Annotated in this window: 48 protein-coding genes (1 of these 48 running past the window's edge); 22 read left to right on the top strand and 26 right to left on the bottom strand. The window is 61.5% G+C overall.

All coding sequences use genetic code 11. The features are described 5' to 3' along the window. Positions 1-161: 161 nt before the first annotated feature. The 7 genes from PspCFBP13509_RS23345 to minC form a co-directional block, all read right to left on the bottom strand. Entirely contained in the window at positions 162-2327 is a 2166-nt protein-coding gene (locus PspCFBP13509_RS23345; RefSeq protein ID WP_137212761.1) for a mechanosensitive ion channel family protein, read from the bottom strand. A 52-nt stretch (positions 2328-2379) separates the two neighbouring features. After that, positions 2380-2556 (bottom strand): hypothetical protein, encoded by a 177-nt coding sequence (locus PspCFBP13509_RS31445; RefSeq protein ID WP_016970148.1) that lies wholly within the window; start codon positions 2554-2556, stop codon positions 2380-2382. 158 nt (positions 2557-2714) lie between these two features. Continuing rightward, positions 2715-4004 carry a M18 family aminopeptidase gene (locus tag PspCFBP13509_RS23340; protein WP_027603907.1) on the bottom strand — a complete coding sequence of 430 codons (1290 nt, stop codon included), beginning with the start codon at positions 4002-4004 and terminating at the stop codon, positions 2715-2717. 116 nt (positions 4005-4120) lie between these two features. Further along, positions 4121-4756: an RluA family pseudouridine synthase gene (locus PspCFBP13509_RS23335; protein WP_027603908.1), complete on the bottom strand. Its 636-nt coding sequence runs from the start codon at positions 4754-4756 to the stop codon at positions 4121-4123. Positions 4757-4852: 96 nt separating this feature from the next. Further along, positions 4853-5107, bottom strand: a complete 255-nt coding sequence (gene minE, locus PspCFBP13509_RS23330; protein ID WP_003175252.1) for a cell division topological specificity factor MinE — start codon at positions 5105-5107, stop codon at positions 4853-4855. A gap of 3 nt (positions 5108-5110) precedes the next feature. Further along, positions 5111-5923, bottom strand: coding sequence for a septum site-determining protein MinD (gene minD / locus PspCFBP13509_RS23325; RefSeq protein WP_065927233.1), 813 nt, complete (start codon positions 5921-5923; stop codon positions 5111-5113). Positions 5924-6123: 200 nt separating this feature from the next. Continuing rightward, positions 6124-6861, bottom strand: coding sequence for a septum site-determining protein MinC (gene minC, locus PspCFBP13509_RS23320; RefSeq protein ID WP_027603909.1), 738 nt, complete (start codon positions 6859-6861; stop codon positions 6124-6126). Positions 6862-6980: 119 nt separating this feature from the next. Between minC and PspCFBP13509_RS23315 the strand changes: the two genes are divergently transcribed. Beyond that, entirely contained in the window at positions 6981-7916 is a 936-nt protein-coding gene (locus PspCFBP13509_RS23315; protein ID WP_065927234.1) for a lipid A biosynthesis lauroyl acyltransferase, read from the top strand. Positions 7917-7947: 31 nt separating this feature from the next. Then, positions 7948-9090 (top strand): patatin-like phospholipase family protein, encoded by a 1143-nt coding sequence (locus PspCFBP13509_RS23310; RefSeq protein WP_065927235.1) that lies wholly within the window; start codon positions 7948-7950, stop codon positions 9088-9090. 109 nt (positions 9091-9199) lie between these two features. Here the strand turns inward: PspCFBP13509_RS23310 and PspCFBP13509_RS23300 are convergent, their stop codons facing one another. The 7 genes from PspCFBP13509_RS23300 to puuE form a co-directional block, all read right to left on the bottom strand. Next, positions 9200-9985, bottom strand: coding sequence for an outer membrane protein OmpK (locus tag PspCFBP13509_RS23300; RefSeq protein WP_065927236.1), 786 nt, complete (start codon positions 9983-9985; stop codon positions 9200-9202). A 230-nt stretch (positions 9986-10215) separates the two neighbouring features. Beyond that, on the bottom strand, positions 10216-11565 hold the full coding sequence (locus PspCFBP13509_RS23295; RefSeq protein WP_065927237.1) for a nucleobase:cation symporter-2 family protein: 1350 nt from the start codon (positions 11563-11565) through the stop codon (positions 10216-10218). Between the two features lie 115 nt (positions 11566-11680). Beyond that, positions 11681-12970 (bottom strand): urate hydroxylase PuuD, encoded by a 1290-nt coding sequence (locus PspCFBP13509_RS23290; RefSeq protein WP_137212759.1) that lies wholly within the window; start codon positions 12968-12970, stop codon positions 11681-11683. Positions 12971-13021: 51 nt separating this feature from the next. After that, the gene (locus tag PspCFBP13509_RS23285; RefSeq protein WP_027603915.1) at positions 13022-13525 is read right to left on the bottom strand and encodes an ureidoglycolate lyase; all 504 of its coding nucleotides are present in this window, start codon (positions 13523-13525) and stop codon (positions 13022-13024) included. 152 nt (positions 13526-13677) lie between these two features. Continuing rightward, positions 13678-14673, bottom strand: a complete 996-nt coding sequence (gene alc, locus PspCFBP13509_RS23280) for an allantoicase (protein ID WP_065948614.1) — start codon at positions 14671-14673, stop codon at positions 13678-13680. Between the two features lie 41 nt (positions 14674-14714). Beyond that, on the bottom strand, positions 14715-15230 hold the full coding sequence (uraD, locus tag PspCFBP13509_RS23275) for a 2-oxo-4-hydroxy-4-carboxy-5-ureidoimidazoline decarboxylase (protein ID WP_137212758.1): 516 nt from the start codon (positions 15228-15230) through the stop codon (positions 14715-14717). Further along, complete coding sequence (gene puuE, locus PspCFBP13509_RS23270; protein ID WP_137212757.1) at positions 15227-16153, bottom strand: allantoinase PuuE; 927 nt, start codon at positions 16151-16153, stop codon at positions 15227-15229. The genes uraD and puuE overlap by 4 nt, the downstream gene beginning before the upstream one ends. Before the next feature lie 379 nt (positions 16154-16532). Between puuE and uraH the strand changes: the two genes are divergently transcribed. Continuing rightward, complete coding sequence (gene uraH, locus PspCFBP13509_RS23260; protein WP_065927242.1) at positions 16533-16886, top strand: hydroxyisourate hydrolase; 354 nt, start codon at positions 16533-16535, stop codon at positions 16884-16886. Positions 16887-17041: 155 nt separating this feature from the next. Then, positions 17042-22111 (top strand): dermonecrotic toxin domain-containing protein, encoded by a 5070-nt coding sequence (locus PspCFBP13509_RS23255; RefSeq protein WP_137212756.1) that lies wholly within the window; start codon positions 17042-17044, stop codon positions 22109-22111. A gap of 31 nt (positions 22112-22142) precedes the next feature. Here PspCFBP13509_RS23255 and PspCFBP13509_RS23250 read toward each other — a convergent pair whose 3' ends face one another. The 3 genes from PspCFBP13509_RS23250 to PspCFBP13509_RS23240 all read right to left on the bottom strand — a co-directional run bounded on the left by PspCFBP13509_RS23250 (position 22143) and on the right by PspCFBP13509_RS23240 (position 24756). After that, complete coding sequence (locus tag PspCFBP13509_RS23250) at positions 22143-22769, bottom strand: LysE family translocator (RefSeq protein ID WP_065926605.1); 627 nt, start codon at positions 22767-22769, stop codon at positions 22143-22145. A gap of 14 nt (positions 22770-22783) precedes the next feature. Continuing rightward, entirely contained in the window at positions 22784-24130 is a 1347-nt protein-coding gene (locus tag PspCFBP13509_RS23245) for an NCS2 family permease (RefSeq protein WP_065926606.1), read from the bottom strand. A gap of 191 nt (positions 24131-24321) precedes the next feature. Then, positions 24322-24756, bottom strand: a complete 435-nt coding sequence (locus PspCFBP13509_RS23240) for a MarR family winged helix-turn-helix transcriptional regulator (RefSeq protein ID WP_065926607.1) — start codon at positions 24754-24756, stop codon at positions 24322-24324. 81 nt (positions 24757-24837) lie between these two features. On the opposite strand from PspCFBP13509_RS23240, the gene PspCFBP13509_RS23235 reads away from it, so the two are divergent. Together PspCFBP13509_RS23235 and PspCFBP13509_RS23230 are read left to right on the top strand one after the other, a co-directional pair. Next, positions 24838-26004, top strand: coding sequence for an aminotransferase-like domain-containing protein (locus PspCFBP13509_RS23235; RefSeq protein ID WP_065926608.1), 1167 nt, complete (start codon positions 24838-24840; stop codon positions 26002-26004). Between the two features lie 10 nt (positions 26005-26014). Then, on the top strand, positions 26015-26617 hold the full coding sequence (locus tag PspCFBP13509_RS23230; protein ID WP_065926609.1) for a glutathione S-transferase family protein: 603 nt from the start codon (positions 26015-26017) through the stop codon (positions 26615-26617). A 60-nt stretch (positions 26618-26677) separates the two neighbouring features. Here the strand turns inward: PspCFBP13509_RS23230 and PspCFBP13509_RS23225 are convergent, their stop codons facing one another. Continuing rightward, a complete protein-coding gene (locus tag PspCFBP13509_RS23225; RefSeq protein WP_065926610.1) occupies positions 26678-27574 on the bottom strand; it encodes a LysR family transcriptional regulator in 897 nt (298 codons plus the stop codon). A 130-nt stretch (positions 27575-27704) separates the two neighbouring features. Between PspCFBP13509_RS23225 and PspCFBP13509_RS23220 the strand changes: the two genes are divergently transcribed. The 3 genes from PspCFBP13509_RS23220 to PspCFBP13509_RS23210 are packed head-to-tail and all read left to right on the top strand — an operon-like array spanning position 27705 to position 30647. Next, positions 27705-28997: a CitMHS family transporter gene (locus tag PspCFBP13509_RS23220; protein WP_065926611.1), complete on the top strand. Its 1293-nt coding sequence runs from the start codon at positions 27705-27707 to the stop codon at positions 28995-28997. Between the two features lies 1 nt (position 28998). Next, positions 28999-30324 carry an acyclic terpene utilization AtuA family protein gene (locus tag PspCFBP13509_RS23215; protein WP_065948607.1) on the top strand — a complete coding sequence of 442 codons (1326 nt, stop codon included), beginning with the start codon at positions 28999-29001 and terminating at the stop codon, positions 30322-30324. Next, positions 30321-30647, top strand: a complete 327-nt coding sequence (locus PspCFBP13509_RS23210; protein ID WP_065926613.1) for an AtuA-related protein — start codon at positions 30321-30323, stop codon at positions 30645-30647. Before PspCFBP13509_RS23215 ends, PspCFBP13509_RS23210 begins: the two co-directional genes overlap by 4 nt. Positions 30648-30694: 47 nt before the next feature. Here the strand turns inward: PspCFBP13509_RS23210 and PspCFBP13509_RS23205 are convergent, their stop codons facing one another. After that, a complete protein-coding gene (locus PspCFBP13509_RS23205) occupies positions 30695-31066 on the bottom strand; it encodes a glutathione S-transferase N-terminal domain-containing protein (protein WP_065926614.1) in 372 nt (123 codons plus the stop codon). A 101-nt stretch (positions 31067-31167) separates the two neighbouring features. Further along, the gene (gene folE, locus PspCFBP13509_RS23200; protein WP_019826593.1) at positions 31168-31713 is read right to left on the bottom strand and encodes a GTP cyclohydrolase I FolE; all 546 of its coding nucleotides are present in this window, start codon (positions 31711-31713) and stop codon (positions 31168-31170) included. Between the two features lie 176 nt (positions 31714-31889). Here folE and PspCFBP13509_RS31825 point away from each other — a divergent pair, with 176 nt between their 5' ends. The 3 genes from PspCFBP13509_RS31825 (at position 31890) to PspCFBP13509_RS23190 (ending at position 32698) form a co-directional block, all read left to right on the top strand. Then, positions 31890-32180 carry a zeta toxin family protein gene (locus PspCFBP13509_RS31825; RefSeq protein WP_242001095.1) on the top strand — a complete coding sequence of 97 codons (291 nt, stop codon included), beginning with the start codon at positions 31890-31892 and terminating at the stop codon, positions 32178-32180. Further along, complete coding sequence (locus PspCFBP13509_RS31820) at positions 32099-32353, top strand: zeta toxin family protein (protein ID WP_242001094.1); 255 nt, start codon at positions 32099-32101, stop codon at positions 32351-32353. The genes PspCFBP13509_RS31825 and PspCFBP13509_RS31820 overlap by 82 nt, the downstream gene beginning before the upstream one ends. A gap of 156 nt (positions 32354-32509) precedes the next feature. Beyond that, positions 32510-32698, top strand: a complete 189-nt coding sequence (locus tag PspCFBP13509_RS23190; protein WP_137212755.1) for a hypothetical protein — start codon at positions 32510-32512, stop codon at positions 32696-32698. A gap of 52 nt (positions 32699-32750) precedes the next feature. Here PspCFBP13509_RS23190 and PspCFBP13509_RS23185 read toward each other — a convergent pair whose 3' ends face one another. From PspCFBP13509_RS23185 to PspCFBP13509_RS23175, 3 genes are all read right to left on the bottom strand, one after another. After that, positions 32751-33308 (bottom strand): Smr/MutS family protein, encoded by a 558-nt coding sequence (locus PspCFBP13509_RS23185; RefSeq protein ID WP_016976371.1) that lies wholly within the window; start codon positions 33306-33308, stop codon positions 32751-32753. A gap of 75 nt (positions 33309-33383) precedes the next feature. Next, positions 33384-33704 (bottom strand): hypothetical protein, encoded by a 321-nt coding sequence (locus PspCFBP13509_RS23180; protein ID WP_027603931.1) that lies wholly within the window; start codon positions 33702-33704, stop codon positions 33384-33386. Positions 33705-33845: 141 nt separating this feature from the next. Continuing rightward, positions 33846-34436 (bottom strand): cysteine hydrolase family protein, encoded by a 591-nt coding sequence (locus PspCFBP13509_RS23175; protein ID WP_065926616.1) that lies wholly within the window; start codon positions 34434-34436, stop codon positions 33846-33848. 240 nt (positions 34437-34676) lie between these two features. On the opposite strand from PspCFBP13509_RS23175, the gene prmB reads away from it, so the two are divergent. Then, positions 34677-35585 carry a 50S ribosomal protein L3 N(5)-glutamine methyltransferase gene (prmB, locus tag PspCFBP13509_RS23170; RefSeq protein WP_065926617.1) on the top strand — a complete coding sequence of 303 codons (909 nt, stop codon included), beginning with the start codon at positions 34677-34679 and terminating at the stop codon, positions 35583-35585. 234 nt (positions 35586-35819) lie between these two features. Here prmB and PspCFBP13509_RS23165 read toward each other — a convergent pair whose 3' ends face one another. Continuing rightward, a complete protein-coding gene (locus PspCFBP13509_RS23165; protein WP_027603934.1) occupies positions 35820-36629 on the bottom strand; it encodes a hypothetical protein in 810 nt (269 codons plus the stop codon). A 99-nt stretch (positions 36630-36728) separates the two neighbouring features. Beyond that, complete coding sequence (locus tag PspCFBP13509_RS23160; RefSeq protein WP_065948606.1) at positions 36729-37691, bottom strand: alpha/beta hydrolase; 963 nt, start codon at positions 37689-37691, stop codon at positions 36729-36731. 143 nt (positions 37692-37834) lie between these two features. Here PspCFBP13509_RS23160 and aroC point away from each other — a divergent pair, with 143 nt between their 5' ends. The 4 genes from aroC (at position 37835) to PspCFBP13509_RS23140 (ending at position 41103) form a co-directional block, all read left to right on the top strand. Next, positions 37835-38926 carry a chorismate synthase gene (gene aroC / locus PspCFBP13509_RS23155; protein WP_027603936.1) on the top strand — a complete coding sequence of 364 codons (1092 nt, stop codon included), beginning with the start codon at positions 37835-37837 and terminating at the stop codon, positions 38924-38926. A 10-nt stretch (positions 38927-38936) separates the two neighbouring features. After that, the gene (locus PspCFBP13509_RS23150; protein WP_074847386.1) at positions 38937-40097 is read left to right on the top strand and encodes an MFS transporter; all 1161 of its coding nucleotides are present in this window, start codon (positions 38937-38939) and stop codon (positions 40095-40097) included. After that, complete coding sequence (locus PspCFBP13509_RS23145; protein WP_065926620.1) at positions 40094-40624, top strand: 1,2-dihydroxy-3-keto-5-methylthiopentene dioxygenase; 531 nt, start codon at positions 40094-40096, stop codon at positions 40622-40624. Before PspCFBP13509_RS23150 ends, PspCFBP13509_RS23145 begins: the two co-directional genes overlap by 4 nt. A 209-nt stretch (positions 40625-40833) precedes the next feature. Continuing rightward, the gene (locus tag PspCFBP13509_RS23140) at positions 40834-41103 is read left to right on the top strand and encodes a response regulator transcription factor (RefSeq protein WP_065926621.1); all 270 of its coding nucleotides are present in this window, start codon (positions 40834-40836) and stop codon (positions 41101-41103) included. 62 nt (positions 41104-41165) lie between these two features. Here the strand turns inward: PspCFBP13509_RS23140 and PspCFBP13509_RS23135 are convergent, their stop codons facing one another. Next, positions 41166-41444 (bottom strand): DUF3509 domain-containing protein, encoded by a 279-nt coding sequence (locus tag PspCFBP13509_RS23135; protein ID WP_027603943.1) that lies wholly within the window; start codon positions 41442-41444, stop codon positions 41166-41168. A gap of 396 nt (positions 41445-41840) precedes the next feature. Between PspCFBP13509_RS23135 and PspCFBP13509_RS23130 the strand changes: the two genes are divergently transcribed. From PspCFBP13509_RS23130 to PspCFBP13509_RS23110, 5 genes are all read left to right on the top strand, one after another. Further along, a complete protein-coding gene (locus tag PspCFBP13509_RS23130) occupies positions 41841-43667 on the top strand; it encodes a long-chain-acyl-CoA synthetase (RefSeq protein WP_137212754.1) in 1827 nt (608 codons plus the stop codon). 96 nt (positions 43668-43763) lie between these two features. Then, a complete protein-coding gene (locus PspCFBP13509_RS23125; RefSeq protein ID WP_027603945.1) occupies positions 43764-44279 on the top strand; it encodes an ankyrin repeat domain-containing protein in 516 nt (171 codons plus the stop codon). A gap of 41 nt (positions 44280-44320) precedes the next feature. Continuing rightward, positions 44321-44851, top strand: a complete 531-nt coding sequence (locus tag PspCFBP13509_RS23120) for a hypothetical protein (protein ID WP_137212753.1) — start codon at positions 44321-44323, stop codon at positions 44849-44851. A 67-nt stretch (positions 44852-44918) separates the two neighbouring features. Next, positions 44919-45110 (top strand): PLDc N-terminal domain-containing protein, encoded by a 192-nt coding sequence (locus PspCFBP13509_RS23115; RefSeq protein ID WP_003172956.1) that lies wholly within the window; start codon positions 44919-44921, stop codon positions 45108-45110. A gap of 347 nt (positions 45111-45457) precedes the next feature. Next, positions 45458-45921, top strand: partial view of an LTA synthase family protein gene (locus tag PspCFBP13509_RS23110; RefSeq protein ID WP_065926624.1) — the 5' portion only. The gene runs 1624 nt beyond the window's last position; 464 of the gene's 2088 nt are visible here — the first part of the coding sequence; its start codon is at positions 45458-45460; its stop codon lies beyond the right edge, outside the window.

Here is a 45921-nt window from a genome sequence, read left to right as displayed (position 1 = left end):
CCAAAACCAGCCGCTGAGTTATGTCTGATACACCGAGTGCTTCTTGAGTGGGGCTGCTTCGCAGCCCAGCGCGGGGCAAGCCCGCTCACCACAATAAGCTCACCACAAACCACAATAAGCTCACCACAAACCACAATAAGCTCATCACATTCGCCATGACCTTACGCGTTCTTGTCCTTCTCCAACCCCCCCGCAGCCCCCGTCACCACCTGCACACTCAAGCGCGGCGTGGCCAGGTCCAGACCGGCGTCATCCAGATGCCGCTTCAGTGACAGGTTGAACGCCCGCGACACTTCCCACTGCTTGATCGGCGCCGTCTTGAACCGCGCGCGCAGGATCGCACTGCCCGACTCGAAGCTTTCCACCCCCTGGATCTCCAGCGGCGACCAGATATTGCGGCGTTGCAGCGGATCGTTACGCATTTTCTGGCCGACATCGCGCATCAGCTTGATCGCATCGTCGATTTCCATGTTGTAGGGGATCGCCACCCGGAAGATCGCGTAGCCGAACTCCCGCGAGTAGTTCTTGATGCTCTTGATCTCGCTGAACGGGATGGTGTGCACGATGCCGTCAATGTCGCGCAGGCGTACGGTACGGATGGTCAGACCTTCGACGGTGCCGAGGTGGCCGCCGACGTCCACGTAGTCATCGATGGCCAGGGAGTCTTCGATGATGATGAACAGGCCGGTGATCAAGTCGGCCACCAGTGACTGCGCACCAAAACCGATGGCCAGGCCGATCACACCGGCACCGGCCAGCAGCGGCGTGACGTTCATGCCCATGTTCGCCAGGGCGACGATGGCGGCGATGATAAAGATGGTCACGAACAGCACGTTGCGGATCAACGGCATCATGGTCTGCGCGCGGGCATTGGCCAGGCCTTTGCGCGAGCGGGTGAGGGCGTGATGGATGGCGGTGTCGCTGAGGATCCAGATCAACCAGGCAAATAGCAGCGTGCCGCCCAGGCCGAACAGCTTGACGCTGATTTCATGGCCGTCGCCTTCGGTAAAGCGGATCAGCGACAGGCCCCACACCCGCAGCCCCAGTTCGATAAACACCAGCCACACCACCAGGTGGGCGAGGGTGTAGACGAAGCTTTTCAGGCGTTCGGAGTACAGCGCATGGCGCTTGTGCCCACGCTGCGGCTTGAGCGCATGGCGCCGCACCAGGCCGTTGATCACCATGCACAACACCAGCAACACCGTGCACAACAGCGACTGGCGCAGGGCGGTGCTGGTGTCGCCGGCGGAGACGAACGTGGCGAACAGCGAGATGCCCACCAACAGCAAGGCGGGGATGTACCAGAAGGTGCCGATGATCTCGATGGTGTCGCTGAGGGCCCGGCGGGTCAGGCGGCGCGACAGGGGCTGGTTGCGGATCAGGTGGGCGATCGGCCGCCGGAAACGCAGGATGAACACGCCGGTGGACAGCGCGGCCATCGCATTGGCGACCGTGGCCGCCGTGTGGGCCAGGTGTTGGCCGAGCGCAGCCACCAGCCGCGGGTCGCTCAAGGCTTCACCAAAGGCGGCAAAGCTGCCGATCCACCACAACGGGCGGAACGCCTGGTGGCGCAGGATATACAGCGCGCGGTGGCGGTGCGGGCCGTCGAGCAGGGAGAAGGCAATCACACAGATCGCCGAGAAACAGGTACCGACCACCAGCGCATAAGCCAGCACCATTGCCAGGGATTTGCCCAGGGACGAGGGCAGGGCGTAGCTCAGGTACACGGTGATCACCAGTGCGATCAGCCAGGGCCCCAATTTGCGCAGGGCGAAGCGCAGCATGTCCCAGGTACGCGGGTGTTGCGGCAACTCCTCGGGCAGGCCGAAGCGCTCGCGTACCCGGTGGCTCAGCCAGATCAACGCGGCTGCCAGCAGGCTCCATACCGCGAGAATCACTGCAAAGCCGAAAATGATCGGCAGCCATTCGCTGGCCGGCAGCATCAGTGCGCTGAGTTCGTCCTTGGCCAGGTCGATTTCATTCGACCAGCGCCCCAGCGGGCTGTCGGCGCCGGAGAACTGCTGCTCCAGGCCCGACAGCGTACTGCCGATCAGCCCGAGCACGCCTTGCTCGGCGGCGGGCTGGGCCTTCTGGGTAGCGGCGCGCAGCTTCTTCAAGTCGCTCAGCAACTGGGTGCGTTGCTGGTCGTTTTCCAGGGTCTTGATCACCTCGTCCAACGACTGCCCCAACGGCACGTCGGCCTGGGGTTGGGTCTTGGTGGTGCCGAGCAGCCCGGGCAGGCCCACCGCTTGGGCAGACGAGAGCGGCAGCAGCGTGAGCAGGGCGATCAGGAAACAGCAGGGCAGCGCAAACAGACGGGAAAGCACGAGGCGGTCAACCTTGGAAACGACGGGTTGAGCGAGTGTACGAGTGCAAGCGTCATTCGGCCAGTTTGGCGAGGATCTTGTACACAACGGTGCCCAGGATCAGCAGCATGCCGACCCACATGCCGAATACGCCGAGGGGCTTGTCGCGGAAGTTGAAGCCAACGGCGAGCATGATCATGCCGATCAGGATAGGGATAAGCATGGCGTGGAAAGAGGACATGGAGATCATGGGGCGACGGCCTTGTCGGAGTGGGAATACTGACAAGTCTAGGTCGGATTGCAGGAAATGCAGGTGATGCAGATCAGGTGGACGTAAACCAAATGTGGGGGGCAAGTGCGAATCGTCGCACCGCCCCTCCCACATGTTGACGACATCCAGTCCTGGTCTTAGGGCAGGTCGTGGCTGGCGTAGAACGCGCCCAACACCTTCACCAGATGCGCCAGGTCATGGCTGCCGCACAGTTCACGAATGGAGTGCATGGCAAACGTCGGCAAACCGATATCCACCGTACGCACACCCAGGTGGCTGGCGGTGATCGGGCCGATGGTCGAGCCGCAGCCCATGTCGCTGCGCACCACAAAGCTCTGCACCGGCACTTCCTGGGCCATGCACAGGTGACGGAAGAACCCGGCGGTTTCGCTGTTGGTGGCGTAGCGCTGGTTGCTGTTGACCTTGATCACCGGGCCGGCATTGAGCTTGGGGCCGTGGTTGGCGTCGTGCTTGTCGGCGTAGTTCGGGTGTACGCCGTGGGCATTGTCGGCCGACACCAGCAGGGATTTCTGAATGGTGCGTACGAATTCATCACCTTCAGGCAACAGGCGACGCAGGGTCTGTTCCAGCATCGGGCCGTCGGCACCGCAGGCCGAGCAGGAACCGACTTCCTCGTGGTCGTTGCACACCAGCACGCAGGTTTCGTCGCTCTCGCTGGTGAGCAAGGCTTGCAGGCCGGCGTAGCACGACAGCAGGTTGTCGAGGCGCGCGCCGGCGATGAAGTCGCCATTGAGGCCGATGACGGCGGCGCTCTGGGTGTCATAGAAGCTCAACTCGTAGTCGAGCACCACATCGGCGTTCAGCCCATGCTCCCGTGCCAACTGCTCGGTGAGCACGGCACGGAAGTCCACGCGTTCATCACCGGCAAATTGCGCGAGGATCGGCGGCAATTCGGTCTGGGCATTGATCGCCCAGCCCTGGTTGGCTTCACGGTTCAGGTGAATGGCCAGGTTGGGGATGATGGCGATGGGCAGCTTAAAGTCGATCAGCTGGCTTTCGACCTTGCCGTCACGGCGGAAGGTGACGCGGCCGGCCAGGGACAGGTCGCGGTCGAACCACGGCGCCAGCAGCGCGCCGCCGTAGACTTCCACGCCGAGTTGCCAGAAGCCCTGGCGTTGCAGCTCAGGCTGGGGCTTGACCCGCAGGCACGGGCTGTCGGTATGGGCGCCGACCAGGCGAATCCCGCCTTGCAACGGCGAATGGCGGCCGAGCTTGAAGGCGATGATCGAGGAATCGTTGCGGGTCACGTAGTAGCGACCGTTGGCTTCGGTGGCCCAGGTCTCGCGCTCGTCGAGGCGCTGGAAACCGGCCGCTTCCAGGCGCTGGGCCAGGGCGGCGGTGGCATGAAAAGGAGTAGGGGAGGCCTTGAGGAAGTCGATCAGGCCTTGATTCAACGCTTCGCGCATAAATAGCTCCAGACAGCAATGCGCGGAGTTTACCGTTCGAGGGCGAGAAGTGCACAGAACAAATGTGGGAGGGGGCAAGTCGCACCGCCCGTCCCACATGTACTGTATTTACAGCTTTAGAAGGGAGCCGGGCACTCAAAGCGCAAGCGCTCGCCGCTTTGCGGGTGAGTGAAGCTCAGCATGCTTGCATGCAGGCACAGGCGCGGCCACGCAGCCAGGGCCTGTTCATGGGCATACAGACCGTCACCGAGCAACGGATGCCCGATGGACAGCATATGCACGCGCAACTGGTGCGACCTTCCGGTAATCGGCGTCAGCTCGACGCGGCACCAGTCGCCACACCGTTCCAGCACTTTCCAGAAGGTCAGCGCGTGCTTGCCGAACTCGTGGTCCACCACATGGCGGGGTTTGGTCGGCGGGTCATAGCGCAAGGGCAGGTCGATGCTGCCGCTGTCCAGTTCCGGCTGGCCCCAGGCCAAAGCGGTGTAGGCCTTTTCGGTTTCGCGGTCGTGAAACTGGCGGGACAGTTCGCGATGGGTATCGGCGTCCCGGGCCAGCAGGATGATCCCCGAGGTTTCCCAGTCCAGGCGATGGACGATGCGGGCTTCGGGGTAGCCGTTTTCCTGCAGGCGGGTGATCAGGCAGTCCTTGTTGTCATCGGCGCGGCCAGGCACCGAGAGCAACAGGGTCGGCTTGTTCACCACCAGGACAGCGTCGTCCTGATGCAGGATATGAATAGTGGACAGCGGCATTAAACAGCCTCGTAACAAACGCCAACGGCGGCTCGACCACCCGGTTCCCGCAAAGGGATCAAGGTGACCGAGCCGCCGTGGCGGCCGCCTGTTCGATCAACGATCAGGCAGGGTGATATTGAGTTCCAGAATCGAGCAGCTGCCGTCATTTTCCAGGGCGACATGCACGTCATCGTTGCCGATATTGACGTACTTGCGGATCACCTCCACCAGTTCCTTCTGCAAGGCCGGCAGGTAATCCGGGGTACTGCGTTGGCCGCGTTCGTGCGCCACGATGATCTGTAGACGCTCTTTCGCGACCGACGCGGTGCTTGGCTTTTTGTTGGCGCGAAAGAAGTCGAGAAATTTCATTGTTTAGTTGCCTCCAAAGATACGCTCGAAGAATCCCTTCTTCTTAACATCGAGGAAGCGATGTTCCACGGTCTTGCCCAGCAAGCGATCAACCGCATCGCTGTACGCCTGGCCGGCGTCGCTCTGGTCGTCGAGAATCACCGGGACGCCCTGGTTGGACGCCTTCAGCACGGCCTGGGATTCCGGGATCACGCCCAGCAGGGTCACGGCCAGGATGTCCTTGACGTCTTCAACACCGAGCATTTCGCCGTTACTGACGCGCTCAGGGTTGTAGCGGGTGAGCAGCAGGTGTTCCTTGATCGGGTCCTGGCCTTCCTCGGCGCGCTTGGACTTGCTGGCCAACAGGCCCAGCATGCGGTCCGAGTCACGTACCGAAGACACTTCCGGGTTGGTCACCACGATGGCTTCATCGGCGAAGTACATCGCCAGGTGAGCACCGGTTTCGATACCGGCCGGGGAATCGCATACCACGAATTCGAAGGTTTCCTTCAGCTCGGCGAGAACCTTGCCTACGCCTTCCTTGGTCAGCGCATCTTTGTCGCGGGTCTGGCTGGCGGCCAGTACGTACAGGTTCTCAAGGCGCTTGTCCTTGATCAGGGCCTGTTGCAGGTTGGCTTCACCGTTGACCACGTTGACGAAGTCGTACACCACGCGGCGTTCGCAGCCCATGATCAGGTCGAGGTTACGCAAACCGACGTCGAAGTCGACGATGACTGTCTTGTGGCCGCGCAGAGCGAGGCCGGTACCGATAGCGGCGCTGGTGGTGGTCTTACCCACACCACCCTTGCCGGATGTAACCACGAGAATCTTGGCCAAGGTGTTTCACCCCTAAGGAAAAAGGACTTTTCAGCCCCTGAAAAACATCTCTTGGAACTCGCCGCAGGCGGACAGCCTTTGTAGGAAAAAGACGGGTTTTCGCAGGAAAAACGCCAACCTTCAAATGTTCCTACGCAAGTAATGCCAATTTCGCTGTGCTATCAGAGTCTAGAGATGCTTGGAAAATGCGGCAGTATCCGTTAAAGACGGATGATGTTCAACACATCGCCCGACAGGCTGACCTGCACCGCGGCTCCCCACAGTGGATCGCGGCGCAAATCTTCCGAAACCTTGTACTGGCCCGCGATGGACACCAGCTCAGCGGTCAATTGCTGGCAAAAAATGCGCGCCTTGGTATCCCCCTTGATGCCGGCGAGGGCACGTCCGCGCATCGGGCCGTATACATGGATATTGCCATCGGCGAGAAGTTCCGCGCCGGGACTGACCGAAGAGATCACCACCAGGTCGCCGCCCTGGGCGTAAATCTGCTGTCCGCCGCGTACGGGCGTGGTGATTATCTTTGTAGGCTTGATCGTCGGTTCCGCTGGTTTTTCCGGTTTTTTCTGCACTTCGCCGACCAAAGGTTCCAGTGGACGCTCACGCGCGCCGGAGGGTGGCAGTACTGGCAGTTCAATGGCGATGGCTGCGGCAATGTCTTCGATGCGGCTGGCACGAATCGCCAGGGTTCGCAGGCCATGGGAGCGGCACACGCGCATCAGGCCGGGCAGGTCGATGCTGCCCTGGCCGGCCGGCAGTTTGTCCAGGGCCAGTACCAGCGGGGCGTTGTTGAAGAAGTTCGGCGCCAGGGCAACCTTGGCGGCGAGCTGGCGGTCCAGGGCGTCGAGGTCGTTGCGGGCCAGTTCCAGCACGGTGATGGCGAGCATGCTGCCTTTCAGCTGGAACACGGGATCTTGGTCTAGCGGTTCGGTTTGGCTCATGGTCGGCAAAAAGCGGCTTGTCACGAAAAGTGTCGAGACTTATAACGAGAACACTCACTGGCCGCAAGCCGAGTCGAACCGTTGTAGAATGCGCGGCCCTGTCTTTCCCGGAATCTGTAATGGATCGCCCGCGTTTTCGAGCTGTATTTTTTCACCCGCGCTTTTGGCTGTTATGGCTGGGACTCGGCCTGCTCTGGCTGGTGACCCAACTGCCGTACCGTGCGCTGCTGACCATTGGTCGCCTGCTGGGTGCAGGCATGTACCGTGTGGCCGGCGAACGTCGCCGCATCGCCGCACGCAACCTGGAACTGTGCTTCCCGGAAAAAACCGCCGCAGAGCGCAAGAAGCTGCTCAAGGAAAACTTTGCCTCCACCGGCATTGCCTTCTTTGAAATGGCCATGAGCTGGTGGTGGTCGCGCCAGCGCCTGGCGCGCCTGGCCCATGTCGAAGGCCTGGAACACCTCAAGCAGGCCCAACTGGATGGCAAGGGCGTGATCCTCATGGCCCTGCACTTCACCACCCTGGAAATCGGTGCGGCCCTGCTGGGGCAGAAGCACACCATCGACGGCATGTACCGCGAGCACGGCAACCCGCTGTTCGACTATATCCAGCGCCGTGGCCGCGAGCGGCATAACCTCGACTCCCTGGCGGTCGAGCGCGAAGACGTGCGCGGCATGCTCAAGCTGCTGCGTGCCGGTCGCGCCATCTGGTATGCACCGGACCAGGACTACGGCGCCAAGCAAAGTCTCTTCGTGCCGCTGTTCGGCATCCAGGCCGCCACCGTGCCTGCCACCAGCAAGTTCGCCAAGCTGGGCAAGGCGCTGGTGGTGCCGTTCACCCAGGAGCGCCTGGCGGATGGCAGCGGTTACCGCCTGGTCATCCACCCGCCGTTGACCGACTTCCCCGGCGAAAGCGATGAAGTCGACTGCCTGCGCATCAACCAGTGGGTCGAAGCCTCGGTGCGTGAATGTCCCGAGCAATACCTGTGGACCCATCGCCGCTTCAAGAGCCGGCCACCGGGCGAACCCAAGCTGTACGAAAAACGTCGTCGCTAAGACCGACTTTCCCCCCACGTGGAGTGATGCAATGCGCGCAGCTGAACCGGTTACAGGCTTGATTCTTTCCGGCGGCGGGGCACGAGCGGCGTATCAGGTGGGGGTATTGGCGGCGATTGCCGAGCTGTTGCCGCCGGGGGCGCCCAATCCGTTTCCGGTGATCGTCGGCACGTCGGCCGGTGCGATCAATGCGGTGAGCCTGGCCAGCGGTGCGATGGACTTCACGGCGGCCATCCAGCGCCTGACCGCGTTCTGGCAGGGGTTTCGCAGCCACCTGGTATTGCGCAGCGATTGGCCGGGGGTGGTGCGCCAGGCGAGTCGCTTCTTTACCCACAGCTTGCTGGGCCTGGGCCGGCAGTTACCGGTGGCGCTGCTCAACAGCTCGCCGCTGCGGGACTTGTTGCAGGACAAACTGCATTTGGCAGGTATCGACGAGGCCATCCGCCAACAGCACCTGCATGCGGTCGCCGTCACGGCCTTCGGCTATGAATCCGGGCAGGCGGTGACCTTCTATCAGGGCGGCGGCACCATCGACGCCTGGTTGCGCCATCGGCGTATCGGTGTGCCGACGCAACTCACGGTTGAACACCTGCTGGCCAGTTCGGCGATCCCCTTGCTGTTTGCCCCGGTGAAGCTCGACCAGGAATACTTCGGCGACGGCGCGGTGCGCCAGTCGGCGCCCATCAGCCCGGCGCTGCACCTGGGGGCGACCCGGGTGCTGGTGGTGGGTGTCAGCGGTAACCCGCGGGGCAATGAACCGATGGCGCAACGCACCTATACCGGCCAGGAGCCGACGTTGGCCCAGATCGGCGGGCATATGCTCAACAGCACGTTCATCGACAGCCTGGAAAGCGATATCGAACTGCTGGAGCGTCTGAACCAGTTCAGCCATCACCAGCCAGCCGACAGTGCGGCCCGTGGCCTGGCGCCGGTGGAAGTACTGGTGATTGCGCCAAGCCAGCCGATCGACGAAATCGCCGCAAGGCATCGGCAGGAATTGCCGGCGGCATTGCGTCTGTTCCTGCGTGGGCCGGGGGCGACCAAGACGAGCGGGGCAGGGGTGCTGAGTTACTTGCTGTTCGAGGCGGGGTATTGCAGCGAGTTGATTGAGTTGGGCAGGAAGGATGCGCTGGCCAAGCGTGAAGAGATCATGCGGTTCCTGGGCTTGGCATGAACCCTTGTAGGAGCGAGCTTGCTCGCGAAGAACCCATAGGCACCGCTTTTGTTCTGAATAAACGCGGTGATCTCTGGTTTTTCGCGAGCAAGCTCGCTCCTACAGGGGGTCAGAAGTGGTACTTGACCAGGAAGCTCGCCGTGTCCTGGGTCGTCTTGAACGCGCCGGAATCCTCGATCCCGTACTTGTTCTTCCAGTAGTCGTATTCAAAGCCCACGTACAACTGCTTGTCGCCCCAATGCAGTGCCTTGCCCAAGTCGTATTTGACCTGCGGGTTGAAGTGCAGGTTGGCGTGGTAAGTGCCACGGGCGTTCTTGTCGTTGTCCACCACCCAATCCATAAAGCCGTCGATCAGGATGTCGGAGTTGCCCACCGGCAGGGTGTACGACCATACCGGGGTGATCTGCCATACACCGTCGCCTGGGCGATTGCCTTCGGTCTGGCGCTGGTAGAAGTTCAGCTGGAAGTAGTCGAAGCCCGGGATGTTCAGGTCGAAGCCAGGGCCGAGCAGGTACGACTCGTTGTCGCCTTCGCCGAACTCATACGTGAAGGCCAGCAACACATCCTTGATCGGGCCGAAGGACAGGTCCTGGTCGAAAATCTTACCGAACGACAGTCGCGGGCTGATCTCACCGTAGTACGTGCTTGGGCCGACGTTGCCGTCTTCCTTGCCGTTGTAAAAGATGCGGTCGACGAAGACGAAGTTGTCGCCGTACTTCCAGGCATCGGCATGTTCGAACGTGACGGTTTGCTGGATCTGTGGGTTGACGGTAAAGCTCTTGCCCCACAGATACGTCAGGCTGTTGTTCTGCCACTGCAACAAGTCACCGGCCACGGCCTGGCCGCCGGCCAGCAGGGATCCCGCCAGCATCAGGCCTTTGAACAGAGGTTTCATTCGGTTGCTCCCGAGTTAAAGTTTTATGGTTTTTCTTCTACACAAGCGCTCTGGTGCGGCGCCTTTGGTGGTTACAAAAGTGGTCTGAATGGTCAGCTTTATTGCTACAGCAAGACCCGCGCCAAGGCGGCAAACAACCGTCGATTCAAGCGGGCGCGGAGAATACTGGCTCCCACGTCAGGGCTCAAGTGCGCCGTTACAGCGCGCACAGGGCGACAATGGGGCATGTGTCAGGTGTGGGCGGGGTCGACTACGGGGCGTTCGGCCCCGCCGAGAATGTTGAACAGGATATTCAGCGACAGTGCGCTGAGGGTCGCCATGGCGATGCCGCTGTGGGTGATCGGGCTCATCCACACGGGCAACTGTGCGAAGAACTCCGGGCGCACCACGGGGATCAGGCCCATGCCGATGCTCACCGCCACCAGCAACTGGTTGCGACGGTCGGCGATATCGGCCTCCTGGAGGATCTTGATGCCGGTGGCCGCCACCATGCCGAACATGGCGATCGCCGCCCCGCCGAGCACCGCCGGGGGAATCGACGCCACCAGGTACGCGGCCTTGGGCAACAGGCTGAGCACAATCAGGAAGGCACCGGCCATCATTGTCACCGAACGGCAACGCACGCCGGTCATCTGCACCAGGCCGATGTTCTGCGCGAAGGAGGAGTGGGTGAAGGTGTTGAAGAAACCGGCGAAGAACGACGCACCGGCATCACACAGCAAGCCACGGCGCAGCATTTTCGGCGTGACGTCCTGGCCGGTGATCTTGCCCAGCGCCAGGAACATTCCGGTGGATTCGACAAAGATGATCACCACCACCAGGCACATCGACAGGATCGGCGCCAGCTCGAACCTGGGCATGCCGAAGTGCAGCGGCGTCACCACTTGCACCCACGGCGCCCGGGCCAGGCCGCTGAGGTCGACCATGCCGATGGCCCCGCACAAGGCGTAACCCAGGCCCATGCCGATCAGCACCGAGATATTCACCCAGAAGCCGCGCATGAAACGGTTGATCAGCAGGATGGTGGTCAGTACCAGGGCGGCAATTGCCAGGTAAATCGGTGAGCCGAAGGTGGCGGCTGCGCTGCCGCCGCCGGCCCAGTTCACGGCCACGGGGAATAGCGACAGGCCGATGGCGGTGATCACGGTGCCGGTCACCAGCGGCGGAAAAAAGCGCACGATCCTGGACATGAACGGTGCGATCAGCATGCCGAAGAACCCGGCGGCGATGGTGGCGCCGAAGATTCCCTGCAGGCCGATACCGGGCATGCCGGCCATGGCGACCATGCTGCCGACAGCGGCGAAACTGGCGCCCATCATCACCGGCATACGGATGCCCACCGGGCCGATGCCGAATGACTGCACCAGGGTGGCGATGCCGGCTACCAGCAGGTCGGCGTTGATCAGAAAGGCGATTTCTTCACGGCTCAGGCCGGCGGCCTGGCCAATGATCAGGGGGACGGCGACGGCGCCGCCGTACATCAGCAAGACGTGTTGCAGGCCTACCAGAATCAGTTGCAAGAGGGGCAGCCGCACCATGGCGGGCGCGGCAGGAATCTGCGGTTCGACTAACTCGGTCATGCAACACCTCGGATCTTTTTTATTTTTGTGTTGTGTGGAACGCAATCTTCAAAACACTGCAGGTCCAAATGTGGGAGGGGGCAAGCCCCTCCCACATTGGAACTATGTGAATCTGTTAGTGGGTACGCGCCCCCTGATTGATCCATGTGCCAATCAAATCCCGCTCCTGCTGGGTCATCTGGGTGATGTTGCCCAACGGCATGATCTGGCTCGCCACCGCCTGCGCCTGGATGCGCGCCGCCTGTTGCTGGATCTGCGCCGGGGTATCGAACATCACCCCGGCCGGTGCGGTGCTGAACAGCGGGCTGGTGGGTTTGGCCGAATGGCACACGGCGCAACGCTCCTGTATCACCCCGTGGACCTTGTCGAAATCAACCGTCGCCTGGGCAGGCGCAGGTGCAGCCGCGGGTTCGGTCGCCGCAGGCGCGGCGGGTTTCACGCCACCCCCCAATGCGGTTTCCGGCAACGGTTGGTACTCGATGGCCGCAGGTGCCTTGGCAATCGGTTCGGCCGGCTTGGGCCCGGTCACATACGCCAGGCAAATCATCGCCAGTGCGCCCACCGGCAAGGTCCACGCATACTTCTGGCTGTTATGCCGAGTGTTGAAGTAGTGCCGTACCAACACCGCCGCCACCGCGATCCCGGCCAGGATCAGCCAGTTGTATTGGCTGCCGTAGGTGCTCGGGAAGTGGTTGCTGATCATGATGAACAGCACGGGCAGGGTGAAGTAGTTGTTGTGCCGTGAGCGCAGCAGACCCTTGGCCGGCAGGGCCGGATCGGGCGTGCGGTGCTCGGCGATCGCCGCCACCAGCGCGCGCTGCGCCGGCATGATGATGCGGAACACGTTACCGACCATGATGGTGCCGATCACCGCGCCCACGTGCAGATACGCACCCCGGCCGCTGAACACTTTGCTGAAGCCGTACGCGGCGGCAATCAACAGCACGAACAGGATCACGCCGAGCAGGGCAGGGCGTTTGCCCAGGGCCGAGTCGCAGAGGAAGGAGTAGATGAACCAGCCGGCGAACAGTGAGCCGATGCCCAGCAAGACGCCTTCGCTGCCACTGAGGCTGCTGCCGGGGGCGAGCAGGTACAGCGTCGGGTTGAGGTAGAACACCACGCACAGCAGCGCGACGCCCGACATCCAGGTGAAATAGGCTTCCCATTTGAACCAGTGCAGGTTGTCCGGCATGGTCGGCGGGGCCAGTTTGTATTTTTCCAGGTGGTAGATACCGCCACCGTGGATCGCCCACAAGTCACCGGACAGGCCGTCCTTGGGGTTGACGCGGTTGAGGTTGTTTTCCAGCCAGACGAAGTAGAACGAAGCGCCGATCCAGGCGACGCCAGTGATCATATGAACCCAGCGCACGCTGAGGTTCAGCCATTCCAACAGATGTGCTTCCACAGTCTTTACCTCTCGCCTGTCACCCTTGTTGTCGGGTGATCCGGCCTTCTCTTATTGGTGGGGGGCGAGGATCAACCGCTCATCCTCTTTGAAAAAATGCTCATCGCAGTTATTGCCTGTGCCACTGCGATCAACCACCAGGAAGTCATCCCGCTTTTCGATCGTCAGCACCGGGTGGTGCCAGACGCCGCGATGGTAATTGATGCCCTGCCTGCCGTTGGTGACGAAGGCGCGGACCAAGCCTGATACAGGTGCATCGCCAAGTGGCGCGACCACGATCAGAAAGGGGTTGCCGAGCAGCGGAATGAAGGCCTGGCTGCCCAGCGGGTGTCTCTCCAGCATGCACACGGTCAGCGGCATATCCAGCGCGTCGGCGCGGAAGATGCTGATGATCGCGTTGTCTTCAGGCTGTGCGGTTTCTACCGTTGCCAGCTTGTGAAAGCGCATGGTCGACCCGTTGTTGATCATGAAGTGATCGCTGCCGTCGGTTTCGATAACGTCTCCGAAAGGGGCGAAGGCTTCTTTGGTCAGGGGTTCGATCATCAGTGTGCGCATGGCTGTCTTCTTTTCCGAATGCTGTGTTGTTTGATCTGCTTGTTTTTGTAGTGAGCGGGCTTGCCCCGCGCTGGGCTGCGTAGCCGCCCCAAAAGACAGGGCCGCTTCGCGCCCCAGCGCGGGGCAAGCCCGCTCACCACAGGGTTCACCGCTTACTTGGCTACTTTGCCCAAAACCCGCAGGCGGCTCACACCGCCATCCGGGAACACGTTCAGGCGGATGTGGGTGATCGGGCCCAGTGCCTTGATCTGCTCGGCGAAGGTGTGTTCGGCGTGCATTTCCAGTTTCTGCGCCGGCAGCAGCTCGCGCCAGAACAGCGACTGGGTTTCGATCTGGCTGTCGGTGCCGCCCTTCACGAAGGCGCCCTGGATCGAGCAGGTGTCCGGGTAGTTGCCCTTGAAGTGCAGGGTGTCGACGATGATTTTCTCGATTTCGCCGGGGTGGCCCAGGGCGACGATCACCCAGTCATTGCCTGGCGTGCGACGGCGGGCGGTTTCCCAGCCATCGCCCATGTTGACGCCACGGCCTGGGTTGAGGATGTTGCTCATGCGCCCGAAGTGTTCATCGGAACACGCCAGTGCGCGACCGCCGTTCAAGGCTGCGGCGAGGTCGATCTGTTCGTTGTCGCCCACTGCCGACCAGTCGCGGAACGGCACGCCGTACACACGCAGACGGGCCACGCCGCCATCCGGGTAGATGTTGAAACGCAGGTGGCTGAACGCCTGGTCGTTGCTGATCTCGTGGTAGTGGTGGCTGTTGCCTTGCAACTCGACGGCCGACAGGACTTCTACCCACTGGGTGTTGTCGTCAGGCTCGCCCGAGGCCAGGAAGCAGGCTTCCAGGGACGCCGACGGCGGGTAGTTGCCGGTGAAGAATGAGGTGTCGATGTCCACGCCCTTGATCGAACCCGGTACGCCCAGGCGGATCACGGCGCTGTCGTAGCCTTCGAAGCGCTTGCGGCGTGACTCCCAGCCGTCCATCCACTTGCCGTTGTCATCGAAAACGCCCTCCTTCCACACGGCCGGGGTCGGCTGGAACAGGCGGTTGGCGTCGGCGAACCAGTCATCCGTCACGGAGATGATCTTGGTGCCCAGGCGGGCGTCGGCCAGGTTGACGAACTTCTCGAAAGGTACGGGTTGCGCTTTCATTCTTCTTGTCTGCCTTAAATAGAGTGGCTGGGGATGGTGGTTTAGAGGGTCAGTAAACGGAACAACGCGATCTTGTTGATCTCGTCCAACGCGCACTTGAACTCGGCATCCACCGAGTTGTGAATGCGCGTTTCGAACGCGGCGAGAATCTGGTGCCGGTTGCTGCCTTTTACCGCCATGATGAAGGGAAACTTGAACTTGGCCTTGTAGGCATCGTTCAGCTCGGTGAAGCGTGAGAACTCTTCGGCCGTGCAGTGGTGAATCCCCGCGCCAGCTTGCTCATCGGTGCTGGCTTGGGTGAGTTGGCCCTGGACGGCAGCTTTGCCGGCCAGGTCCGGGTGAGCGTTGATCAGGGCCAGTTGGCTTTGATGATCAGCACTCAACAGGATGTCGCTCATGCGCTGGTGCAGGGTTTCGATCTGGTCGATCGAGGCGTCCTGGCCCAGGTCGAAGGCCTTTTCGGCCACCCATGGCGAGTGTTCGTAGATGTCGGCGAAGGCGTGGACGAAAGCGTCACGGCTCAAGGTCGAGGGTTTCAGCGTCTGGAAGGTGCTCATTTGGCCGCTCCCGGGAACGGGTGGGTGGCGTGCCAGTGGCGGGCGATGTCGACGCGGCGGGTGAACCACACCTGGTCATGGCCCTTGGCGTATTCGATAAAACGCTTCAACGAGGCCAGGCGCGCCGGGCGGCCGATCAGGCGGCAGTGCAGGCCGATGGACAACATTTTCGGTGCCTCGCTGCCTTCGGCATACAGCACGTCGAAAGCGTCCTTGAGGTACTCGAAAAAGTCATCGCCCTTGTTGAAGCCCTGCACCTGGGTGAAGCGCATATCGTTGGTGTCCAGGGTGTAGGGGATCACCAGGTGCGGCTTGCCGGTGGGGGTGTTGGGTTCCCAGTAGGGCAGGTCGTCGTCGTAGGTGTCGCAGTCGTAGAGGAAGCCGCCTTCCTCCATCACCAGCCGTCGCGTGTTGGGGCCGGTGCGCCCGGTGTACCAGCCCAACGGACGCTCGCCGGTCAGTTCGGTGAGGATGCGGATGGCTTCGAGCATATGCTCGCGCTCCTGGGCCTCGTCCATGTATTGGTAGTCGATCCAGCGGTAGCCGTGGCTGCAGATCTCGTGGCCGGCGTCGACCATGGCGCGGATCACATCCGGGTGGCGCTGGGCAGCCATGGCCACGGCGAAGATGGTCAGCGGAATGTCGAATGCCTTGAACAGCTTGAGGATGCGCCACACGCCGGCACGGCTGCCGTATTCGTACAGCGACTCCATGCTCATGTTGCGCTCGCCCTGCAGCGGCTGGGCCGAGACCATTTCTGAAAGGAAGGCTTCGGACTCTTTGTCACCGTGCAGGATGTTGCGCTCGCCGCCTTCTTCGTAGTTGAGTACGAACGACAAGGCGATGCGTGCCTTGCCCGGCCAGTGGGGGTGAGGAGGGTTACTGCCGTAACCGATCAGGTCGCGTGGGTAGTCAGCGCTCACTGCAGTCTTCCTTCTTGTTCGTGGTAGCAAGTGTGTGGCGGCCAGCGGAAAGACTGGGTGGCGTCACAGCGATGGGCTGATTGTATACAACTTAATGGTCACTTTGTAAGCCTGTATTTCCGCATTTTTTCCGTGGAGTTGCCGCCGTTCAGCGCTGCAAGAAACTTGCCCGATTGGTCAGTAAACGGACAAAAGGTCTTTTAAAAGCAAGGCTTGCTGGGAAATTCCGTTGAGGATCGAGACGTCGCAGCGTGTGCGAAACTTTGTGATTTTTATTGTGTACAATTTTTATTAAAAGTGTCTTAATCGGCCCATCAGCGGCTTTTTGATGCCCCGTAAAGGTGCAGCCTATTTCACTTCATGCAAGGGAGCCCGCCCCATGGGACGACTGACGACACACGTACTCGACGCAGCCCACGGCTGCCCCGGCAGCGCCATCCAGGTTGAGCTGTACCGCGTCGACGGCGCGCAGCTGGAACTGGTCGCCACTGCGCTGACCAACAGCGATGGCCGCTGCGACGCGCCGTTACTGCAAGGTGATGACTACCGCAGCGGTGTTTACCAATTGCAATTCAGCGCCGGCGACTACTACCGCGCCCGTGGCGTGCAATTGCCGGAGCCGGCCTTCCTGGATGTGGTGGTATTGCGCTTCGGCATCAGCGCCGAACAGGATCACTACCATGTGCCCCTGCTGATTTCGCCCTACAGCTACTCCACCTATCGCGGTAGCTGAGTCGTCACCTCGCTTCACACCCCCAAAGCTCTTCGTTGGTTTCGCCCGCGCACACTGCGGGCTTTTTTTTGCCTGCCGGTTTTGCGCTCAACTATGTAGCGCCGCAGTGGTCCGTCCGTTGCCTAGCCTTTTCCTTCCATATACAGGGAGGCGATATGAGCACGGTAACGGACAATCAGTTGGACCCCATCAGAGCCGGGTTGACCCGGCGTATCAACGCAACGGCGCAACCGAGCCGGGTCATCAATGAACTGCACAATGCGGGCCTGCGCTGCGAGGTCACGGCCAAGGGCCTTGGGCAGTTGCTCGACCGTGCGCCACGGATTGGCTCGATCATTCGCCAGGCCTTGCGCGACGCATTCGGTGTCGACCCCGACACCCAGTTGCTCAAGGTGCCCCTGGCGCTTGAGGGCATGCCCCACACGCGGGACTTGGTTGAGGCCAGCCTTGGGCTACTGGCGGCGCGGCAGCAGACGCCCCCGGCCCCCGTCCCGGATGATCGGGCCGGGCAGGCGCTGAGCCAAGCCTTAGGGCCGGACTGGCCCGGTCGCTTCGACACCGTAATGGCCCGCTACTGGGACGGCCTGGCCGCAGACTCATGGCGATCAAGGCGAGCCCGCTGGCATGAGTTGTATCAGGCCTTTCTTGCGAGCCAGGCCGTACTCGCCCATGGCGTGTTCGAGTTGTCGGATCATGGCCTGGACATGGTGCAAAGCCTGCTCGACGCGCCGACGGCCGAAGCGCGCCAACGGGCGGGCGGCGACTGGGCGAGCTTGAACGTATCGTCGCTGTACTGGCCACTGAAAGGCGCGACGCCCGTGGCCTTGAGCGGCGGGTTGCACCTGTACCGTGCGGGCCAGCGTCATCAGCGCCAAGTGATTTTTCTACCGGGGTTGGCCCAGGGATTTCACGAATTCGGCTCCTTGGTCCAATTGCAGGAGGCGTTGCCGGCATTGGTCAGTCGCTACCTGGACGGCTGGTGGCAGCGTTTGCCGCTGCGTCAACGACACGCGGTGCCGGACCTGTTCGTTGCTGAATTTCCCGGGTTCAGCCTGCAGCCGGCAGACCCCATTGAAGACGATGCACTGCAACAGGCCGCCGACGCTTTACTCGCCACCCAATGGCAAAACGAATGGGACACCGTGGCGCAGGTCAACCTGGCCTTGTTGTTTCCCCGGGACGCCATCCGCGGTACCCACGGCAGCCTCGTCGAGCGCTTACGCACGGTTGAGCGGCAGCGGCGGCAGTTGATCCCGCTGCGTCCGTCCTTGCATCGAGCGCTGGAGACTTTGCTGGGCTGGGACGCACACCGATGTCGTGATCACATCCACTTTGCCAGCCTGGCCCGCGAGCTGCCCAAGGGTGCCTGTGAACAGACGGTGGCGCGTTATGAGCAAGGCTTGTTGGCGCTGCTGGACCCTGCCGATGCCAGCCAAGAGACCCCAGCCTGGGCGCAGATGCAGGTGCTGCATCAGCAATGGCAAACCCATCAATCCCAGGCATTGGCGATGCTGGAGGCGCATGAAGCAAGCCTTGGCGACCTGGATTTCTGGAGTCGAAAAGTCGCGGGGCAACCGCCCAGGGGCGTCCTGTTATTGCGGGCCCGGCGCGGCGCGCTCGAGAGCGAGGCACGGTTGCAGTGCCACCTTAAATTGATCAGCGAGGGCCAGCAGCAACAGGTCGCGCAGGGCATGGTCAAGCCCGGCGCCACGTGGGTAACGGGGGTTGTGATTGAACACCAGCGCCTGCTGGGCGCGCTGGTTATCTGCACGGCTGAGGCCGTCCAGCAACCGGTGATGTTGTATGTGCCTGGACGGCAGGGAGGGCTTCAGGCGTTTGCATCGCTGGCAAGGTTGTCCGAAGCACTCAGCGCCAGCTTCAAGGCGATCGACCGTTCGCCGCTGTGGGATTGTCTGCATCGCACCCAGCGCAGTGCCGTCCTGGCCAAGGTCCGAGCGTTGAAGGTCGACGAGCCGGTGAGCGTCGAGTATCCGCAGATCGACGGCGACGGCTTGCTGCTGGCGATCAAAGAGCAGATTAAGGGTTTCAATCAGCTCGACCATCTGTTGGCAGCCGGCGAGCCCGTGTTCAGCGAAGTCAGTGATCCGTCGTTCGCCAGGCTGGCGCTGGCGGATGAGGCGGTCAACAGTCTGCAGGTGCCACCTTGCGAGGCGTTTGAACAGGCCCTCGCCAGCGTGCAACTACTGCGGCTTGCCGCTGCCGAGCGCAAGCGGCTTCCAGCCTGGCTGGAGACCGCGCAGGCTTGGCCGCGCAAGCGTTATCGGCGCCTACAGGCGTCATCCCTGCGCAGTTGGCAGGCGCTGGAGTCAGGCGTATTCGAGCGTTTGCCGGCACTGACGGTGTTTGCCCGCGACGCGTTGATCAAGCGGCTGCAAGATGACGGTTTTTACCCTGGGTTGGATATTGACCAGCCGCTGTTGGACATGCCCGATGATGTCAGCGCCCATTGGGTGGGGCATCCAGAGCGGGCGGTGGGGGAGTCCGGCGCGAAAATCGTGGTCAGCCAGGAGCGGCAGACCTACAGCCTGTTGCAATTGGCGTTGCATAACCTTGATGCGAAAGCGCCCTGGGCACGTTGGCGGCTGCAGAAGGCCCATTATCTGCAGCCAGCCTGGAAGGATCGCCTCAGCCCCGACTACTTGCTGGCCACGCTATCGAGGCTGGACCTCGCACAGCGCTATGCCCAACAGATTCGCCAGGCGTTTTATGGCGACCCCCACAGCGACGATCCACAGACCCTGCGACCAGCATTGCTGCGTGCGTTCAAGCAGGCGGCGCAGTGGCATCTGTTCAGCGCCGCCAACAGTGGCCTGAGCGCGCCCGGCCAGCGTTTGTTCGCGCTGGCATTGGCGGCGCAGAGCCGTGCCGATCTTGAGCGTGACGGCCACAGCGTGCAGTTGTGCACGGTCAGGCTGGAGGCGCTGACACTGCCGGCGCCACGGCATATCGCCGGCGTGGTGGTGATCATTGACGAGGTGGATGATCGCTGCGTGCTCTATTGGCCTGACAGCCCTGAACAACCGAGCATTACCGAATACAGCGGCCTGGCAGAGGCCCGCACGGCGTTGATTGGGCTGGCCTCGACGCCGGGCGCAAAGGCTGCGCTGGCCCAAGGGGTTGCCCCGGGGTGGGAGGCTGATGGCCTCGCGGGGTACCCGAACGACCTGCGTGTTGAGGTCGGTTGGATGGAAGGGCTGCTCCGTTATGCCCTGGGTTCCGACGTGTTTCATCTGGCGCGCTGGTTTAACCGCAGTCGAGTGTTTCCGGCCAAAGACTTGAGTGCGATTGAGGCGGAAATTGACGAGCAGCGCACTCATTCCCCAGACAATTGGTTAGGCATCACTCCCACCGAGGGCAATCACCTGCTTGAGCTACTCGCCCACTCCCGCGTATTGACGGCGCAACGCCAGGCTTATAGCCAGTGCAACTCCGATGACGAATTGAAGGTGTACCGCGCGTGGCGTCTCGGCGAGCAGGCCGATGCACGGTGGCGAGGGCTGTTGTCATTCGTGCCGGTGCTGGGGTTGGGGATCAAGCTGTATGAAGTGTTATTGGCTGCGCGGCGGCTTCATCAGCAGCATTCACCTGAAGGAATTTTCGAGTTGGTGACCAGCGTGCATATGTTCGTGCTCGAAGTGGCCATGACGTTGCTCCCCGTGCGGGGTTCCCGAGCCGGCGCCAAGCCGCAGGCGCCCAATATGAGCCGGGTCTTGCAAAGGCTGCATCGTCAGCAGCACTTGGCGGCCGGCGGCAGTTTTTTCATGCGTACCTCATTGCCCGCCAAACGGTTCAAGGGCTTGGAAGGCTACCGCAGTCCGAGCGCAGCAGGCGATGGCATCGCGCTAGGCGGGCGCAACAAAGGCAGCTACCTCAAGGATGGCGAACAATTTGTGGTGGACGGCAGGGACCACTATCCCGTTTATCGTCGGCCGGGTGAGTCTGCTTTGCGTCTGAAAAACCGACAACGCCCAGGAGAAAATGAATGGCTGCTGCAGATCGACGAACCTCGACAGTGGCTGCTGGGCGCCGATGCTCCCGAACCGCAGCCGGGGCCCAGTACGGCGTTGTTCCGGCCCTGGGAGCGGCCTGCACCCGGCACGTTCTGGGCTGTTCGCTCACGCCCGACGGCGGAGCGCGTACGCAGCCAGCCGGTGTTGACCGAGAGCTATTGGCAGGCCTGGGGGCACGAGGTGCCCGGAGTCTCGCCGCAGGTGTTGTCGGCGTCCAAACGCTTGTACCGGGTGTATGGCGAGGCGCCTTTCGATGCCGTGAAGCTGGGGGAGAACTACTTCGAGATAGTGCCCGGTGGCCTGCACGCGCCCCATGATGTGATCTTTGTAAAAAGCCCCAGGGCCCTGGCCCATAACGCAATGGATGACCTTGACCGCTGGTTGGGCGTCAGTCTGGGTGAACAGCCCATTCCCTTCGTCTATGGCGCAGACGGCCGCTGGACGCCTCATCAACCCCTGTTCAATCGCCCCTTGGCGGAGTCGGTCGGGGCTGTTTTTCCAGGCCTGACCCAGGGGAGTCGGCGTTTCGCCGTGCAGCGTCTGGTGGAAGTGGCCGACAGCAGCCGCTCGATGACAGCGACGCGGTTGTTGAACCTGCGCACCACGCTCGACGATTGGCTGCCCGCCGTGCCGCGAGCGGCGGGGTACACCGATGACTTGCTGAAAATGCTCCGGCCGATCGAGTTAGAGGGCAAGTTCAGTGTGAATATCAGCGTAGATGGCTTAGGGCCTGGGTTTGAGCGGGTGGACTTCCTGGTGCCTTTTAGGCTGGAGCCGCGTCTGCTGGACAAGCGCACAGCGCCGGCCTCAAGCAAGATCATCGTTGCTCAGAATGCAGTCAGGCAGGTGTTGGAGCGTCAGGGGTTTCACCTGGAAACGGTGCCCAAGGGCAATCGCGGCGACTTGAACAACTTTATCGTCACGCACCCTAAATCCAACAACGTATATTTCATCCTTACGCGTTGGACGGATTCGAGCAGCATTCCGTTGTCGTCCAATAGGATCTTGCAGTTATCTGACGTGTGGTTCGACCGCAAGCTCGCCAGCCGGGGCAGCCAACGCAGTGTGCAATACGAAACCGTCAAGAAGGCCATCAAAGAACGTCGCCTGGTCCGGCTGGTGGGGGGCATTCAGCAGGACACGCGCGGGTCGACGTTCACGGTGTTTTTCAGCCGCGTGGCCGGGTTGGACTGACCCCGACGCACCCGCGCCGGGGCTGGCAGGCTCAGCGGCTCAATAGCGAGGCCGCGCCCGCACCACTGAACAGCCCGGCGCTGATGCGGTTGAACCAGCTCTGGCCTTTGCCGCTGCGCAGGTAGCGCGCGGCACCGTGGGCACCCAGGCCGTAGGCCAGCTTGCACAACAGGTCGAGCACGGTCCAGGTGGCGATCATTATCAGCAACTGCGGCAGGAACGGCTGCTGGCTGCTGAGGAACTGCGGCAGGAACGCGGCAAAAAACAGGATGTCCTTGGGGTTGCTGGCGCCCAGCACGAAGGCGCGGCCGAACAGCGCGCGAAAACGCGGCACCGGCGCCGCCTCCGGGACGGTCGCGCCGTGGGACGGCTGGCGCGATTGCTGCCAGCTCTGCCAGGCGAGGTAGAACAAATAGAGCGCGCCGACGATCTTCAACGCGCTGAAGAGTTGTTCCGAAGCGAGCAGCAATGCGCCCAGACCCAGGGCCGACGCGCTCAACAGGCAGATCGAGGCAATCACCCCGCCGAGAAATGCCGGGTACGAGCGGCGCAGGCCGTAGTTCAGGCTGTTGCTGATCATCAGCAACGACAGCGGCCCCGGGATCAGGATCACCACCAGCGCAGCGCCGCTGAACAGCAGCCAGGTTTCCAGACTCATTGCATGCTCCTTTTCTATAGAAAGACGAACTTGGCGATAAAGATCGCGCACAACACCCACAGGCTTACGGAAATCTCGCGGTACTTACCGGTGCCGGCCTTGAGCGCCACATAAGTGATAAAGCCCAGGGCGATACCGTCGGCGACCGAGAAGGTCAACGGCATCATGATCGCGGTGACAATCGCCGGGATGCTGTCGGTGGCCTCATCCCAGTTGATATGGGCCATGCTCGCCATCATCAGCATCGCCACATAGATCAGCGCGCCGGCGGTGGCATACGCCGGGATCATGCCCGCCAACGGTGCGAAGAACATGGCCGCCACAAACAACACGCCGACCGTCACCGCCGTCAACCCGGTACGGCCGCCTGCGGCCACACCGGCAGCGCTTTCCACGTAGCTGGTCACCGGCGGCACGCCCACCATGGCACCGAACACACTGGAAGCGCTGTCGGCCTTGAGGGCGCGGGACAGGTTATCGATCTTGCCGTCGGCGTTGACCAGCCCGGCGCGTTGCGCAACGCCCATCAGTGTACCCGCAGTGTCAAACATGTGCACAAACAGGAAAGCAAATACCACGCTGATCATGCTGACATTGAATACACCTTTTATGTCCATGGCCATCCAGGTCGGCGCCAGGCTCGGTGGCGTGGAGAGAATGCCGTTGTAGTGCACCAGGTCGAGGGACCAGCCGGCCAGGGTCACGGCGATGATGCTGATGAGGATCGCGCCGAACACCCGGTGGTAGCTGAGGATGGCGATCAGCAGGAAACACACCGCCGCCAGCAGTGGCGCTGGCTCGTGCAGTGAACCGAGCTTGATCAGCGTGGCCGGGCTGTCGACGATGATGCCGGCGGTTTTCAGGCCGATCACCCCGAGGAACAGTCCGACGCCGGCGCCCATGGCGTGGCGCAGGCTCACCGGAATGCTGTTGAGCAGCCATTCGCGCACCCTCGAAAGGGTCAGGCCCATGAACAGCACGCCGGAAATAAACACCGCACCCAGCGCGGTTTCCCAGTGGTAGCCCATGGTGCCGACCACGGTGTAGGTGAAAAACGCATTCAGGCCCATGCCCGGCGCCAGGCCCACCGGCCAGTTGGCGTACAGCCCCATCAACAGGCACCCCAGCGCGGCGGCGATGCAGGTGGCGACAAACGCCGCGCCGTGATCGATACCGGCGTCGGCCATGATGTTGGGGTTGACGAAGATGATGTAGGCCATGGTGATGAAGGTGGTGAGCCCGGCGATCAGCTCGGTCTTCACTGTGGTGCCATGTAGGCGCAGTTTGAACAGGCGTTCGAGCCAGCCGTTCTGTGAGGGGGCAAGGTCCAGCGGCGAGGCTTCGGATTTGCGGCTATCCACAGCGAGTACTCCTCAAGCATTTTATTGTTATGTCCAGCGCGGGGCGCTGTGAGGTACTGGCGGGTTTTGTTGACCAATAGGTCAGGAACTCGCACGAAGCGAATTATGCTTTTGTATACAAAGAAAGCAAATAATGTTTTCTATTTTCTGCGTGAAAAGGATGAAAGGCAAAGCCAGGGCGCCACCGAGGATCAAGGCTGGCCTGCAAGTGCCTGGTTGACTGCGAGCCAACCGTTTACCGCTTCTTCGCCCGCTTCGGCGAAGGCGCGCTGCAACAACTTCACCTGTTCACGGCGCAGCGATTGCTCGAAACGCTGGCCTTCTTCGGTCAATTCCAACAGGCGTTTGCGCTTGTCGGTCTCGGACGCAACGCTGTCCACCAGGTGCATCTCCTGCAATTGGCGCAAGGGCATGTTCAGCGCCTGCTTGCTCACACCGAGCAATTCCAGCAGTTCCTTGACGCTCAACGCCGGGTAGCGTGCGATAAAAAACACGATGCGCTGATGCACCCGGCTCAGCCCACGGCGCTCAAGCATTTCATCGGCCTTGGCAGTGAACGCCTGGTAACCGAAGAAGAACGCTTCCATGGCTTGTTGCTGGCTGCTTTGGTTTTTAAGGTCAAGCATATTGACGTATCCACTCAAGCTGTCGTAATTTCGGTCAACCAGTTTGACGTATTTCCAACAGGCTTCGCTAGCGGTGACCTTATGGCCTTCTCTGAACGTGTTACTCGCCTCAAAAGCTCCTTGATCCGTGAAATCCTCGCGGCCGCCCAGCGCCCGGAAGTGATGTCGTTTGCCGGTGGCCTGCCGGCCGAAGCCATGCTGCCGGCGCTGGACTGGGATGATATGCCGCTGAACATCGGCCAATACGGCATGAGCGAAGGCGAGCCGCAGTTGCGTGAACTGCTCGCCGCCGAGGCACGTGCGTTGGGTGTGCCGTGCCAGGCCAGCCAGGTGCTGGTGGTCAGCGGTTCCCAGCAAACCCTGGACCTGGCGGCCAAGCTGTATATCGACAAAGGCACCAGGATCCTGCTGGAGGGGCCGACCTACCTGGCCGCCCTACAGATCTTCCAGCTGTTCGGCGCCGACTGCCTTACCGTGCAACTGGAAGTCGATGGTCCCGACCTGACCAGCCTGCGCGCCAACCTCGAGCGCCATCGCCCAGCATTCGTCTACCTGATCCCGACGTTCCAGAACCCTTCGGCCGTGCGTTACAGCGAAGCCAAGCGCGAGGCCGTCGCCGCCTTGCTCGATGAGTTCGGCGTGACCCTGATCGAAGACGAACCCTATCGCGAGCTGACCTTCGACGGCGGCAGTGCGCAGCCCATCGTCGGCCGCTTGAAAAAAGCCAGCTGGATCTACACCGGCACGGTCTCCAAGACCCTGCTGCCCGGCCTGCGCGTGGGTTACCTGATCGCCAGCCCGGACCTGTTCCCGCACCTGCTCAAGCTCAAGCAATCGGCGGACCTGCACACCAATCGCGTCGGCCAGTGGCAGGCCATGCAGTGGATCGGCACGCAGAAATACCAGCAGCACCTGGTGGAACTGCGCGGTTTCTACCGTGAGCGCCGCGACGCATTCCAGGCTGCGCTGGCGCGTCACTTCGCCGATCTGGCCGACTGGCAAGTGCCCCAGGGCGGATTATTCTTCTGGCTGACCTTGAAACAGCCGCTCGATACCCGCACCTTGTTGGCACCTGCGCTCGATCAGGACGTCGCGTTCATGCCCGGTGAACCGTTCTTTTCCGAGCCGGACCAGCATTTAGGCTCACTGCGACTCAATTTCAGCCATATCGACCCGGCCCGCCTGGACGAAGGGCTCAAACGCCTGGCCGCGGTGGTCCGTCAAGCACAGCACGCGCAAGCGGCATAAGGGGAGCCCCATGTACAAGGTTTATGGCGATTACAAGTCGGGCAACTGCTACAAGGTCAAATTGATGCTCAACCTGCTGGGCATCCCGTATCAATGGGTGGATATCGACATCCTCAACGGCGATACCGAGACCCCTGAATTCCTGGCCAAGAACCCCAACGGCAAGATCCCGGTGCTGGAACTGGAAGACGGCACCTGCCTGTGGGAGTCCAACGCGATCCTCAACTTCCTTGCCGATGGCAGCGAATTCCTGCCCACCGAACCGCGCCTGCGCACACAAGTGCTGCAGTGGCAGTTCTTCGAGCAGTACAGCCACGAGCCTTACATTGCGGTGGCGCGGTTTATCCAGTTCTACCTGAACATGCCGGAAGATCGCCTGGAGGAATACAAGACCACCCACAAGCGCGGTTACAAGGCCCTGAAGGTCATGGAGCGTCAGCTGCAAACCACGCCATACCTGGTGGGCGAGCAGTATTCGATTGCCGATATTGCGCTGTATGCCTACACCCATGTGGCCCATGAAGGTGGGTTTGACCTGACGCCTTACCCGGCCGTGCAGGCCTGGTTGAAGCGCGTGGCCAGCCATCCCAGGCATGTGGGCATGCTCGACTGATCACCGCGGTGAAAAAATGTGGGAGGGCGGTGCGACGATTCGACTTGCCCCCTCCCACATTCAGCTCGATGCCGTGCCAGATAATTCATCGTTCAGCAGGTCGAAACAGCGCTGTGCCGCCGGGCTCAATCCCATCCCGCTACGACTGATCAAGCCGATCTCGCGGTTCACCCCGGGATGATCGATGTGGATGCGCTTCAACCCCTCCAGACTGTCCGCAGCCGACTCCGGCAGTACGCTGATCCCCAGGCCCTGACGCACCAGCGCCAGCACCGTCGACATGTAGTTGGCCTCCATCCCGGCGTTCATCGTCAGCCGCGTCTCATCGAACAGCGCATCCACTTGCTCGCGTACGCTGCTGTCGCGGCCGGTGAGGATGATCGGCTGGTCCGCCAGTTGCTCCAGGGTCAATTGGCGATGGTGGGCGAGGGGGTGATCCAGGGGGACGAACGCACACAATCGATCATTCAGCACCGGCACGAACTCCAGGCCATGGCTTAGCCGCGCCCGTACGCCAATACCGAAATCCACTTCGCCTGCGCGGACCTGGGCATGAATGCGATGGGCCACCAGGTCCTGCAGGCGCACTTCGATCCCGGCAAAACGCTCGCGAAACAGGCGCAAGGCCGGGGGCAGGGCGCCGGCGCAGACCGACGGCAGGGCCGCGAGGGTGACCACACCACGGCGCAAGGCCGCGAGGTCGCGGGAGCCGGTGACGATGTTGTCCAGGTCCAGCAGCAGTTTTTCCATCGGCCCGCGCGCGTCCTGGCCGGCAGCGGTGATGCTCACATGCCGGGGGCTGCGGTCGAGCAGGGCGACGCCGAGCCAGTCTTCCAGTTGTTGCACCTGCACGGTGAGTGCCGAAGGCGAAAGATGCAGCTCATGGGCGGCCTTGATAAAGCTGCCGGTGCGGGCCACCGCAAGGAACGCCTGAATGTGCTGGATCGAATTTTTCATTGTTGTTGTTCTCTAGCGTTTTGTTTTTACGAACATGACTGGCTGAACATTCCAATTTACAAAGAGTAACGCGCTTCCAATACTTCAGGGAAAACAATAACCGGCCACCAAGGCCGCTCTGGAGTAACCCATGCTCGCAACCCTGGGTGTCATTACCATCCTGTGCCTGCTCGCTGCCGTCATGAGCAAACGCCTTTCGCCACTGGTGGCTCTGATCGCCTTGCCGATCATCGCCGCGCTGCTCGGTGGATTCGGCCTGCAAACCAGCGCCTTCATCATTACCGGCATCAAGAACGTCGCCCCCGTGGTGGGCATGTTCGTGTTCGCGATCCTGTTTTTCGGGATCATGACCGATGCCGGTATGCTCGATCCCATCATTGATCGCATCCTGCGCACGGTAGGGACACGTCCTACACGGATTGTCGTTGGGACTGCGACCCTCGCCCTGTTGGTGCACCTGGACGGTTCCGGTGCCGTGACCTTTCTGGTGACGGTGCCGGCGATGCTGCCGTTATATACGCGGCTGGGCATCGACAAACGCATCCTCGCCTGTGTCTGCGCGATGGCCGCCGGGGTCAATTTCCTGCCGTGGACCGGCCCGGTGTTGCGCTCTTCGGCGGCCTTGCACGTGCCGGTGGCGGACCTGTTCCAGCCACTGATCCCGGTGCAGATCGTCGGCCTGATGTTCGTCTTCGCCTGCGCCTGGTGGCTCGGCCGGCGAGAAGAAAAACGCCTCGGCCTGGGCGCCGGCTCCAGCGTGGACGCCGTGCCGCAACGGGTGCTCAGCGACGACGACATCAAGCTGCGCCGCCCCCGCCTGTTCTGGGTCAACCTGATCCTGACCGTGCTGGTCATGGTGGTGATGATCGCCGGCTGGGTCGACCCGGTGGTGATGTTCATGCTCGGCACCGTGGTAGCGCTGTGCATCAACTACCCGAACGTGGACGCCCAACGCGCACGCATTGATGCCCATGCGAAAACCGCCCTGACCATGGCCAGTATCCTGCTCGCCGCCGGGGTGTTCACCGGCATCATGCAAGGCACCGGCATGCTCAAGGCCATCGCTGAAGTGGCGGTGGCGCAGATTCCGGCGGGCCACGGCAAGTTGATTCCGGCGGTGGTGGGCTTTTTGTCCATGCCGCTGAGCATGCTGTTCGACCCCGATTCCTATTATTTCGGCGTGATGCCGGTGATCGCCGAAGTCGGCAAGGCCCTGGGCGTCGACCCGCTGCAAGTGGCCCAGGCGTCGTTACTGGGCGTGCACACCACCGGTTTCCCGGTCAGCCCGCTGACCCCGGCGACCTTCCTGTTGGTGGGCCTGTGCAAGATCGAATTGGCCGATCACCAGCGCTTCACCATCCCTTTTCTGTTTGCCGCGTCGGTGTTGATGACCCTGACGGCGTTGCTCTTGGGAGTGATTTGAAATGAAAACCTTGCGCATCGGTTCCGGCGCCGGCTACTCCGGCGACCGCATCGAACCTGCCGTGGAACTGGCCGAGCTGGGCGACCTGGATTACCTGGTGTTCGAGTGCCTGGCCGAACGCACCATCGCTTTGGCGCAACAGGCGCGAATCAGTGACCCGCAGGGGGGGTATGACCCGCTGCTCAGCGAGCGCATGCGCCGGGTGTTGCCCTTTGTCGGCCAGCATGAGGGGCGCCGTCGCCTGCGGGTGATCACCAATATGGGCGCGGCCAACCCGGTGTCGGCGGCGCTCGAAGTGCGGCGGATTGCCCATGAGCTGGGCCTGGGCCTCAAGGTGGTGGCGGTGGTCGGCGATGACGTGCTGGACGTCTTGCGCCCCGAGCAGGTACTGGATAACGGCCGAACCCTGGGTTCACTGGGCGCGCGACTGATTTCCGCGAATGCCTACCTGGGCGTCGACGGCATTCTTGATGCCTTGCGCGCCGACGCCGATGTGGTGATCACCGGGCGGGTGGCCGACCCGTCGCTGTTCCTCGCCCCGCAGGTGTTTGAATTCGGCTGGGCGATGGACGACTGGCAGCGCCTGGGGCGCGGCACGTTGGTCGGGCATCTGCTGGAGTGTGCCGGGCAGGTCAGCGGCGGCTATTTTGCCGATCCCGGTTTCAAGGATGTGGATGACCTCGCACGCCTGGGTTTCCCGTTGGCTGAAATCGATGCTGAGGGTGAGGCCGTGATCACCAAGGTTGCAGGCTCCGGTGGGCGGGTCAGTCGCGCCACCTGCACCGAGCAATTGATCTACGAAGTGCATGATCCTGCGGCGTATCTCACCCCGGACGTGACCGCCGATTTTTCCCAGGTGGGGTTTGACGAGGAGGGCGTTGATCGGGTGCGTGCCCACGGTGCTGCTGGCCGCGCACGGCCCGAGCAGTTGAAGGTGAGCGTCGGTTACCTGGATGGCTGGATTGGCGAAGGGCAGATGTCCTACGGCGGCCCCGGCGCGGTAGCACGGGCGCAGTTGGCGCGGGATGTCGTACTCAAGCGTTTGCAACTGATGGGTGTGAAGATGCAGGACGTACGCGCCGAACTGATCGGCATGGACTCGCTGCACGGTCCGCGCAGCAGCGTAGAGCCCTGGGAAGTGCGCCTGCGCGTGGCGGCCCGCTGTGAAGACCGCAGTGAAGCGGTGCGGGTCGGCAATGAAGTGGAAACCCTCTACACCAACGGCCCGTCCGGCGGCGGCGGTGCCAGCAAGAGCGTACGGCAGGTGGTGGCGGTGGCGTCATTGCTGCTGCCCCGTGACGCGGTCAACCCGAGGATCGAAGCATGAAACTGCACACGCTGGCCCATTCCCGTACCGGCGATAAGGGCGACACCTCGAACATTTCGATCATTGCTTACCGAGCCGAGGATTATCTGCTGTTGTGTGAACAGCTTACCGCCGAGCGCGTGGCCGACTTTTTTGCCGGCCTGCTGGAGCCTTACGCTGCCCCGGTGCGGCGCTATGAACTGCCGAATGTGCAGGCGCTGAACTTCGTACTGCCGGGGATATTGCGCGGCGGCGTAACCCGCTCGCTGGCACTGGATGCCCATGGCAAGTGCCTCGGCTCGGCGTTGCTGGAGCTGGACCTGGATTTGCCAACACCGAACTGAATGTGGGGGGGGCAAACTCCCTCCCACATTGGATCTCAGCAGGTCTGTCAGACCGCAGCGAAACGCTTGTCCAGGTAATCGATGATCACCTTGGAGTCATACATCCAGGTGGTCTGGCCATTCTCTTCGATACGCAGGCACGGCACTTTGATCTTGCCGCCTTGCTCCAGCAGGGTCTGGCGGTCCTGCTCGTTGTTCTTCGCATCCTTCAGCGCCACCGGCACATTCAGGCGGTGCAGGGTGCGGCGGGTCTTCACGCAGAACGGGCAGGCGTGGAATTGATACAGGGTCAGGTCCTTGGCCGCTGCGTTCACCTGTGCCTGTTGTTCGGCAGGGCGCTGCTTTTTGCGCGGACGGGTAAGTAAGTCGCCGGCGATGATGACGTGGCCGAGGCCCACTCGAAGTGCTTTGACGAACATGGCTGAAACCTCTTGCCCATGAAGAAGGGGCCGCAGCTTACCTTAATTCTGCAGGCGAAAAAAAACCGGCGATGAACGCCGGTCTTTTCCTACGCAGCCTGTTACTTGATCAGGCTGAGGAATTCACTGCGGGTGGCCGCGTTTTCGCGGAACTCACCCAGCATCACCGACGTGATCATCGACGAATTCTGTTTCTCCACTCCGCGCATCATCATGCACATGTGCTTGGCTTCGATCACCACGGCCACGCCCAAGGCGCCGGTCACTTGCATCACCGCGTCGGCGATCTGGCGGCTGAGGTTTTCCTGGATCTGCAGGCGGCGCGCATACATGTCGACAATCCGCGCGACCTTCGACAGGCCCAGCACTTTGCCGCTTGGGATATACGCCACATGCGCCTTGCCGATAAACGGCAGCAGGTGGTGTTCGCACAGCGAGTACAGCTCGATGTCCTTGACCAGCACCATTTCGCTGTTGTCGGAGCTGAACAAGGCACCGTTGGTGACTTCTTCGAGTGTCTGTTCATAGCCGCGGCAAAGGTACTGCATCGCCTTGGCGGCACGCTTGGGCGTGTCGAGCAGGCCCTCGCGGGAGACGTCCTCGCCGAGTTGGCCGAGGATCGCGGTGTAGTTTTGTTCCAATGTCACAGGACTGTTTCCGTATGGGTTTCAGAACGGTACGGTGTATGCCTGTACCAATGTGAAGCGCTGCCCGGCGCGCGACAGCGGCGGGTGATGTGGCGCACATAGTAGCGTAGGTGCGCCGACAGTTGTATTCCCGGACGATACCGATGTTAGAGTCGGCCTCCGTCGAGGAGGACGTGATGACCCCGCTGGAGCGAAGTATTTCTGAGCGCGCCCTGATCTTTGCCAAAGCAAATCGGACCCGCATTGCCCGTGAACTTGCCTGCCTGACTAAGTACCCAGGTGAAAATTATCCGGTTTCAGTGTTTATGGCGGGCTCGCCTGGCGCCGGCAAGACAGAAGTGTCCAAATCATTTATTCGCTTGATGGAGGAGGGGGATCCAGTGCATTGCGAATCGACCCCGATGACTTCAGGGAATACTTTCCTGATTACACAGGCGCAAACTCCAGTCTTTTTCAACGTGGCGTAACTGCTATGGTGGAGAGGACTGTCGACCTCGTTTATCAGCAGCGCCAGTCTTTCCTGTTGGACGGAACGCTGGCCAACTTTGCCGTGGCTCGGAAAAATATCCAGCGCGCCCTTGATAAGGAAAACCGGTCTGCACAGGTTATCTACGTCTACCAGAAGCCTGAGCTGGCGTGAGTTTCTGGGGCGTCTTCAAGTCGATGTGCTCATCAAGGACACTGATGGCGGGGAGTCATACATCGGCATCGACCTATCGGCTGAGGAAATTGACGAACTCGTTATACAGCCCTACCATCCTGATCAACTTGAGCAAATTTTGACCGGAGTAGCCTTGTGAAAGGCGAAATTACGGAAGTTGTAGAAAAATATTCATCCACCACCATGTCAGATTTTTTTCGAAGTGGTTCGGTAGAAGAAAAACGTGCTGTTTACAGAAGCGCAGCCGATACTGCGATCACCATGCAAAAGGCAGTGATCTCGCTGGCGAAAGAGAAAAAAGCGAAAGAGCTTCTCGACAACTGACGTTACTGGCAATACCACAATAGCCCAGCTCAATTGCTGGGCTTTTTATTACTTACTCGTCGCGCCCTTCCATCATCGTGCGCTTGAGCATCACATACACCGCACCCGCGCCCCCATGACGGGCCTGGCACGAGGTAAAGCCGAGCACCTGGGCATGCTGGCGCAGCCAGGTGTTGACGTGGCTCTTGATCATCGGCCGCTTGCCGTCCAAGCGCACCGCCTTGCCATGGGTGACGCGCACGCAGCGAATTTCGAACTTGGTGGCTTCGGCGAGGAAGGCCCACAGGGTTTCCCGGGCTTTTTCCACGTTCATGCCGTGCAGGTCGAGGCTGCCTTCGAACGGGATCTGACCGGCCTTGAGCTTGCGCATCTGGCTTTCCTGTACGCCGTCGCGGGCCCACATCAGCTCGTCTTCGGGGCCGACGTCGATCACGAACTGGTCTGACAGGCCATCCACGGTGGTGGCATCGGTGCGCACGGTAGCAGCCTGGCGCAGCTTGGCGATCTGTGCGCGGTCGGCCTTGGGTTTGCCGGTGTCGGCGCGGTCGTGCTTGATCGGCTTGACGCCGCGCAGCTCGTTTTTGAACAGGGAAAAATCGTCGTCTTGCATGTCAGCCTCCGCGAAGGGCGGGCAGTTTACCTAAATCGCGGCGGCCGGGGCGCAGGAAACGCTATCCAAGCGCCATCAGTCGTGCTTTTTCATCAGGTGCGAGGCGATGTTCAGTGACAACGGCTGGCGCATCTTCCGACGGCTGCGGCGCCACAGCCACACGCCCAGCCACAGCACCAGCAGCCCGATCCCCAACAGAATCGCCGAGCCGCCAGGGCTGGCATTCAGTTCGCCAAGGGCCGGCGAGTGGCCAAACAAACCGGCGCCACCAGCGCCGGTCAACAGCAAACCTACTACCGCCAGCAGCGCGGCAATGCCGGCCACCAGGCGCAGACGCCAGTTGCTCGGGCCCTTGGGGCGCAAGCGACGAGCGTCAAAACCATCGGATATCTTCATTCCGACCTTTCCTCCAGGGTATCGGCCCTTCGACCGGAAGATACACAGGTTGTTCCTGTACCCGAGGTAAATGCGCCAAATGAGAGGGCTTTGCGGATGAGCGGGACCTTCAACAGGCCGCACCGCTCACCCGAAGGGCGATCAGATCAGGTCTTTAGTCAGTGCGAGAGTGGCAAAATTGTCAGCCATGATGGCCATCTCGGTCTGCTGCACATGCTCGGCGCTCAGGATGCCACCTTTGTAAGGCAGGTCGCGGGTGGCGCAGGCGTCTTCCACCAGGGTGCAGCGAAAGCCCAGGTTCTTCGCGGCACGCACGGTGGTGCTGACGCTGGAGTGGCTCATGAAGCCGCAGACGATCAGGTCCAGGGAACCGAGGTCCTGCAGGTGTTTTTCCAGGCCGGTGCCGTGGAAGGCGCTGGGCAGCAGCTTGCCGATGATGGTTTCGTCACCTTGAGGTTCGAGGCCGGGGATGAACTCACCGCGCTCGCCCTGGGGGTCAAACAGGCCGCCCACGGTACCCAGGTGGCGCACGTGCACGATCGGGCGCCCGGCGTTGCGCGCGGCGGCGACCAGTTGCTTGATATTGCCGACCGCCGCGTCCATGCCGGAGAGGGCGAGCGGGCCACTGAGGTATTCCTTTTGAGCGTCGATGATCACGAGGGTCGCATGGCCAAGGTTGGCAGCTGCGTAACCACGACCGCTGAGTTGAAACATCGTCTTTGGAACGGACATTCTGGGGCTCCTGTGAGGGGGGCTTTTGCGTCATTGTCCACTGGCTGAGCGGTTCTGTGAATCGCTACTATCGTAAGGTACGCCGTTGCTGGCGTGCAGCCATGTCAAGTGGCGGCGATGTTTAACCGAATGATGGCGATTTGGATGAAATCCGACGTATGGCAACAGCTTTTCGTACATCGTCGGTACAGGCGAAGGCTGTTAGAATCGCCAGTCGTTTTTTCCAGGAGTCTGCCCCCCGTGATCACATCTCGCCTGCGCACCTTGCGCGACCACATCCGTTGGGCCGTCAGCCGTTTCCATGGGGAAGACCTGTTTTTTGGCCATGGCACCGACAATGCCTGGGACGAAGCCCGGCAGTTGGTGCTCGGCGCTTTGCACCTGCCATGGGAAATTGCCGACAGCTACCTCGATTGCAACCTGGAAGAAGAGGAAATCTCTCACGTACAGCGTTTGTTGCATCGCCGTATTCATGAGCGGGTGCCCACGGCCTACCTGTTGAAAGAGGCGTGGTTCTGTGGCATGTCGTTTATCGTTGACGAGCGCGTGCTGATCCCGCGTTCACCCATCGGCGAGTTGATCGAAAACCGCTTCGAGCCTTGGTTGGCCCAACCGCCGGCGCGCATCCTCGACCTGTGCACCGGCTCCGGTTGCATCGGCATTGCCTGCGCCTACGAGTTCCAGGACGCCGAAGTGGTACTCGGCGACCTGTCCTTCGAAGCCCTGGAGGTGGCCAACCAGAATATCGAGCGCCATGGTGTCGACGAGCGCGTGTACACCGTGCAGGGCGACGGTTTCGACGGCCTGCCGGGCCAGCGCTTTGACCTGATCGTGTCGAACCCGCCGTATGTGGATGCCGAAGACTTTGCCGACATGCCGGACGAATACCAGCACGAGCCGGAGCTGGGCCTGGCCTGCGGCGACGATGGCCTGAACCTGGTGCGACGCATGCTGGCCGAGGCGGCGGACCACCTGACCGAGAAGGGTTTGCTGATTGTCGAGGTGGGCAACAGCCAAGTGCATGTTGACGCGCTGTACCCGGAAGTGGACTTCGCCTGGCTGGATTTCCAGCGGGGTGGGCATGGGGTGTTCATGCTCACGGCCGAACAGTGCCGGGAACACCAGGCAATCTTCGCCGCTCGGGTTTAACCAACCTTAGGGTAGAAAATGTGGGAGGGGGCAAGCCCTAATGCCAGTCAGTTAAGCGTACATCGCCTCCTGTAGGAGCGAGCTTGCTCGCGAAAAACGTCAACGATAACGCGTGCTTCCTGAATGAGCGCGGCGCCTGTGAGTTTTTCGCGAGCAAGCTCGCTCCTACAAAAAGCCTTAACTGACTGGCATTAGGGGCAGGCCCCTCCCGCATTTCGATGGCTTTCCAGCCGGCTAGCGGTGCGTGGCAATCCAGATCAACAGCCCCGCCTGAAACACGGTGAACGCCACCAGGCAGGTGATGGTAAAGCGCAACCCGCTGTCCTCACGCTTGAACTTGGTGACCTTTTCTTCTTCCTTGCGCAGTTTCACTTCCTGCTCCAACAGGTTGTGCTCGGCCTGTTGCAGCATCTGCGCGGCTTCAAGGATCTCCACGAACTGCACCTTCTCGGTGTTCCAACTGTCCAGTACATCGCTGACCTTGCCCGGCTGCACGTTGCCTTTGAGGTGCTGCACATCGGCGTAGGCCACATCGAAACCCTGGACGCGCAGGAAGTGATCGCGGCGCAGGCGTGTGGCTTCGTTGAGTGCGTCCTTGTTGGCCAGGTCCACGCCGTCGACGCGGTAGCTTGACCATTTTTTCTTCGCCCACGCGGCGCCCTGGGCCACCAGGAAGCGACCGATGCCGCGGTTGGCCGGTTCGATTTCCAGGCTGTTGCCCGGGCCGAAGTGCACGCGGTGTTTATCGTGATCCACCCAGATATCCAGATGGTTCTGCTCGCGGCGCACCCGCTGCCCCGGTAATTGGATCACCATGCGCAACAGGCTGTGGTGTTTGTCATGGCGCTCGGCATAGCCGAACTGTACGAACCGCAGCGGCCGCAGGCCGGTGGCGCGGTCGGTGGCCAGCGGTGCCAGGCGCAGCATCTTGAAATGCTCGGCCTGAACATCCGCCCACGGCAGGGGCGCCGCCGTGTCGATAGCCTCGGTTTTTTCAGCCGGGGTGTCGGCGGTCGGTTCCGGTGTTGCTTCAGTGGTTGTCATGCGGTGCGATCCTGTCCAAGCCCTGCCAGTCGACAGTCTTTTTGCTGTCGACTCTGGGCTTATCGGCCGCTTTTTGCAGGACTGGAGGCAAATTGTCGCTTAACGGGGTTGAAGTCCGTCGATAAAGCCTGCCAAGCGGGTGCCCAGCTCAGCGGCGAGCGGCAATTGCGGGTCATTGTAGGAGGCCAATTGTTGCTTTACGTCGTTGGGCACGATGCGCATCACGTGGTTCATGCCTTCGATCACCGCCAGTTCGGCATCGGGCTTGGCCCTTTTGAGTTGCTCGGCGTCGCCCACACCGACCTGAATATCGTTGGTGCCCTGGATGATCAATGCCGGCATGCGCAGTTTTGCAAACGCCGCTGAAGGGTCGGCGCGAAACAGGCTGATCAGATACGGCTGCACGCTGGGTCGGAAAATGCCCTCCAGCGGGCCTGGCACATCGGCATCCACCTGGCCGGCCTTGAGGTGATCGAGGATTTCATTGCTGCGCAGCAGCAGGGCAGGGGGCAGGTGATCGGCCAGTTGCTGGCGGATCACCTGGTCGACCGGGCGGGCGCTGCCGGACAGGGATATCACCCCGGCCGGGTCGAGTTGCGGTGCGGCCAGTGCAGCCACCAGCGCGCCTTCGCTGTGACCCAGCACAATCAGCGGGCCCATGCGTGTGTCGGCCTTGAGCAATTTGCCCCAGGCCACCGCGTCGGCCACGTAGGCCTCCAGGGTCAGGTTGCGTTCGTCGGGCGTGGCGGCGAGGCTGGCGGCCACACCGCGCTTGTCGTAGCGCACGCTGGCGATGTTGTGCCGGGCCAGCACCCAGGCCAGGCGCTTGAGGCTGTCATTGCGAGCGCCGTCGGCGCTGTTGCCGTTGCGGTCGGTGGGGCCGGAGCCGGCGATGATCAACACCACCGGCACCGGTTTATCGGACTGCGGCAGCAGCAGCGAGCCAAACAGTTCGCCGCTGCCGGTGTCCAGGCTGATCGGGCGTTGCAGTACGACAGGGGAGGCGGCGTCGGCCACGGCGGTAAACAGGGTCAGGGTAAACAGAAGAACTCGCAGCATCATCGCGCCATCATGAGGAAGGTGCCGGTTGGACCAAGGTCTACCGGTAAGGTTTCGAGGATGAACTAGTCGGTTAGCCTGCGTATACTGGCCGCCTTAAGTTATTACGGTTGACTTGATTCAACTGATTTCACGGAGCGCCCTGCATGTCCGGCAATACCTTCGGCAAGCTGTTCACTGTCACCACCGCGGGCGAAAGCCATGGCCCGGCGTTGGTCGCCATTGTCGACGGCTGCCCGCCCGGCCTCGAGCTGTCCCTGGAAGACCTGCAGCGTGACCTCGACCGCCGCAAGCCCGGCACCAGCCGCCACACCACCCAGCGCCAGGAGCCCGATGAAGTCGAGATCCTTTCCGGGGTGTTCGAAGGCCGTACCACCGGGTGCGCCATCGGCCTGCTGATTCGCAACACCGACCAGAAGTCCAAGGACTACTCGGCGATCAAGGATCTGTTCCGCCCGGCCCATGCCGACTACACCTACCACCATAAATACGGCGAACGCGACTACCGTGGCGGCGGCCGCAGCTCGGCGCGCGAAACGGCCATGCGCGTGGCAGCCGGGGCCATCGCCAAGAAATACCTGGCGACCCAGGGCATCGTCATCCGTGGCTACATGAGCCAGTTGGGCCCGATTGAAATCCCGTTCAAGACCTGGGACAGCGTTGAAGACAACGCCTTTTTCTGCCCTGACCCGGACAAAGTGCCGGAGCTGGAAGCCTACATGGACCAGCTGCGCCGCGACCAGGATTCGGTCGGCGCCAAGATCACCGTGGTCGCCGAAGGCGTCAAGCCGGGCCTGGGCGAGCCGATTTTCGATCGCCTCGACGCCGAACTGGCCCATGCGCTGATGAGCATCAATGCGGTGAAAGGCGTGGAAATCGGCGCCGGGTTCGCCTGCGTGTCCCAGCGTGGCACCGAGCACCGCGATGAACTGACGCCGGAAGGTTTCCTCAGCAACAACGCGGGCGGCATCCTCGGCGGTATTTCCTCCGGCCAGCCGATTGTTGCGCACCTGGCACTCAAGGCCACCTCGAGCATCACCACCCCGGGCCGTTCGATCGATGTACACGGCAACCCGGTGGACGTGATCACCAAGGGCCGTCACGACCCGTGCGTGGGCATCCGGGCCACGCCGATTGCCGAAGCGATGATGGCCATCGTGTTGATGGACCATCTGTTGCGCAATCGCGGGCAAAATGCCGATGTGCGCGTGAGTACCCCGGTGCTGGGCCAGCTGTGACGGCGCGGCGGTGACAGCCCTCCCGTACTGGCGCCTCTCCAGCTTCTACCTGTTCTACTTCGCCCTGCTCGGGGCGACGGCGCCGTTCCTGGCGCTGTACTTCGACCACCTGGGGTTCTCCAGCGCGCGCATCGGCGAGCTGGTGGCCATCCCCATGCTGATGCGCTGCGTGGCGCCCAACCTGTGGGGCTGGCTGGGCGACTACAGCGGCCGACGCCTGGCTATCGTGCGCTTCGGCGCGGTGTGCACCCTGCTGAGTTTTTCCCTGATCTTCGTCAGTCACACCTACGCCTGGCTGGCCCTGGTGATGGCCCTGCATGCGTTCTTCTGGCACGCGGTGCTGCCGCAGTTTGAAGTGATCACCCTGGCCCACCTGCAAAAACAGACCGCGCGCTATAGCCAGGTGCGCCTGTGGGGCTCCATCGGTTTTATCCTCACCGTGGTGATCATGGGCCGCCTGTTCGACTGGCTGAGCCTGGATATCTACCCGGTGGTGGTCGTGGTGATCATGGCCGGCATCATCGGTGCCAGCCTGTGGGTGCCGAATGCGCAGCCCGCCAGCCACGGCAATCGCCTGGCCGCTGATGGTTTCCTCAAACAGCTGCGCAGCCCCGGCGTACTGGCGTTTTACGCCTGCGTGGCGCTGATGCAAATGAGCCATGGCCCGTATTACACCTTCCTGACCCTGCACCTGGAACACCTTGGCTATAGCCGTGGCATGATCGGCATGCTGTGGGCCCTGGGGGTGGTGGCGGAAGTGCTGATGTTCCTGGGCATGAGCCGCATCCTCACGCGTTTTTCGGTACGCCGGGTGCTGCTGGCCAGTTTCCTCCTGGCGGCCCTGCGCTGGCTGCTGCTGGGCTCGTTTGCCGAACTGCTGTGGGTACTGTTGCTGGCGCAGGTGATGCACGCTGCCACGTTCGGCAGTTTTCACGCGGCGGCGATTGCCTTTGTGCAGCGCAGTTTTGGCGATAAGCAACAAGGCCAGGGCCAGGCGCTGTACGCCGCCCTGGCCGGCACCGGCGGTGCGCTGGGTGCGCTGTATTCCGGCTACAGCTGGAACCTGCTGGGGCCGACCTTCACCTTTAGTATTGCCAGCGTCGCCGCCCTGGCCGCGGCCGCTATCATCGGTTTTCGATTGCAAGAGCAGAACCAAGGAACCCTTCAATGAGTTATGTCGCCGTCTACCCCGTCGCTTCACCGGATACCCCGAACAAGGTCCTGACCCATGTCGACGACATCGCCGCTACCCTGGCCGAGCACGGTGTGCGGTTCGAGCGCTGGCAGCCTGCCCTGATCGAGAGGGGCGCCAGCGACGCTGAGATGATTGCCGCCTATCAGCCGCAGATCGATGCCCTCGGCTACGGTGCGGTGGCGGTGCTCAGTGTCACCAGCGACCACCCGCAAAAAGCCGAATGGCGTGCCCGGTTCCTGGATGAACGCCGCTACAGCGAAGACGAAGTGCGTTTTTTCATCGCCGGCCAGGGCTTGTTCAACCTGCATGTTGGCGACTACGTGTATGCCGTGCGTTGTGAGAAAAACGACCTGCTGGTGATCCCGGCTGGCATGGCGCACTGGTTTGATATGGGCGAGAACCCCCACTTGGTCATGCTGCACTTGTTCAACACCGCGCAGGGGTGTGTACCGACGTTCACCGGCGACGATGTTGCCAGCCATTTCCCAGGTTTGGACGATTGAACTCAGGTAATTGGAATCTTCAACCCCGGCGAGTTGGAAGTTGTTGTGGGAATAAGCTTAGTTACGCGTAGGGTTTGGCTGTTTATCCAGGGCAATGCGCACTGAAACCATTCGTTATGTAACTCTCTGCGTCGCCAGTGTTTGTGCCACCTGTCAATAGGAGGAATCCGAATGGTGGTAGGGCATCAGCCAATAAAAGGAGAGATGTAATGAATGGCCCAGAGGAGTCGTGTCCGCCGCCGTGTGTCGTAACCAATGCTGTCAGGAGACGCCTGAGCCTGTCCGGTAAGCCCCTGACTCCAGCGGAATTGGAGATCTTACGCTGGGCCTCGGAGGGCAAGACTGTCTGGGAAATCAGCCAGATTCGTGCCACGTCCGAAGCCACCGTCAAATTCCACCTGCGCAATATCTACGGCAAGCTGGAAGTCACTAACCGCGTGCAGGCGATGAATGAGGCGGCTCGCCAAGGCCTGTGCTGACACACATCAATAAAAAGGCCGCGACGCTCAATAGCGTCGCGGCCTTTTCATGACTGCGGTATTTACGCCGAGTGGTAGGTCGGCAGGGCAAAGCGGTTCTGGCTTTGCAGCATGGAAATTTGCGGCAATTCACTGGCTTGTTCGGCCAAGTCGCGACGAATCGCGCTGATCACCCAGGTCAATTGATCGGCGGTGTGCAACTGCTGGTAAGAGATCGAACGCTTGACCTGCTTGCCGTCACTGTTGCGCAGGGTCAACAGAATGCCGCCGTCGGGACGTGGCTGGGTGGTGACATCGTAGTTGGAGAATACTGAAGCGAATTTATCTTGGATCAGGCTCATGTCTATCAGCTCCGTTGGCTCAAGTTGGCAAGCATGGAGTGATAGGTGCAGTGATTGTGCCAGCTCATGATTTATAAAAATATCGTTATAAATCAATAGATTGAAAATATCTTGGATTTTCGATTTCGTGCAATTTGCATGAATGGCCATCATGCATCCTGCATTTTGCGCTACTCGATAGGGTGGGATGGGCGCGTCGATACTCGTAAAGACTGTTTCTGCGCAGCTAAATTCCCTTTTTTGAGGGCATGCCGGTTGGGATACAAAACTTTTCAAATCCCGCGTGTACAGCCGAAGAACGGCTGACGTATTTTCCTGCAATGCATTCGGCCTTCCGCTTACGGAGGTATCGGTGCTTTTGGATCAGACGAAGAATAAGAAAAAGGACGTTCCTCCATGAGTCACCCGCACAACGACATGATCACCTGGGGCAAGCTGCTGAGTAAGGTGCCGGCCATCGTCCGTGCCTTGCCGCGCGTAGTGCGGGGCATGCGTGCCGCCAATGTCACCGACCCCGCGCAGCCTTGCGGGCTGGGCTGGCACTTTGAGCAAGCCACCCTGCGCAACCCCGACGGCAACGCGTTGCTGTACGGCGACCGTGTGCTCAGCTACACCGACGCCAACCAGCGTGCCAACTGTATTGCCCATCACCTGCAAGCCCAGGGCATCGGCAAGGGTGACGTGGTGGCGCTGTTTATCGAAAACCGCCCCGAATTACTCTTGAACGTGCTGGCCGTGGCCAAGCTGGGTGGCATCTGCGCGATGCTCAATACCGCGCAAACCCAGGCGACGCTGGTGCACAGCCTGACCCTGGTGAGCCCGGCAGCCATTATTGTCGGCGCGGAACTGGTGGCCCCCTATGACGCGGTGCGCGATCAGGTGGCCATCGCGGCTGATCGAACCTGGTTCGTCGCCGATCAACCGTCCAGCCTGGTACCGCAGGGTTATATCGACCTGGTGGCTGCGAGCGCCGAGTGCCCGGTGGACAACCCTGCCAGCACTGCGCAGATCTTCTTTAACGACCCTTGCTTCTATATCTACACCTCCGGCACCACCGGCCTGCCCAAGGCCGGCATCATGAAACATGGCCGCTGGACCAAAACTGCCGTCAGCTTCGGCAGCATCGCGCTGGACATGGGCCCTGACGACGTCCTGTATTGCACTTTGCCGCTGTACCACGCCACCGGCCTTTGCGTGTGTTGGGGCTCGGCGATTGTCGGGGCATCGGGCTTCGCCATTCGCCGCAAGTTCAGCGCCAGCCAGTTCTGGGACGATGCGCGTCGATTCAAGGCGACCACCCTCGGCTACGTCGGTGAGTTGTGTCGTTACCTGCTCGACCAGCCACCCGGTGAAAACGACCTTGATAACCGCGTGACCAAGATGGTTGGCAATGGCTTGCGCCCCGGCGTGTGGGCGCAGTTCAAGGCACGCTATGGCGTGGAGCATATCTGCGAGCTGTACGCGGCCAGTGACGGCAATATCGGTTTTACCAACGTGCTGAATTTCGACAACACCATCGGTTTCTGTCTCCAGCACTGGGCGCTGGTGGACTACGCCCATGACAACGGCGAGCCGCTGCGTGGCAGCGACGGTTTTATGCGTAAAGTCCCCACGGGCGGGCAGGGCCTGTTACTGGCCAGGATCGATGAAAAATCGCCCTTCGACGGCTACACCGACCCGGAAAAGAATCGCCGGGTGGTACTCACCGACGTGTTTGAAAAAGGTGATCGCTACTTCAATACCGGCGATTTGTTGCGCAGCATCGGCTTTGGCCATGCGCAATTTGTGGATCGCCTGGGGGATACCTATCGCTGGAAAGGTGAAAACGTGTCCACCACCGAGGTCGAGAACGTCCTGCTGCAACACCCGCAGATCGCCGAAGTGGTGGCTTATGGCGTCGAGATCGAAAACACCAATGGCCGTGCGGGCATGGTCGCCATCACCCCGAGTGAGTCCCTGGCCTCGCTGGACATGCGCGAGTTGCTGCAATTCGCCCACGGCCAGTTGCCGCACTATGCAGTGCCGCTCTTCCTGCGGATCAAGGTCAAGATGGAAACCACCGGTACCTTTAAGTACCAGAAGGTCAAGCTCAAGGAAGAGGCCTTTGATCCGGACAAGGCCGGCAATGACCCGGTGTATGCCTGGTTGCCGGGGTCGGACTGCTATGTGCCGGTCACCGGGCAACTGTTGGCGCAGATCCAGGGTGGTCAGTTCCGCTATTGATTCTGTCTATGGCCGCTTTTGGTAAAAAGGGCATGACAGTGGGGAACTCCCTCGCGACACTGGCGGCCTATAAAGCACCAGACAAGGAGCCCCCACATGTCAGACCACGCCAAACAAATGACTGAAGACGAAGCCGCCGAATTTGCCGAGCAGGTCTTCGACGTCGCCCGCAAAGGCGACGCCGCCATGCTCGCCGCGCTCCTGGCCAAAGGCTTGCCGGCCAACTTTCGCAATCACAATGGCGATACCTTGCTGATGCTGTCTGCCTACCACGGCCATGCCGAAGCGGTAAAAGTGCTGCTGGAGTTCAAGGCCGACCCGCTGATCGCCAATGACAAGAACCAGCTGCCCATCGCCGGCGCGGCGTTCAAGGGCCACTTGCCGGTGGTCAAGGCGCTGATTGAAGGGGGCACGCCGATCGAGGCCGCCTCGTCCGACGGTCGTACTGCGTTGATGATGGCCGCCATGTTCAACCGCGTCGACATGGTCGACTACCTGCTCAGCCAAGGCGCCAACCCCAAGGCCACCGATGCCCAGGGCGCGACTGCGCTGGCGGCGGCGCAGACCATGGGGGCGAAGGACACGGCGGCGCAGCTGGAGAAACTGGTGTAGGCTGTGCGCCCTCAAAAACCAGCCCGCTACAGGATCACCCCATGAAAACCGCCCTCGTCGAACTTATCAGCAAAATCAGCGCCGGGGTCATGGGCGAGGATGAGGTGGCGCGCATCGCCGAAGAGGCCGCCCAGGCCTACGCCGACCCGGCGGCCTTCCTGGCCGCCAACCCGGATATCAACTACGACGACAGCTTTCCGATCCCGCTGGGGGAGTGGGTGGTGGTCGGCAGCCTGCCGGATACCGTGCTGTTCCAGGCCGATACCTATGGCGACCTGTTTGCGCAGATCGTCGCGTCGTTCGGCCCGGGTGTGTCGTTCAACCTCAAGCCCAAGCAATTGGCCAAGACTGACGGCCTCACCGCCCTGAACCGTATCCAGATCCAGATGAGCGCCCTGAGCCCGGAAGACGGCGGTTATGTGCTGCTCAACTTCAGCCAGTTGCTGGACGACGAGATCCAGGCGGTGCTGGTGTTCGGCAATGACCTGCCGCGCGTGCTGGCGTTGTGCGCCGAAGTCGGCATCCAGGCCGAGCCGTCCCTGGAAGCGCTGAAGGTTGCCGTGCACGTCTGAAATAAAACGGAACCCCGGCCAGGGCTGGCTATCCTACAAGGGCATGCCCTCACTTAGGAGCGACACCATGGGTTCCACTTTCAACGGTCTGATCGGGCTGATCATCCTGGCGCTGGATATCTGGGCGATCATCAATGTGTTCAAAAGCGGCGCAAGCACCGGGGCCAAGGTGTTGTGGATCCTGTTGATCCTGCTGCTGCCGGTACTGGGCCTGATCATCTGGGCTATCGCCGGGCCGCGCGGCAACGTGCGGATCTGACCCTCGCTCCCTCCTTGTAGCAGCTGCCGAGCCTTGGCGAGGCTGCGTCAGCGGTGTATCAGACACACCGCACACGCAGCCTCGCCAAGGCTCGGCAGCTGCTACGGTACTTGCTCGTTTCTTCGCTGCATTTTGTGTATCGAAATATTCGCTGCACACAATTTTCACATCTTATCCAAGACAATCCGCCGGCTCTATCTTTCCCTGCCAAGGCCCTGCCTGAGGTGCTTTTAAAGGCGGCGCAGCGGTGCTCGTTCAGTAATTAATAGCCTTGATGCCGTTGATCGGGCACCATTCGCGCCACTGCACTACTTCGTCACTAAACTTCCAATGGGTCCTGAAACGACATGGCAAACCCGGACGCCCTGAGTCAGCAGCGAGCTTCTAATCGCCTGCTGCAACCGACCGTCAAATCCCATCTGGCGTACACGCTGCTCTGCGCACTGGTCATGATGGTGATGCTCTCCCTGCTGCGCCTGGCGCTGCTGGTCTACAACCGCGAGATGATCCTCGACACGCCGGCCTCGACCTTCCTTGAAGCGTTCGCCAACGGCCTGCGTTTTGACATCCGCCTGGTGGTCTACCTGCTGATCCCGCTGCTGCTGGCACTGTTCAGCGTACGGGCCATGGCCGCGCGTGGGTTCTTCCGCTTCTGGCTGACCCTTGCGTCCAGCATCGCCCTGTTCCTGGGCTTGATGGAGATGGACTTCTACCGCGAGTTCCACCAGCGCCTCAACGGCCTGGTCTTCCAGTATGTGAAGGAAGACCCGAAAACCGTGATGAGCATGCTCTGGTACGGTTTCCCGGTGGT

The sequence above is a fragment of the Pseudomonas sp. CFBP13509 genome (genome assembly GCF_005233485.1).
GTDB lineage: Bacteria > Pseudomonadota > Gammaproteobacteria > Pseudomonadales > Pseudomonadaceae > Aquipseudomonas > Aquipseudomonas marginalis.
This window is presented reverse-complemented; position numbering and strand designations above follow the sequence as displayed.

Coding starts and splice junctions, on each gene's coding strand:
- PspCFBP13509_RS23220 (WP_065926611.1), top strand. CDS start 27,705: ATGCTCGCAACCCTGGGTGTCATTACCATCCTGTGCCTGCTCGCTGCC.
- PspCFBP13509_RS23285 (WP_027603915.1), bottom strand. CDS start 13,525: ATGCGCACACTGATGATCGAACCCCTGACCAAAGAAGCCTTCGCCCCT.
- PspCFBP13509_RS23315 (WP_065927234.1), top strand. CDS start 6,981: ATGGATCGCCCGCGTTTTCGAGCTGTATTTTTTCACCCGCGCTTTTGG.
- PspCFBP13509_RS23165 (WP_027603934.1), bottom strand. CDS start 36,629: ATGACAACCACTGAAGCAACACCGGAACCGACCGCCGACACCCCGGCT.
- PspCFBP13509_RS23125 (WP_027603945.1), top strand. CDS start 43,764: ATGTCAGACCACGCCAAACAAATGACTGAAGACGAAGCCGCCGAATTT.
- uraD (WP_137212758.1), bottom strand. CDS start 15,230: ATGAGCACCTTCCAGACGCTGAAACCCTCGACCTTGAGCCGTGACGCT.
- PspCFBP13509_RS23300 (WP_065927236.1), bottom strand. CDS start 9,985: ATGAAACCTCTGTTCAAAGGCCTGATGCTGGCGGGATCCCTGCTGGCC.
- PspCFBP13509_RS23185 (WP_016976371.1), bottom strand. CDS start 33,308: ATGCAAGACGACGATTTTTCCCTGTTCAAAAACGAGCTGCGCGGCGTC.
- PspCFBP13509_RS23180 (WP_027603931.1), bottom strand. CDS start 33,704: ATGAAGATATCCGATGGTTTTGACGCTCGTCGCTTGCGCCCCAAGGGC.
- PspCFBP13509_RS23205 (WP_065926614.1), bottom strand. CDS start 31,066: ATGTTCGTCAAAGCACTTCGAGTGGGCCTCGGCCACGTCATCATCGCC.
- PspCFBP13509_RS23235 (WP_065926608.1), top strand. CDS start 24,838: ATGGCCTTCTCTGAACGTGTTACTCGCCTCAAAAGCTCCTTGATCCGT.
- PspCFBP13509_RS23140 (WP_065926621.1), top strand. CDS start 40,834: ATGAATGGCCCAGAGGAGTCGTGTCCGCCGCCGTGTGTCGTAACCAAT.
- PspCFBP13509_RS23135 (WP_027603943.1), bottom strand. CDS start 41,444: ATGAGCCTGATCCAAGATAAATTCGCTTCAGTATTCTCCAACTACGAT.
- PspCFBP13509_RS23255 (WP_137212756.1), top strand. CDS start 17,042: ATGAGCACGGTAACGGACAATCAGTTGGACCCCATCAGAGCCGGGTTG.
- PspCFBP13509_RS23175 (WP_065926616.1), bottom strand. CDS start 34,436: ATGTCCGTTCCAAAGACGATGTTTCAACTCAGCGGTCGTGGTTACGCA.
- PspCFBP13509_RS23230 (WP_065926609.1), top strand. CDS start 26,015: ATGTACAAGGTTTATGGCGATTACAAGTCGGGCAACTGCTACAAGGTC.
- PspCFBP13509_RS31445 (WP_016970148.1), bottom strand. CDS start 2,556: ATGATCTCCATGTCCTCTTTCCACGCCATGCTTATCCCTATCCTGATC.
- minC (WP_027603909.1), bottom strand. CDS start 6,861: ATGAGCCAAACCGAACCGCTAGACCAAGATCCCGTGTTCCAGCTGAAA.
- PspCFBP13509_RS23225 (WP_065926610.1), bottom strand. CDS start 27,574: ATGAAAAATTCGATCCAGCACATTCAGGCGTTCCTTGCGGTGGCCCGC.
- PspCFBP13509_RS23120 (WP_137212753.1), top strand. CDS start 44,321: ATGAAAACCGCCCTCGTCGAACTTATCAGCAAAATCAGCGCCGGGGTC.
- PspCFBP13509_RS23310 (WP_065927235.1), top strand. CDS start 7,948: ATGCGCGCAGCTGAACCGGTTACAGGCTTGATTCTTTCCGGCGGCGGG.
- PspCFBP13509_RS23115 (WP_003172956.1), top strand. CDS start 44,919: ATGGGTTCCACTTTCAACGGTCTGATCGGGCTGATCATCCTGGCGCTG.
- PspCFBP13509_RS23130 (WP_137212754.1), top strand. CDS start 41,841: ATGAGTCACCCGCACAACGACATGATCACCTGGGGCAAGCTGCTGAGT.
- PspCFBP13509_RS23240 (WP_065926607.1), bottom strand. CDS start 24,756: ATGCTTGACCTTAAAAACCAAAGCAGCCAGCAACAAGCCATGGAAGCG.
- minE (WP_003175252.1), bottom strand. CDS start 5,107: ATGAAATTTCTCGACTTCTTTCGCGCCAACAAAAAGCCAAGCACCGCG.
- aroC (WP_027603936.1), top strand. CDS start 37,835: ATGTCCGGCAATACCTTCGGCAAGCTGTTCACTGTCACCACCGCGGGC.
- uraH (WP_065927242.1), top strand. CDS start 16,533: ATGGGACGACTGACGACACACGTACTCGACGCAGCCCACGGCTGCCCC.
- PspCFBP13509_RS23295 (WP_065927237.1), bottom strand. CDS start 11,565: ATGACCGAGTTAGTCGAACCGCAGATTCCTGCCGCGCCCGCCATGGTG.
- PspCFBP13509_RS23145 (WP_065926620.1), top strand. CDS start 40,094: ATGAGTTATGTCGCCGTCTACCCCGTCGCTTCACCGGATACCCCGAAC.
- PspCFBP13509_RS31825 (WP_242001095.1), top strand. CDS start 31,890: ATGACCCCGCTGGAGCGAAGTATTTCTGAGCGCGCCCTGATCTTTGCC.
- PspCFBP13509_RS23335 (WP_027603908.1), bottom strand. CDS start 4,756: ATGCCGCTGTCCACTATTCATATCCTGCATCAGGACGACGCTGTCCTG.
- PspCFBP13509_RS23210 (WP_065926613.1), top strand. CDS start 30,321: ATGAAACTGCACACGCTGGCCCATTCCCGTACCGGCGATAAGGGCGAC.
- PspCFBP13509_RS23340 (WP_027603907.1), bottom strand. CDS start 4,004: ATGCGCGAAGCGTTGAATCAAGGCCTGATCGACTTCCTCAAGGCCTCC.
- PspCFBP13509_RS23250 (WP_065926605.1), bottom strand. CDS start 22,769: ATGAGTCTGGAAACCTGGCTGCTGTTCAGCGGCGCTGCGCTGGTGGTG.
- PspCFBP13509_RS23215 (WP_065948607.1), top strand. CDS start 28,999: ATGAAAACCTTGCGCATCGGTTCCGGCGCCGGCTACTCCGGCGACCGC.
- alc (WP_065948614.1), bottom strand. CDS start 14,673: ATGAAAGCGCAACCCGTACCTTTCGAGAAGTTCGTCAACCTGGCCGAC.
- PspCFBP13509_RS23160 (WP_065948606.1), bottom strand. CDS start 37,691: ATGATGCTGCGAGTTCTTCTGTTTACCCTGACCCTGTTTACCGCCGTG.